Origin of the sequence: Azospirillum sp. B510, assembly GCF_000010725.1 — a bacterium.
In the GTDB taxonomy this organism is placed as follows: Bacteria; Pseudomonadota; Alphaproteobacteria; order Azospirillales; family Azospirillaceae; genus Azospirillum; species Azospirillum lipoferum_B.
On sequence record NC_013858.1, the window covers coordinates 563954 to 621624 of the forward strand.

The 57671-nt window shown below is 68.7% G+C and carries 45 protein-coding genes (2 of these 45 running past the window's edge); 29 read left to right on the top strand and 16 right to left on the bottom strand.

Annotation, left to right across the window (positions count from 1 at the left end; all coding sequences use genetic code 11):
• Window positions 1-820, top strand: the 3' portion of a protein-coding gene (locus AZL_RS29795; protein ID WP_012978101.1) for a LysR family transcriptional regulator. Its footprint begins 86 nt before the window's first position; the window shows 820 of its 906 coding nt (coding positions 87-906); its start codon lies beyond the left edge, outside the window; its stop codon occupies window positions 818-820.
• Here the strand turns inward: AZL_RS29795 and AZL_RS29800 are convergent.
• On the bottom strand, window positions 811-1227 hold the full coding sequence (locus AZL_RS29800) for a hypothetical protein (RefSeq protein WP_042446227.1): 417 nt from the start codon (window positions 1225-1227) through the stop codon (window positions 811-813). The two genes, AZL_RS29795 and AZL_RS29800, sit on opposite strands and share 10 nt — an antisense overlap.
• 465 nt (window positions 1228-1692) lie before the next feature.
• Between AZL_RS29800 and mgrA the strand changes: the two genes are divergently transcribed.
• On the top strand, window positions 1693-2763 hold the full coding sequence (gene mgrA / locus AZL_RS29805) for an L-glyceraldehyde 3-phosphate reductase (RefSeq protein WP_012978102.1): 1071 nt from the start codon (window positions 1693-1695) through the stop codon (window positions 2761-2763).
• Window positions 2764-2840: 77 nt separating this feature from the next.
• Here the strand turns inward: mgrA and AZL_RS29810 are convergent, their stop codons facing one another.
• Both AZL_RS29810 and AZL_RS29815 read right to left on the bottom strand, forming a co-directional pair.
• Window positions 2841-4463: an inorganic phosphate transporter gene (locus tag AZL_RS29810; RefSeq protein WP_012978103.1), complete on the bottom strand. Its 1623-nt coding sequence runs from the start codon at window positions 4461-4463 to the stop codon at window positions 2841-2843.
• Between the two features lie 493 nt (window positions 4464-4956).
• Window positions 4957-6072 carry an NADH:flavin oxidoreductase/NADH oxidase gene (locus tag AZL_RS29815; RefSeq protein WP_012978104.1) on the bottom strand — a complete coding sequence of 372 codons (1116 nt, stop codon included), beginning with the start codon at window positions 6070-6072 and terminating at the stop codon, window positions 4957-4959.
• Window positions 6073-6478: 406 nt separating this feature from the next.
• On the opposite strand from AZL_RS29815, the gene AZL_RS29820 reads away from it, so the two are divergent.
• On the top strand, window positions 6479-6982 hold the full coding sequence (locus tag AZL_RS29820; protein WP_012978105.1) for a hypothetical protein: 504 nt from the start codon (window positions 6479-6481) through the stop codon (window positions 6980-6982).
• Window positions 6983-7015: 33 nt separating this feature from the next.
• On the opposite strand, the gene AZL_RS29825 is transcribed toward AZL_RS29820, so the two are convergent.
• Both AZL_RS29825 and AZL_RS33705 read right to left on the bottom strand, forming a co-directional pair.
• Window positions 7016-8107 carry a ParA family protein gene (locus AZL_RS29825; protein WP_148219731.1) on the bottom strand — a complete coding sequence of 364 codons (1092 nt, stop codon included), beginning with the start codon at window positions 8105-8107 and terminating at the stop codon, window positions 7016-7018.
• Between the two features lie 124 nt (window positions 8108-8231).
• The gene (locus AZL_RS33705) at window positions 8232-10511 is read right to left on the bottom strand and encodes a tetratricopeptide repeat protein (protein WP_052293809.1); all 2280 of its coding nucleotides are present in this window, start codon (window positions 10509-10511) and stop codon (window positions 8232-8234) included.
• Between the two features lie 152 nt (window positions 10512-10663).
• On the opposite strand from AZL_RS33705, the gene AZL_RS29835 reads away from it, so the two are divergent.
• From AZL_RS29835 to mmsB, 3 genes are all read left to right on the top strand, one after another.
• A complete protein-coding gene (locus AZL_RS29835) occupies window positions 10664-12163 on the top strand; it encodes a CoA-acylating methylmalonate-semialdehyde dehydrogenase (RefSeq protein WP_012978108.1) in 1500 nt (499 codons plus the stop codon).
• Window positions 12164-12220: 57 nt separating this feature from the next.
• Entirely contained in the window at window positions 12221-13366 is a 1146-nt protein-coding gene (locus AZL_RS29840) for an isobutyryl-CoA dehydrogenase (RefSeq protein WP_012978109.1), read from the top strand.
• 80 nt (window positions 13367-13446) lie between these two features.
• Window positions 13447-14328 (top strand): 3-hydroxyisobutyrate dehydrogenase, encoded by an 882-nt coding sequence (gene mmsB / locus AZL_RS29845; RefSeq protein WP_012978110.1) that lies wholly within the window; start codon window positions 13447-13449, stop codon window positions 14326-14328.
• Between the two features lies 1 nt (window position 14329).
• Here the strand turns inward: mmsB and AZL_RS29850 are convergent, their stop codons facing one another.
• Window positions 14330-15235 (bottom strand): LysR family transcriptional regulator, encoded by a 906-nt coding sequence (locus tag AZL_RS29850; protein ID WP_012978111.1) that lies wholly within the window; start codon window positions 15233-15235, stop codon window positions 14330-14332.
• A 374-nt stretch (window positions 15236-15609) separates the two neighbouring features.
• Here AZL_RS29850 and AZL_RS29855 point away from each other — a divergent pair, with 374 nt between their 5' ends.
• On the top strand, window positions 15610-15927 hold the full coding sequence (locus tag AZL_RS29855; RefSeq protein ID WP_148219732.1) for a hypothetical protein: 318 nt from the start codon (window positions 15610-15612) through the stop codon (window positions 15925-15927).
• Between the two features lie 43 nt (window positions 15928-15970).
• On the opposite strand, the gene AZL_RS29860 is transcribed toward AZL_RS29855, so the two are convergent.
• Complete coding sequence (locus tag AZL_RS29860) at window positions 15971-16759, bottom strand: DUF3102 domain-containing protein (protein WP_148219733.1); 789 nt, start codon at window positions 16757-16759, stop codon at window positions 15971-15973.
• 2 nt (window positions 16760-16761) lie between these two features.
• A complete protein-coding gene (locus tag AZL_RS29865; RefSeq protein WP_042446232.1) occupies window positions 16762-17385 on the bottom strand; it encodes a ParA family protein in 624 nt (207 codons plus the stop codon).
• Window positions 17386-17900: 515 nt separating this feature from the next.
• On the opposite strand from AZL_RS29865, the gene AZL_RS33710 reads away from it, so the two are divergent.
• From AZL_RS33710 to AZL_RS29950, 17 genes are all read left to right on the top strand, one after another.
• A complete protein-coding gene (locus AZL_RS33710) occupies window positions 17901-23132 on the top strand; it encodes a filamentous hemagglutinin N-terminal domain-containing protein (protein ID WP_247894518.1) in 5232 nt (1743 codons plus the stop codon).
• Window positions 23133-23267: 135 nt separating this feature from the next.
• Window positions 23268-24572 carry a homogentisate 1,2-dioxygenase gene (gene hmgA / locus AZL_RS29875; RefSeq protein ID WP_086935498.1) on the top strand — a complete coding sequence of 435 codons (1305 nt, stop codon included), beginning with the start codon at window positions 23268-23270 and terminating at the stop codon, window positions 24570-24572.
• Between the two features lie 113 nt (window positions 24573-24685).
• Entirely contained in the window at window positions 24686-25270 is a 585-nt protein-coding gene (locus AZL_RS29880; RefSeq protein WP_247894519.1) for a class I SAM-dependent methyltransferase, read from the top strand.
• Between the two features lie 88 nt (window positions 25271-25358).
• Window positions 25359-28502: an ABC transporter transmembrane domain-containing protein gene (locus tag AZL_RS29885; RefSeq protein WP_012978118.1), complete on the top strand. Its 3144-nt coding sequence runs from the start codon at window positions 25359-25361 to the stop codon at window positions 28500-28502.
• Between the two features lie 31 nt (window positions 28503-28533).
• A complete protein-coding gene (locus tag AZL_RS29890) occupies window positions 28534-30294 on the top strand; it encodes an ABC transporter ATP-binding protein (protein WP_042446234.1) in 1761 nt (586 codons plus the stop codon).
• A 125-nt stretch (window positions 30295-30419) separates the two neighbouring features.
• Window positions 30420-32279 carry an ABC transporter substrate-binding protein gene (locus AZL_RS29895; RefSeq protein WP_247894520.1) on the top strand — a complete coding sequence of 620 codons (1860 nt, stop codon included), beginning with the start codon at window positions 30420-30422 and terminating at the stop codon, window positions 32277-32279.
• Window positions 32280-32284: 5 nt separating this feature from the next.
• The gene (locus AZL_RS29900) at window positions 32285-33316 is read left to right on the top strand and encodes an ABC transporter permease (RefSeq protein WP_012978121.1); all 1032 of its coding nucleotides are present in this window, start codon (window positions 32285-32287) and stop codon (window positions 33314-33316) included.
• An 11-nt stretch (window positions 33317-33327) separates the two neighbouring features.
• A complete protein-coding gene (locus tag AZL_RS29905; protein ID WP_042446438.1) occupies window positions 33328-34515 on the top strand; it encodes an ABC transporter permease in 1188 nt (395 codons plus the stop codon).
• Between the two features lie 303 nt (window positions 34516-34818).
• Window positions 34819-36132, top strand: coding sequence for a glycosyltransferase family protein (locus AZL_RS29910; RefSeq protein ID WP_012978123.1), 1314 nt, complete (start codon window positions 34819-34821; stop codon window positions 36130-36132).
• A 91-nt stretch (window positions 36133-36223) separates the two neighbouring features.
• Entirely contained in the window at window positions 36224-37474 is a 1251-nt protein-coding gene (locus tag AZL_RS29915) for a glycosyltransferase (protein ID WP_042446442.1), read from the top strand.
• A 17-nt stretch (window positions 37475-37491) separates the two neighbouring features.
• On the top strand, window positions 37492-38613 hold the full coding sequence (locus tag AZL_RS29920; protein WP_012978125.1) for a glycosyltransferase family 4 protein: 1122 nt from the start codon (window positions 37492-37494) through the stop codon (window positions 38611-38613).
• A complete protein-coding gene (locus tag AZL_RS29925) occupies window positions 38610-39203 on the top strand; it encodes a histidine phosphatase family protein (protein ID WP_012978126.1) in 594 nt (197 codons plus the stop codon). The genes AZL_RS29920 and AZL_RS29925 overlap by 4 nt, the downstream gene beginning before the upstream one ends.
• On the top strand, window positions 39200-40348 hold the full coding sequence (locus AZL_RS29930; protein WP_012978127.1) for a glycosyltransferase family protein: 1149 nt from the start codon (window positions 39200-39202) through the stop codon (window positions 40346-40348). Before AZL_RS29925 ends, AZL_RS29930 begins: the two co-directional genes overlap by 4 nt.
• Window positions 40345-41100 (top strand): polysaccharide deacetylase family protein, encoded by a 756-nt coding sequence (locus AZL_RS29935; protein ID WP_012978128.1) that lies wholly within the window; start codon window positions 40345-40347, stop codon window positions 41098-41100. The genes AZL_RS29930 and AZL_RS29935 overlap by 4 nt, the downstream gene beginning before the upstream one ends.
• A gap of 91 nt (window positions 41101-41191) precedes the next feature.
• Window positions 41192-41416 carry an AbrB/MazE/SpoVT family DNA-binding domain-containing protein gene (locus AZL_RS29940; protein WP_012978129.1) on the top strand — a complete coding sequence of 75 codons (225 nt, stop codon included), beginning with the start codon at window positions 41192-41194 and terminating at the stop codon, window positions 41414-41416.
• 19 nt (window positions 41417-41435) lie between these two features.
• The gene (locus tag AZL_RS29945; RefSeq protein WP_012978130.1) at window positions 41436-41852 is read left to right on the top strand and encodes a type II toxin-antitoxin system death-on-curing family toxin; all 417 of its coding nucleotides are present in this window, start codon (window positions 41436-41438) and stop codon (window positions 41850-41852) included.
• Window positions 41853-41897: 45 nt separating this feature from the next.
• Window positions 41898-42548: a hypothetical protein gene (locus AZL_RS29950; protein ID WP_042446237.1), complete on the top strand. Its 651-nt coding sequence runs from the start codon at window positions 41898-41900 to the stop codon at window positions 42546-42548.
• A 154-nt stretch (window positions 42549-42702) separates the two neighbouring features.
• Here AZL_RS29950 and AZL_RS37575 read toward each other — a convergent pair whose 3' ends face one another.
• Window positions 42703-43293, bottom strand: coding sequence for a LysR family transcriptional regulator (locus AZL_RS37575; protein WP_012978131.1), 591 nt, complete (start codon window positions 43291-43293; stop codon window positions 42703-42705).
• A 194-nt stretch (window positions 43294-43487) separates the two neighbouring features.
• Between AZL_RS37575 and AZL_RS29960 the strand changes: the two genes are divergently transcribed.
• Both AZL_RS29960 and AZL_RS35990 read left to right on the top strand, forming a co-directional pair.
• Complete coding sequence (locus AZL_RS29960; protein WP_012978132.1) at window positions 43488-44165, top strand: L-2-amino-thiazoline-4-carboxylic acid hydrolase; 678 nt, start codon at window positions 43488-43490, stop codon at window positions 44163-44165.
• Window positions 44166-44618: 453 nt separating this feature from the next.
• Window positions 44619-45638 (top strand): hypothetical protein, encoded by a 1020-nt coding sequence (locus AZL_RS35990; RefSeq protein WP_148219734.1) that lies wholly within the window; start codon window positions 44619-44621, stop codon window positions 45636-45638.
• A 180-nt stretch (window positions 45639-45818) separates the two neighbouring features.
• Here AZL_RS35990 and AZL_RS29965 read toward each other — a convergent pair whose 3' ends face one another.
• The 5 genes from AZL_RS29965 to AZL_RS29985 form a co-directional block, all read right to left on the bottom strand.
• Complete coding sequence (locus tag AZL_RS29965) at window positions 45819-48182, bottom strand: cellulase family glycosylhydrolase (protein ID WP_012978133.1); 2364 nt, start codon at window positions 48180-48182, stop codon at window positions 45819-45821.
• Window positions 48183-48743: 561 nt separating this feature from the next.
• Entirely contained in the window at window positions 48744-49508 is a 765-nt protein-coding gene (locus tag AZL_RS29970; protein ID WP_012978134.1) for an amino acid ABC transporter ATP-binding protein, read from the bottom strand.
• Entirely contained in the window at window positions 49495-50145 is a 651-nt protein-coding gene (locus AZL_RS29975; RefSeq protein ID WP_012978135.1) for an amino acid ABC transporter permease, read from the bottom strand. Before AZL_RS29975 ends, AZL_RS29970 begins: the two co-directional genes overlap by 14 nt.
• On the bottom strand, window positions 50138-50812 hold the full coding sequence (locus AZL_RS29980; protein ID WP_012978136.1) for an amino acid ABC transporter permease: 675 nt from the start codon (window positions 50810-50812) through the stop codon (window positions 50138-50140). The genes AZL_RS29975 and AZL_RS29980 overlap by 8 nt, the downstream gene beginning before the upstream one ends.
• Window positions 50813-50846: 34 nt before the next feature.
• Window positions 50847-51650 (bottom strand): transporter substrate-binding domain-containing protein, encoded by an 804-nt coding sequence (locus tag AZL_RS29985; RefSeq protein WP_012978137.1) that lies wholly within the window; start codon window positions 51648-51650, stop codon window positions 50847-50849.
• Window positions 51651-51858: 208 nt separating this feature from the next.
• On the opposite strand from AZL_RS29985, the gene AZL_RS29990 reads away from it, so the two are divergent.
• Together AZL_RS29990 and pyk are read left to right on the top strand one after the other, a co-directional pair.
• Window positions 51859-52776, top strand: a complete 918-nt coding sequence (locus tag AZL_RS29990) for a MurR/RpiR family transcriptional regulator (protein ID WP_012978138.1) — start codon at window positions 51859-51861, stop codon at window positions 52774-52776.
• Between the two features lie 333 nt (window positions 52777-53109).
• Window positions 53110-54534, top strand: coding sequence for a pyruvate kinase (pyk, locus tag AZL_RS29995; protein WP_012978139.1), 1425 nt, complete (start codon window positions 53110-53112; stop codon window positions 54532-54534).
• A gap of 114 nt (window positions 54535-54648) precedes the next feature.
• Here the strand turns inward: pyk and AZL_RS30000 are convergent, their stop codons facing one another.
• Together AZL_RS30000 and AZL_RS30005 are read right to left on the bottom strand one after the other, a co-directional pair.
• Window positions 54649-55074, bottom strand: a complete 426-nt coding sequence (locus tag AZL_RS30000; protein ID WP_012978140.1) for an Lrp/AsnC family transcriptional regulator — start codon at window positions 55072-55074, stop codon at window positions 54649-54651.
• Between the two features lie 47 nt (window positions 55075-55121).
• The gene (locus tag AZL_RS30005; protein ID WP_012978141.1) at window positions 55122-55607 is read right to left on the bottom strand and encodes an acyl-CoA thioesterase; all 486 of its coding nucleotides are present in this window, start codon (window positions 55605-55607) and stop codon (window positions 55122-55124) included.
• A 432-nt stretch (window positions 55608-56039) separates the two neighbouring features.
• On the opposite strand from AZL_RS30005, the gene AZL_RS30010 reads away from it, so the two are divergent.
• Window positions 56040-57671, top strand: the 5' portion of a protein-coding gene (locus tag AZL_RS30010) for a right-handed parallel beta-helix repeat-containing protein (RefSeq protein ID WP_148219735.1). Its footprint extends 201 nt past the window's final position; the window shows 1632 of its 1833 coding nt (coding positions 1-1632); the start codon lies at window positions 56040-56042; the stop codon falls past the right edge of the window.

Below are 57671 nucleotides of genomic sequence, written 5' to 3' on the forward strand. Positions count from 1 at the left end.
CCTCAGCCCGTCGGCGATGAGCCGGGCGCTGGCCCGGCTGCGCGCGGCGACCGGCGACCCGCTGCTGGTCAGGGCCGGGCGCGGCCTCGTCCCGACGCCGCGCGCGGTCGAGCTGCGCGACCAGGTGCGCCATCTGGTGCGGGAGGCGGAGGCGGCGCTGCGGCCGGCGGAGAACCTCGATCTGGGCCAACTCGTCCGAACCTTCACCCTGCGGACCAGCGACGGCTTCGTCGAGAGCTACGGCCCGGCCCTGCTCACCCTGGTCGCCGATGAGGCTCCCGGCGTCCGCATCCGCTTCCTGCCGAAGACGGACAAGGACAGCGGCCCGCTGCGCGACGGTTCGGTCGATCTGGAAACCGGGGTGGTCGGCAAGGACAGCGGGCCGGAATTGCGGGTCCAGGCGCTGTTCCACGACCGCTTCATCGGCGTCGTGCGACCCGGCCACCCCCTGGGTGCCGGCGAGGTCACCGCCGCCCGCTTCGCCGCCGGCCGGCATGTGCTGGTGTCGCGTCGGGGCGACGACCGCGGGCTGGTGGACGAGGCGCTGGAGCGGCTGGGGCTGGAACGCCGCGTGATGGCGACGGTCGGCGGCTTCGCCGCCGCCCTGGCGCTGGTGCGCGGCACCGACCTGATCGTCAGCCTGCCCGACCGCCACACCGCCGGCCTGCGCCACGGCCTCCACGGCTTCGCCCTGCCCTTTCCGGCACCGGAGATCACCGTCTCGCTGCTGTGGCACCCGCGGCTGGACGCCGACCCGGCCCATCGCTGGCTGCGCGGCCGCGTGCGGACGGTCTGCGCTCCCCTTGGCCGCTACCCCTGACCGGTGGCCGCTCTCGCATCCAGATATTCCAGCGATCTGGTCAGCCATCGGCGATCCAGGGTCTCTCCCTGAGCCGCGAAGCGGTTGGACAGGTTTTTCAGGTAATCGGAGGTTATCGCCCCCTTCAGCGCTCCGCCCTCGCGCTCCAGGCCGATCTGGCCGATGAAGCTGTTGGCCGGGCATTCCACGCGGTTGCCATTCTCGTCGCACGGCATGCCGAGCTTGTCGAAGTGATAGCCGGTGGCCTTGGTCAGCATTTCCTTGTCCGCGCTGCTGAGGTAATAGCCGACCCCCCACACCGGGGCCTCGCCGGGCGGGGCGGGCGGCGGCGAACGCGGGCTGTCGTCCCACGAGGTTGGCCTGCTCTCCTGCTGCTTCAGCAGGCCGCCCAGAGTCCGGGAGGACAAAGTCGGGGACGCCGGGGACGGGGAGGACGGCGCGGGGACGGATGACCCACCGGCGGATTGGCGGGAACTCCCGTCCCGCTCACCGCCGCCGTCCGCCGGGTGCGTCACGGAGCATGTCATGTCCGCGCCCGGCGCGCGAGCCGCCGCGAACGGATTGGCGGGTTTGTAAACGCTTCCTTGTGCATAGACCTGTATCGACATCATCGGACACCTTTCCCACGGCGGCTTTCTCAACCTTGGGAAGCAACCCTCATGCCATGCCCGCATCTCCTGGCTTTCACGCTCTTGCGCCGCTGGCGGCGACCGTCCGCCCCGTCCGATGGCGCGAACGCCCTGCAATACCTGCCGGGGGGCGGCAGTTTCTTCCGCCGTCACGAACCCGGCCTATCCGGTCGGAACGATTGCGCCCGGCTCCATTGCCGCCCTATGCTGATATATCACTAAGAATCACATCGGGAGACCGCCATGGAACCGCCCTACCTCGCCGACGACCATCGTTACGAGACGATGAGCTACCGCCGCACCGGGCGCAGCGGGCTCGACCTGCCGGCCATCTCGCTGGGGCTGTGGCAGAATTTCGGCGGCGCCGACGTGTTCGCCACCGGGCGCGCCGTGCTGCGCCGGGCCTTCGACCGTGGCGTCACCCATTTCGACCTCGCCAACAATTACGGCCCGCCTCCCGGCTCGGCCGAGGAGAATTTCGGCCGCATCCTCGCCACCGACTTCCGCCCCTACCGCGACCAGATGGTCATCTCGACCAAGGCCGGCTACGACATGTGGCCTGGCCCCTACGGCAACTGGGGGTCCCGCAAATATCTGGTCTCCAGCCTGGACCAGAGCCTGAAGCGGATGGGGCTCGATTACGTCGATATCTTCTATTCGCACCGCGTCGATCCCCGCACCCCGCTGGAGGAGACGATGGGGGCGCTCGACCATGTCGTGCGCCAGGGCAAGGCGCTCCATGTCGGCATCTCCTCCTACTCGCCGGAGATGACGCGGCGGGCGGCCGGCATCCTGCGCCAGCTCGGCACGCCCTGCCTGATCCACCAGCCCTCCTACTCGCTGCTGAACCGCTGGGTGGAGGGCGATGGCGAAGGTGAAGGCAAGGGCGGCGGGCTGCTCGACACGCTGGACGATCTCGGCATGGGTTGCATCGCCTTCTCGCCGCTGGCCCAGGGCATGCTGACCGACAAGTATCTGGGGGGCCGCCCCGCCGACGCCCGCGCCGCCAAGGGCGGGTCCCTCAAGCCGGACTTCCTGTCGCCGGAGAATCTGGAGCGCATCCGCGCGCTGGACGCCATCGCCCGACGGCGCGGCCAGACGCTGGCGCAGATGGCCATCGCCTGGGTCCTGCGCGACCCGCGCGTGACCTCCGCCCTGATCGGCGCGCGCAACGTCGGGCAGCTCGACAATTCGCTGGACGCGCTGAACAATCCGTCCTTCACGGCGGCGGAGCTGGCGGAGATCGACAGCCACGCCGTCGCCGACGCCGGCATCAACCTGTGGAGCGCCTCCTCCGCCGCCGAGGCCGGCTGAACACGTGACGGGACGGGGCCCGCGGACAGGAGGCGGGCCCCGTCCCATCGGTTGCGAGGCCCGTCCGGCCGCGGCGTTCAGAACAGATGACGGAGGAGATAGTACAGCAGGCCGGCCAGGGTGATGGCGGCCGGCAGGGTCAACACCCAGGCCATCGCCATGCTGCGCACGGTGCTCCATCGCAGGCCCGATCCGTTCGCCGCCATGGTGCCGGCGACGCCGCTCGACAGGATGTGGGTGGTCGAAACCGGCAGCCCATACACCTCCGCCAGCCCGATGGTGCCGGCGGCGACCAGCTCGGCCGATGCGCCCTGGGCATAGGCCAGATGCTGCTTGCCGATCCGCTCGCCAACGGTGACGACGATGCGGCGCCAGCCGACCATGGTGCCGAGCCCGAGCGCCACCGCGACCGAGAACTTCACCCAGTCGGGAATGAAGCGGGTGCCGGCGTTCAGCGCCTCCTGATAGGATTTCAGGGTGGCCGCCTCGGCCTCGGGAAGGGTGGCCCCGGCCTTGGGCAACAGGCGGACGGCATCGGCCGCCAGATACATGTCGTTGCGCATGTTGGACGTCGCTTCGGCCGGAACATGCTTGATAGCGCCGTAATTCCGCACGCCCTGCGCGATGTCGGCGGACAGCACGGCCAGCGCGCCATAGACCTCCGGCCGGTTCAGCTCCTTCGTCCGCAAGGCGTCTCCCACCAGCCGCCTCGCCTCTTCCGCCGAGGCCGGCCGCCGCCCGTCCGAATGAGACCGCAGGATCGCTTCGGCCCGGTGGGTCGTCTCGATGAAGGCGGGGGTGGTGCTGTCGGGCATGGTGCGGTTCAGCGCATAGGCGGTGGGCACCGCACCGATCAGGATCAGCATGATCAGCCCCATGCCCTTCTGCCCGTCATTGCCGCCATGGGCGAAGGACACCGCGGTGCAGGTCAGGATCAGCAGGCCGCGGATCCACAGCGGCGGCGGATGGTTGGGATCGGCCGGCTCGAACAGGCGCCGGTTGCGGACCGCCCGCTTCAGGACCAGCAGCAGCAGGGCGGCCAGGACGAAGCCCATCACCGGGCTGAACAGCAGGGCCCGCAGCACCCCGAGGGCCTGCGCCCAATCGACGCCCGAGGTCGCCTGCCCGTCCGGCGCCATCAGCTGGTTGGCGAGACCGACCCCGATGACCGAGCCGATCAGGGCATGGGAGGAGCTGTTCGGCAGTCCGAGCGCCCAGGTTCCCAGATTCCAGATGATGGCGGCGATCAGCAGGGCGAAGATCATGGCATAGCCGGCGCTGCCGCCGACCTGAAGGATCAGCTCCACCGGCAGCAGCGTGATGACGCTGTAGGCCACGGCTCCCGATGAGAGCAGCACGCCCAGGAAGTTGAAGGCGCCCGACCAGACCACCGCCAGCACCGGCGGCATGCTGTGGGTGTAGATGACGGTCGCCACCGCGTTGGCAGTGTCGTGGAAGCCATTGACGAATTCGAAACCCAGCGCGATCAGCAGCGCCAGGGCGAGAAGCAGGAAGGCCCCGACCGCCAGCGGCGGCTGGTCGACCCGCTGGAGGTCGGTGACGAAGCCATGGACCGCATAGCCGAGACCGGCGGCCAACAGGATCAGGAACGCCACCGGCACGGCGTAATGCGGTTTCTGGTGAAGATTCGGACCGGAGGCCGGCGACGAGGCGCCAGACGGCAATATGGTGTCCGACATGGTCGTGCTCGCTGTTCGAGAGGATCAAGCCATCTAGCCGAAACAACCGGAATGCGACCCGTGGCGCGGCCATCGCTTAACGGGCGGCCCCCGGCACCGGTTGCCGCCGTCACCAAATCTTCATCGAACAGTCACCCGGCGGAGAGCGGGCGTCGGAGGGACTCTGATCAAGCCGCATCCCGCGGGCGCCCACGGCTATCGCATTTGACACCCTCTCCCGCCCCGGGAGAGGGCACGTAACCGACGGCCAAAGGCCGGACGACCGCAACGCGGTCGTAGGTGAAGTGCGGTCGCGAGACTTGCGAGCGACCTCGGGGCCCAAGCGCAGCTTGGGAAGGGTGAGGGGTGATCCAAGGAACCATGCGGTTCGGGCCTCTTGGTCTACCCCTCACCCTCCCCGCCTTTGGCGGGTCCCCTCCCTCTCCCGGGACGGGAGAGGGCAATTCTTGTCAAATGCGATAACCCTGCGCGGGCGCCCATGCGAGCGCGACCATCAGTCCGCCGTGGCGCCATCGGTGGCGCGATAGCGTTCCAGCCAATGGGCGTAGGGCGCCGGCAGCACCCAGGAGGGGCGCTCGACGCCCAACTCCTTGGCGGCACGGTAGGGGTAATGCGGATCGGCCAGATGGGCGCGGCCGATCATCACCAGATCGAGCTGCCCATCGGCGACGGTGCGGTCGGCGATCCTCGGCGCGTCGATGCCCCAGGCCGCGGCCACCGGCAGCTCCGCCTCGCGCCGCACCCGTTCAGCCACCGGCGCCAGGAAGGCCGGCCCCCACGGAACCCGCGCGTCGGGGGTGGAGAAGCCGACACTGACGCTCAGCATGTCCAGCCCGCCGACGCGCAGGTTGCGGGTGAGCTCGATCGACTCGGCCAGCGTCTCCTCGTCGCGCCCGTCATACTCGATGACGCCGAAGCGGGCGGTCAGCGGCAGGTTCTCCGGCCACACCGCCCGCACCGCCGCCAGTGTCTCCAGCAGGAAGCGGCTGCGCCCGGCCAGATCGCCGCCATACTGGTCGGTGCGCCTGTTGGCATGGACCGAGAAGAAGCTCTGGCCGAGATAGCCATGGGCGAAATGCAGTTCCAGCCACTTGAAGCCGGCGTCGCGGGCGCGCACGGCGGCGGCCACGAAATCGGCGCGGACGCGGGCGATGTCGTCCAGGGTCATCGCCCTCGGCAGCTTGGGCAGGTGATGGCCGAAGGCGACGGCCGACGGCGAGATCGTCTCCCAGCCGCGCGGATCGTCCGCGGCGATGTGGTCATCGCCCTCCCACGGGCGGTTGGCGCTGGCCTTGCGCCCGGCATGGCCGATCTGGATGCCGGGGACGGCGCCGGCCGCGGCGATGGAGGCGGCGATGCGCGCCATCCCCTCGGCCTGGGCGTCGGTCCACAGGCCGGTGCAACCCGGCGTGATGCGGCCCTCCGGCGACACCGCCGTCGCCTCGACGATCACCAGGCCGGCGCCGCCGCGGGCGAGGCCGGGATAATGGGCGAGATGCCAGTCGGTGACGGCGCCATCGACGGCGCTGTACTGGCACATCGGCGGAACCGCGATGCGGTTGCGCAGGGTGACGTCCTTCAGCGTGAAGGGCGTGAACAGAGCGGACATGCGAATTCCCGTCTCGATGGTGGCGATGGCGGCGGAGCGAGAAGAAGGGGGGTGCCCCGCCCTCCCCGGCCGCGCGTCCGGGGAGATTTATGGTCCGCCCAAGCCTCAGCCAACCCGCCCAGCCGGCAAACGCCCCGCCATCGCCGCATGGCTGCGGCCAGCGTTGCGCAGGCGTTTCAGCCCGAAGCCGGCCCCGAGCCGACCAGCATGTTCGAGCCCACCGGCATATTTTTCCGGTTTCACGGCAAAACTCCGCCCAGCCGGATCGGCGCCTCATGCCGGCAATCAACACCTATAAGATGCATCCCCCTTGAAAAAGCGCCTGTTTCGTCGCCGCGCGTGATGACACCGGCGATGGCATGCGGATTGCTTATCTCAGGTTGTTGCCAACCGTGGAGACTTCGCCATGACCAGCGTCGCCAGCGCCGGCTCCCAGCCGGGAACCCCCTATCGGCTACCCAGCGGGACGGTCTTCACCATGACCGGCGCCGTCAGGGCGTCGGCCGAACTGACGGCGCAGGTCCGTGCCGACGACACCGCCTTCCAGAAACAGATGAAGGCGTCCAGCGATCCGGACGCGGTCGATCCGGGCGTCACCGGCGGAAACCGCGCGGTCCAGGCGCACACGGTGTTCCGCCAGGGCGGGCGGGTGGTCGCCGCGGTGTGGCGGGACGGCCAGACCCTGATGACCAACGGCATCTCCGCCGGCATTGACTGGACCTCGCTCCAGGCGCGCACCGCCGGCATGGCCGACGACCGTCGCCGCGACGCCATCGCCGACGCCATCGCCGGCAAGCTCGGCCAGTCCGCCCAGGTCCAGCGCTATGGCGAAGCCGGAGCGGCGCCGGCCCGCGGCCTGATCCTGGACGAGATGAACGCCACCAACATCAAGGCGCGCGGCGGCCGGTAGGCCGCCCTGCGCCCGGCACGGATCCCGGCGGCGTCATCCCCCCAGCCCGAGCAGCCTGCCGAGGATCGGCTGCCCGACGGCCGCCCCCAGCGCGAAGCCGCCGGCCAGCCCGACCACCAGCCCGACCAGCCCGGCCCGCATTCCCGCGCCGCCGCCGGACCGCGCCCCGGCGCGCTCGGCCTGCCGCACCCCGTTCCCGCCGCCCGACGGCTCGTCGCCCTCGTCGAGCGACGACGCGCGCCGCGCGCTGTAGGAGGTGTCGGTCGCCTCGTGCCAGGAGCGGATGCGCTCCAGCGCCGGCTTCAGCTGCGCCTCGTCGGGGGCGGCGCCCCGGCCATGGACGATCTCCCAGGCCAGCGCGGCGAAGCGGGCGGTGGTCCGCCCTTCCGGCGTGAAGATCGCCGCCGGCATGCGGCGATAGGTCGCCTTCACCACATCGACGTCATAGGGGAAGGCGGTGCGGAACATCAGGTTGGGAAACTCGCCGCGCACCTGGGTCAGCGAGTCGCGGCCGACATCGTCGTTGGTGATCGACAGCATCAGGATGCCGGCCAGCGTCAGGCCGGGATTCAGCCCGTTCTGGATATGCTCCACCACCTGCAACGTGCGCCGCAGCCCGTCCAGCGCGTAGCGGCCGGGGAAGACCGGCACGATCAGCCGGTCGGATGCCGCCAGCGCCCCGGCCGCCAGATGGCCGAGAGCCGGCGGGCAGTCGATGACGACGTAGTCCGGCGGGTTGCGCGAGAAATGCAGCGCCTTGCGCAAGCCCCGCTGCGAGCCGCCACGGCTGTCCAGCGCATGTTCCAGCGAATAGAGCTTGCGCGCGCCGACGATCATCGACAGCCCGTCGAAGGCGGTCGGGGTGATCGCATCCTCGACGAAGGTCTCCTGCCGCAGCAGGTCGTTGATGCCGACCTTCGCCTTGTCGCGCAGCAGGAAGTTGCTGGTGGCACTGCTCTGCGGGTCGAAATCGATCAGCACGACGCTCTTGCCCAGCGCCGCCAGCGCCAGCGCGAGATTGACCGAGGTGGTCGTCTTGCCGACGCCGCCCTTCTGGTTGTAGACCGACAAAATGGTCGGCTGCCGTGTCTCCGGCATGTCGAAGACGTCTTCGTGACTGGTCATATCCATTCCGCTTCGCCGTTCTTGCGGCAATCCTCCGCCCCGGACCGGGCGGCCCGGTGCTTGAGCGCGGGCGCACTATAAGCGGTGGTGCCCCAACTCACCACCCACCTTTGGGGACAGGTCCTCACGCCCCCCAGGCCACCTCGCGCCAGGACCGCCCCGGCCCGGCCACCTCGGGCAGGCCCGGCGGCGGACAGGGGCGGCCGGGTGGCAGGGCCAGCAGGTTCAGCGCGACCACCCCCGGAAAATCGTTATGGCCGTTGCCGGCATGATTGGCCGGATCGAACAGCGGAACGATGTGCCACCACAGCCGATAGCCGAGGCCGCGCACCAGGGCGATCAGCTCGTCCAGCCCCTCCTCCCGGTCATTCTCCAGATAGAGCGCCGGTCGGTGGCGGGCGATGGCGCCGGACGCCTCCCGCAGCGCCGCGATGGCGGACCCGCCCAGATCGGCCTTCAGCAGATCCAGCCGCTCCAGCGCCTCCAGCCCGCCGGACGCCGACCGGTGCGCCACGGCGTTGGCGATGCCGTTGGCGGCGAGATTGTGGAGCAGCAGCCCATGCGGCTCCTCCCGCGGCTCGACGGCATGGAGCCACCCGCCGGGGCCGACGCGGCGCGCCAGCGGCACGCTGTGGGCGCCGATGCCCGCCCCGACCTCCGCCACCACGGCGCCCGGCTCCAGCAGCCCGGCGCAGAGCCGCAACGCCGCCTCCAGATACTCGCCATAGAGCGCCAGCGCGCGCGCGGCGGCGGAGCCGTCGGGGAGAAAGCGCATCGTCCCATGCCGGGTGACCGCCTCCGCCGGGGTGAGGCCGGGCGGTGCGGGCGCCGCGTCGCTGCCGGCGGCGCGCAGTTCCAGCACCTTCGCCCCGATGTGCGGCGACAGCGGATCGGCGGGTGCCGGCGGGAAGGGCCGTCCCGCCGCCGGATGGACGCCGTCATGCACCAGCACGCCGCCGCGGATGCGCGGCCAGACCCACTCCGCCAGAAAGCGCTGGTCCTGCCAGCGGTCCGCCTCCCGGTTGGCGACGGCGTCGATGACCGGCCCCAGCGGCGGCAGCAGCCCGGCGGTGCCGCCCCACATCCCGGCCAGGATCGGGTCGGTGTGCAGCACATGGTCGCGCATGACGTGGAAAGGCAGGCCGGAGGCGACCCATTCGTCGACCGCCGCCTTCTCCCGCGCGCTCGGCCGGGAATCGCAGTCGCGGCAAAGGAAGCGGGCGACGGTCGGATCGTCGGCGGCCAGGAAGCGCCAATAGAGCCCGTGCGACGGCCCGCCGCCCGCCGGCATCGCCACCGTCTCCGCCCCCAGCCGGGCCAGCTCGGCGATCAGCGCCGGCGGCACCGACGCATCGTGATAGAAGCGGCAGCGCCAGCCCGGGAACAGCGCCGGCACCATGCGGGCATTGGCGACGGCGCCCTGGGTATAGACCTCGCGCGTGCCCCACAGGCTGAAGGCGACGATGTCGCGGGTCCGCGCCGCCGGCTCCCTCGGGGTGGCGGGCAGCGGCGGAGCCTCGCTCTCCGCCCGCTCCAGCTTCAGGGCCAGGGCTTCGGCCGACCACAGCGCCGCCTCGTCGGGGTCGCGCGGCTCCAGCGCCAGGGTGAGCGCGTCGCGAACTCCGACATGGCCGGGGTCGAGACGGGCGGCCCGGCGGAGCGGCGCCAGCGCCCGCTCCGTCCCGCCGGCCCTGCTCAGGGCGATGCCGAGATTGTAGAGCGCGGCCGCCGCCGCCGGATCGAGCGCCAGCCCCCGGCGATAGGCCGCCGCCGCCGAGCCGGCGCGTCCGCAATCGAGCAGCGCGGTGGCGAACTGCAGGCACGGCCCGGCATCCCCCGGCGCCAGCAGCGCCGCACGGCGGAAATCGGCCGCCGCCAGGGCCGGACGGGAGCGGCGCATATGCTCCACCCCGCGTTGCTGGCGCAGCAGGGCCAGCCGCTCCGTCCTGTCGTCCCATCCATCCCCCCGCCCGCCCGCCAGGGCGCGGCCATGCTCCAGCGCGGCGATGGCGCCATCCATGGCGCCGTCCCCATCCCCGCCGGATCCGGCATGATGTTCCGCCAGGGCCAGCAGGTCCCATCCCCCGATGTCGTCGGGAACCAGCGCCAGGGCCGGGCGCAGCGCGGCGGCGGCGGCGGCCCAGGCGCCGGCGGCCACCAGGGCCTTGCCGAGATCGATGCGGTAGGCGGCGACGGCTGGAGCCTCGGCGATCGCGCGGCGCAGCAGGTCCGGCGCCTCGCCCAGCCGGCCGGTCTGGCAGGCCAGCACGCCGGACAGATGCAGGGTCGCCGCGTTGCGCGGGTCGGCCGCCAGGATGCGGCCATAGATCGTGCCCGCCTCGGCCAGGCGGCCGGCGGCATGGTGATCGACCGCGATGGTCAGAGCCTCTTCGATCGTCGCCATCGCCGTTCCCCACCCCGTCAAGATCGGCGGCACTATAGCAAAGGACGGGCGCTTGCCGCATTCCCGCACAACCGTTGCGCAAAGTTTCGCGTCGCCGCGACGGGCCGCACGGGTCCACATGGTGACAAACAATTCCGTGGGAGGACAATAGGATGACCACCGAACTTCAGCACCTGATCGGCGGCAGGCTGGTTTCCGGCACGTCCGGCCGGTTCGCCGACATCTACTCCCCGATGACCGGCGAGGTGCGCGCCCGCGTGCCGCTGGCGAGCGTCGAGGAGATGCGCACCGCGGTGGAGAACGCCAAGGAGGCGCAGCGCGGCTGGGCGGCGATGAACCCGCAACGCCGCGCCCGCGTGCTGATGCGCTTCCTCGATCTGGTCCAGCGCGATTATGACGAGCTGGCGCTGCTGCTGTCGCTGGAGCATGGCAAGACCATCGTCGACGCCAAGGGCGACATCCAGCGCGGTCTGGAGGTGGTCGAATTCGCCTGCGGCATCCCGCATCTGCTGAAGGGCGAGTTCACCGACGGTGCCGGCCCCGGCATCGACATCTATTCGATGCGCCAGCCGCTGGGCGTCGTCGCCGGCATCACGCCGTTCAACTTCCCGGCCATGATCCCGATGTGGAAGTTCGCCCCGGCCATCGCCTGCGGCAACGCCTTCATCCTCAAGCCGTCGGAACGCACGCCGGGCGTCCCGGTCAAGCTGGCCGAGCTGATGCTGGAGGCCGGCCTGCCGGCGGGCGTGCTGAACGTCGTCCATGGCGACAAGGTGGCGGTGGACGCCATCCTCGACGACCGCGACATCAAGGCGGTGGGCTTCGTCGGCTCCACCCCGATCGCCGAATACATCTACAACCGCGGCTGTGCGGCGGGTAAGCGCGTGCAATGCTTCGGCGGCGCCAAGAACCATGCGCTGGTGATGCCGGACGCCGACCTCGACCAGGCGACCGACGCGCTGATCGGCGCCGGCTATGGCGCCGCGGGCGAGCGCTGCATGGCGATCTCGGTGGTCGTGCCGGTGGGGAGGAAGACCGCCGACGCCTTGATGGAGCGGCTGATTCCGCGCGTCGAGGGCCTGAAGGTCGGCCCCTCCACCGACAGCAGCGCCGATTTCGGCCCGCTGGTGACCGCCGAGCATCTGGAGCGGGTGAAGTCCTACGTCGATCTCGGCGTCAAGGAGGGGGCAAAGCTGGCGGTCGACGGCCGCGAGTTCAGGATGCAGGGCTACGAGAACGGCTTCTACATGGGCGGCTGCCTGTTCGACGAGGTGAAGCCGGACATGCGCATCTACAAGGAGGAGATCTTCGGCCCGGTCCTCTCCATCGTCCGCGCCGAGTCCTATGAGGAGGCGTTGTCGCTGCCGAACGATCACGAATATGGCAACGGCGTCGCCATCTTCACCCGCGACGGCGACGCCGCCCGCGACTTCGCATCCCGTGTCGATGTCGGCATGGTCGGCATCAACGTGCCGATCCCGGTTCCGCTCGCCTATTACACCTTCGGCGGCTGGAAGCGTTCGGGCTTCGGCGACCTGAACCAGCACGGCCCGGATTCGGTGCGTTTCTACACCAAGACCAAGACCGTCACCTCGCGCTGGCCCTCGGGCGTCAAGGAGGGCGCCAGCTTCGTCATCCCGACCATGGAGTGATGGACGTAACATTCCCCTTCCCGCCTCCGGCGGGAAGGGGGTTGCACGAGGTGACGCATGTCCTTTGAACTGACCGAAGACCAGGTCGCCATCCGCGACATGGCGCTGTCCTTCGCCCGCGACGAGCTGGCGCCGAACGCCGTGGACTGGGACCAGAAGAAGCATTTCCCCATCGACACGCTGCGCGCCGCCGGCGCGCTCGGCATGGGCGGCATCTATGTGTCGGAGGACCAAGGCGGCTCGGCCTTGAGCCGTCTCGACGCCGTGGTGATCTTCGAGGCGCTGAGCCAGGGCTGCCCGACCATCGCCTCCTACATCTCCATCCACAACATGGTGGCGGGGATGGTGGACAGGTTCGGCGATGACGCGCAGAAGGCCCATTGGCTGCCCAGGCTCTGCACCATGGACTGGCTCGCGAGCTATTGCCTGACCGAGGCCAATGCCGGTTCCGACGCCGCCGCGCTGCGGACCAGGGCGGTGCGCGACGGCGACGGCTACATCCTGAACGGCGCCAAGCAGTTCATTTCCGGCGCCGGCAGCTCCGACCTCTACCTCGTCATGGCCCGCACCGGCGAGGACGGCCCCGGCGGCATCAGCGCCTTCCTGGTGCCGAAGGACACCGCCGGCCTCTCCTTCGGCTCCAACGAGCACAAGATGGGCTGGAACGCACAGCCGACCCGCGCCGTCATCCTGGAGGACGCCCGCGTCCCCGCCACCGCCCGGCTGGGACAGGAAGGGATGGGCTTCAAGTTCGCCATGGCGGGGCTGGACGGCGGCCGCATCAACATCGCCGCCTGCTCGATCGGCGGCGCCCAGGCCGCACTCGACAAGGCGCTGACCTACATGAGCGAGCGCAAGGCCTTCGGCCAGACCCTCGACCGTTTCCAGGCGCTGCAATTCCGCATCGCCGACATGGCGACCGAGCTGGAGGCGGCCCGCACCTTCGTCCACCGCGCCGCCTCGGCGCTGGACGCTGGCGCCAAGGACGCGACGCGGCTGTGCGCCATGGCGAAACGCTTCGCCACCGACACCGGCTTCGAGGTGGCGAACAACGCGCTCCAACTGTTCGGCGGCTACGGCTATCTGGCCGATTACGGCGTCGAGAAGATCGTGCGCGACCTGCGGGTCCACCAGATCCTGGAGGGCACCAACGAGATCATGCGCCTGATCGTCTCGCGCAGCGAGATCGGCCGTATGAGCTGACCAAAACGCCCCTTAGTCCCCTCTCCCCAGAGGGAGAGGGGAAGCCCCTCATAAAAACCAAACCAACGGGAGACGCGACGATGGCGGTGATCGGTTTCATCGGATTGGGCAACATGGGCGGCCCGATGGCCGCGAACCTCGTGAAGGCGGGGCATCAGGTGGTCGGCTACGACCTCGCGCCCGCCGCCATCGAGGCGGCCAGGGCGGCCGGCGTCGCCATCGGCGAAAGCCCCGCCGCCATCGCCGCGACGACGGAGGTGGTCATCACCATGCTGCCGGGCGGCAAGCATGTGCTGAGCGTCCATGGCGACATCGCGCCGGTGGCGAAGCCGGGCGCCCTGTTGATCGACTGCTCCACCATCGACGTGGAGTCCGCCCGCAAGGCCCACGCGCTGGCGGCGGAGCATGGCGCCGCCTCGCTCGACGCGCCGGTCTCGGGCGGCGTCGGCGGTGCGGCGGCCGGCACGCTGACCTTCATGGCCGGCGGCGGGACGGAAGCCTTCGCCCGCGCCCGCCCGATCCTGGAAGCGATGGGCAAGAAGATCGTCCATTGCGGCGGCGCCGGTGCCGGTCAGGCGGCGAAGATCTGCAACAACATGATCCTCGGCATCTCGATGATCGGCGTCTGCGAGGCGTTCGTGCTGGCGGAGAAGCTCGGCCTGTCGCATCAGGCGCTGTTCGACGTGTCGTCCACCTCGTCGGGCCAATGCTGGTCGCTGACCAGCTATTGCCCGGTCCCCGGTCCGGTTCCCGCCAGCCCGGCCAACCGCGATTACCAGCCGGGTTTCGCGGCGGCATTGATGCTGAAGGACCTGAAGCTGGCCCAGGAAGCGGCGCAGAGCGCCGGCGCCCCCACCCCGCTGGGCGCCGCCGCCGCCCAGCTCTACGCCCTGATGAACGCGCAAGGAGAGGGCGGCACCGACTTCTCCGGCATCATCCGCATGCTGCGCGGCGAAGGCTGACTCAACTGGCCGGCGGGGGCAGGAACAGCGCCTGCTCCCGCCGCACCAGATCGGCGATGTAGTCGGCGGTCATCGATATCCGCGCCAGCGACCGCAGATCCTCATGCACGATCAGCCAGAAGGACCGGGTGATCGTCACCTCCGCCGCCAGCACCGGCAGCAGATCCGGCTCGCCCTGGGCGATGAAGGCCGGCAGCATGCACAGGCCGGCGCCGGCCAGCGTCGCCTTCAACTGGGCGACGAGGCTGCTGCTCTTGATGCGCGGCGCCACCTCCCCGATGGTTTCGACATAGTCCAGCTCGGGGGCGAAGATCAGGTCGTCGATATAGCCGATGAAGGAATGCCCGCGCAGATCGGCGCGGCCGTGGATCGGCGGGCGCGCCTCCAGATAGGCCCTGGTACCGTACAGCCCCAGCCGGTAGTCGGTCAGTTTCCGCGCATAGAGCCGCCCCTCCTGCGGGCGCGACAGGCTGATGGCGATGTCGGCTTCGCGCTTGGACAGGCTGAAGACCCGCGGCATGGCGACCAGCTGCACCTCCAGCTCGGGATGACGCTCGCACAGGGCGCCGATGCGCGGCGCCAGGAAGCTGCTGCCGAAGCCGTCCGGCGCCCCGATGCGCACCGCGCCGGCAAGCGCCAGGTCGCCGTCCGCCACCATGCCCTGGGCCAGGAAGGCGGCGCTCTCCATCACCTCGGCGGTCTGCTTCAGCCGTTCCCCCTGCGGGGTCAGGGTGAAGCCGCTGGGTCGGCGTTCGAACAGGGTGACGCGCAGCGCATCCTCCAGCGCCGTGATCCGGCGGCTGACCGTGCTGTGGTCGGCGCGCAGCCGCTGGGCCGCCGTGGTCAGCGTGCCGGCACGGGCCACCGCCAGGAAGAAACGCAGGTCATTCCAGTTGAAATCGGCCATGTCGCCGGCGTCGCCGTCCAATCTTGCGGGTGAAACAGGGGGCGAACTGTCCCATCAACCCGCCCGCCTGACAAGGGCGCCGGCCCGCGAGGGCGACAACGCCGCAGCCCTGAAGAGGTACCGCTTATTCCAACGTCCGCCCCTATTGCGCGTGGACGAAGAGGCGGGCCGTTGCGTTTATCTGTCGGGGAATATGCGGCGGCGAAAGGGAACGGAGAATGCCGGGCGAACACAGGACGGGACTCGGGATCGGAGCGGTGAGGACGGCCCTGCCCCTCCTCTTGGTCCTCCTCTGGCCCCTCCCCGCGCCCGCGGCGGCGGAGCCGCCGCCGAAAACCGGCGCCTTCGACTGCTGGCTTCTGGATTCGGACCATTTGCGGCAGGCGGCCGACCGTGGCCTTTGCGGCGACGCCTTCGCCAGCGCGCCGGACGCCACCGCCCTGGCCGAGCCCCCGCCGCCACCGGCGGTGACGCCGCAGCGCAAGCCGCAGGCGCCGGACCGGCGCATCCGCGCCACCGGCGGAAGCCATGCCGTCGGCAGCTCGCCCGCCCGCGCAGCGCGCGGCGACGATGGCGACTTCCTCACCAACTTCCAACGCGACTTCCACGCGCTGACCAGCCTGCTCGGCGGCGGTTCGCCGTCCCGCCGCAGCACTGGCGGCACGGCGTCCTACCCATCGCACGATCGCTGAAAGCCAGCCACTGAAAGCCGGCGCCGAAACGGCTCCCAGCGCCTTAGCCGTTGCCGTCTTCCGGTCCGACATCCTCCGCCTCGACGTCGATGGTGACGCCGCCACGGCTCAAGCCACGGCCCAAGCCGCCCGTGCGGCCATCCCCGTCCTGCTCCGGGTCGATGCCATGGTCGCGCCGCAGCTCGTCGCGGATTTCCGCCATGCGGGCGCGCAGCCGGCTGTATTCCGCCAAGAGCTGACGGCGCCGGTCGGTCGGCGTCACATCCTTCGGCGGCCGCAGCGAGCGCTTGAAATCGATCAGTTGGCGGCGGGTCACGTCGGGGCGGATCAGCCCCTGGGCCTTGGCCCGCTCCAGCTCGTCCGGCGTCATGGTGACGATCTGGTAGGCGACGCTTTCCGCCCCCGGCAGCACCTCCAACGACAGCCGGCCGGTGTCCACCGCCTCCGCCACCGCGCGGAAGCGGAAGGCGGTCTCGACCGAGAAGGGCATGTCGCTCTCGATCATCGCCTCGAACTCGCCATGCGGCAGGATGTCCTTGGCCCGGTTGAGATAGCGGCCGATCGACAGGAACTCCTTGCGGCTGCGGTTCCAGTGATAGCGGATCTCCTGCGCGAATTCCTGCCGGGTGTGGCAGGGCACGATGGCGTCGCTGATGTCGGACGCCCGGCGGTCGGCCTTGGACGGCGCCACGGCCGAGCCGGCGCGCGCGGGGGTAGACGCAACGCTTGACGGGCTGGCCGGCTGGCTGGCGGCCTGACCGACGGGTTGGGCGGCGGGAGCAGCCTTGCCCTGCTCCGCCACCTTCTTCATGAAGGACTTGACGTTGACCATGTTCAGAGCCCCAGCTCGTGCCGGACGAAATACCAGGCGCCCAGGCATTCGTCGGCGCCGTTCACCGCACCGACATCGACGATGGAACAGCCGATATCGTCCACCCGGTGCATGTCCTCGATGTCCGGCACCTCGTGCGGCACCAGCCGGCCGACGCGGCCCAGCTCCAGCTTGGCCTCGCGCAGGCTGACCGACCGGCGCTTGACCCGGTTCAGCAGGAAGGCGGCGGGACGGCCATAATCGCGCAGGAACTCCATCCAGGGGATGACGCTCATCTTGTCGAACCGCCCGACCCCGGTCGGCACCAGCACCAGATCGGCGCGGCGCAGCAGGATCTTGGTCGCCTCCGGATACAGCTCCACCGACGGCGGCGTATCGACGAAGACCACGTCGTAGCGGGCAGGGTCGATTTGGTCCAGCGCCGCCTCGATGTCGTCCAGCGTTCCCTCGTAATGGTCGATGGCGGCCACGTCATGTGGACGGCGCAGCTCGTGCCACTGGCCCAGCGTGCGCTGCGGGTCGAAATCCAGCGTCGCCACCCGCATGCCATCCTTGGCCGCGGCCACGGCGGTGTTCTTGCAGCTCGTGGTCTTGCCGGTGCCACCCTTCGGCGCGCTGTACACCACCCAGCGCGCGGGTTTCGGCGCCGCGCTCTTTACCGGACTTCCGGCATTCCGGGCCGTTCGCCCACCCTCTGATTTACCGGCTGATTTGCCCGCGGATTTCCTTGTGGCGACGGCGGTCGGATCGGCCATCTGTTCCCCCTGCATCGCGTGCCAGTCGTCTTGATGGCCCTCTTATTAGCGGATCGGCCGGCGGCTCGAAAGGGCAAAGACGGCACCTGCGCCATGGAAATAGGGGTTTCCTGTACCGCTCCAAGCGTTACCGGTAACGCTTCCTCCGCCCTTCCGTTACCGGTAACGCTTCCGTGGCGACAGGCGACGCGCCCCGGATTGCCGCCGGATCGCCCCCCGGATTGCCCCCCGGATTGCCGATGCGAAACAATCCGTCACCATTTCAGGATTTCCGTACCCTCTCCGGATTGCTAAAATGCCATCCATTCCTTGTTTTTTACAGCGCATCACCTCCCCGCCGGATCGGACCGCCGGATCGGGAGGTGTCTGGGGGGATTGGACCGGCGATGAACGGATCGGGTGTGTTCGGCGGGGCGGCGGTCCGGTGGGACGGAGCGTCGCGTCGGTCGGCGCTGCGCCACAGCACGGCATTGGCCGGGGCGGCAAGGCTGGCGATCCTCACCGCCATGCTTGCGGCCCCCCTGCCCAGCCCGGCGCTGGCCAACCCCGCGGGCGGCGTGGTCACCGACGGCAGCGCCGCCATCCAATCCAGCGCTCCGGGCCGGCTCGACATCGTCCAATCGACATCCAAGGCGGTGATCGACTGGCGGCGCTTCGGCATCGCCGAGAGCGAACACACCAATTTCCAGCAGCCCGATGCCGGCTCCATCACGCTCAACCGCGTCACCGGCCCCGACCCGTCGGCGATCATGGGGCGGCTGACCGCCAACGGCCAGGTCTGGCTGGTCAACCCCAACGGCATCCTGTTCGGGCCGAACGCCCGCGTCGATGTCGGCGGGCTGGTCGCCACCACCCATGACATCCGCAACGACGACTTCATGGCCGGCCGCTACAGCTTCGAAGGCCGCCCCGGCTCCACCGCGACGGTGGAGAATGAGGGCGCCATCACCGTGGCGCAGGCCGGGCTGGCGGCCCTGGTCGCCCCCGGCGTCGCCAACCGCGGCACCATCCAGGCCCGCATGGGCGAGGTGACGCTGGCATCCGGCCGGCGCTTCGTCGTCGACCTGTTCGGCGACCAGAAGATCAACATCGCGGTGGACGCCAAGACCGACGCGCGGCCGGTCGGCGCCGACGGCAAGCCGGTCGATGCCCTGGTCAGCAACAGCGGCCGGATCTTCGCCGACGGCGGCCGGGTTCAGATGACGGCAAGCGCCGCCAAGGGGCTGGTCGACCGCGTCGTCAACATGTCCGGCACGATCCAGGCCCGCCGGGTGGAACAGCAGGGCGGCGACATCGTCCTGCTGGGCGACGGCGGCGATGTCGAGATTTCCGGCAGCCTGGACGCCACCGGAACCCTCACCGGAAGCGGCGCCGGCCAGACCGGCGGCTCGGTGACGGTGTCGGGCACCCGCACGGCGCTGACCGCCACCGCGCGCGTCGACGCCTCCGGCACCGCCGGGGGCGGGGAGGTGCTGATCGGCGGTGACGTGCGGGGCGGCACGGCATCGGCCGCCACGCTGGCCGGCTACGGCATCCGGCCGGCGCGCAAGCCGGTGCCGCCCTCCAGCGAAACACAGGTGGCGCAGGGGGCCGTCATCGCCGCCGACGCCACCCGGACCGGCAGGGGAGGGAAGGTCGTCGTCTGGGCCGACGGCGACACCCGCTTCGACGGCGCCATCTCCGCCCGCGCCATCTCCGACCGCGCCATCTCCGACCACGGCGGCTCGCCCGGCGCGGACGGCGCATCCGGCGGCGGCTTCGTCGAAACCTCGGGCAAGCTGACGCTGCGGGTGCGCGGCAGCGTGGACGCCGGGGCGGGGCAGGGCGGGGGTAAAGGCGGCTCCTGGCTGCTCGACCCGTCCAACATCACGGTGGCGGCGTCGGGCGGCACCATCACCGCCGACACCATCCAGGCCACGCTCAATGGCGGAACCAGCGTCAGGCTGGAAACCAGCAAGAGCGGCGGGGATGACGGCGACATCACCGTCAACCAGGCCATCCGGAAAACGGCGGGGGGCGATGCCTCGCTGACCCTGCTGGCCTATCGCAACATCTTCATCAACAATGACATCACCTCCAGTGCGGGGGCCCTGAACCTGACGCTGAATTCCGCCACCAACTCCGCCACCAACTCCAGCAGCAAGGGGATGGTCCAGGTGATCGGACGGAGCGAAAGCGGGCCCCTGTCCATCAACACCAACGGCGGCGCCCTCATCGTCGGCGGCGGTTCCGACCCGACGAAGGCCCCGGCGATCGGGCTTTACGGGGATTACTCGCCCGAAGCCAACCGGGTGGGCGTGGCGATCAACAATGCCATCGTCAGGACGGGGGCCGGCGCCATCACCATCAACGGGACGGGCGGAGAGAATAACGTCGAAGGCAACCACGGTATCACGCTGACCGACAGCCGCCTGGAAACGACGACCGGCTCCATCACCCTGAACGGGACAGGCGGACGGGGCCTGAATTACGGCGGCAACAACGGCGTGGTGATGTCCGACTCGGTGTTGCAGACCACCGGCGGCGCGGTCGCCATGACCGTGCAGGAAGGCAGCGGCGAAAGCCGCACCCAGAAGAACTATGCCCTCACCATGGACAGCCTCTCCGGCATCTCGGTGCTGGGCGACGGCGACATCACCATCCAGCCCACCCTCAATTCCAGCGGCGACATCGCGCTGAACGGCGTGACCCTGCGCAATGGAGCCGCCCCGCTCATCATCGAGTCCGGCGGCAATCTCCTGCTGGACGTCGGCGCCGGCACCGGGAGCAGCCCCGGCACCGGCGCCAGCCTGACCTCCCGCGGCGATGTGATGCTGAGGGCCGCCGCGGGGGTGTCCCTGACGCAAGCCCAAATCACGACCAGCGGGACGGCGGTGAAGCTGAACAGCAACGTCTTCCAGCAGGTCGGCAGCATCACCCTGTCCGACAGCACCATCTCGACCTCCGGCGGCGCCATCACGCTCGGCGGCGGCAACGATCCGACCCAGACGGCGGCCAAAGGCGATTTCAACTACCTGTCTGGCGTGAGACTCAACAACAGCACGCTCACCTCCTCCGGCGGCGCCATCTCCATTCGCGGCGAGGGCCCCGACTCGCCGAGCGGCGGCCTCAGCGTCGCGAGCGGCGTCACGATCGACGGAACCTCGACCCTCTCCTCCGGCAACGGAACGATCGCCATCATCGGCAAGTCGGCGTCCACGAACGGCAGCAATGCCGGCCTGATGCTCAGCTCCGGAACCAATGGCGGGCCGATCATCCGCTCCAGCTCCACCGCCGCAACCGCGATCACGATGACCGGCGACGCCAGCACGGCGAACGCGGAGAGCGCCTGGGGAGTCAGGATCCAGGGCACGGCGGAGGTCTCTTCGCCCGGCGGCATCACCATCACCGGCAAGGCCGGCACATCCTCCACCTCCGACGAGGTCGCCGGTATCGGCCTGGAAGCCTTCACCAGCGACAAAATCCGCATCACCGCGAGCGCCGGGCTGGTCACCCTGGACGGAACGGCTGGCACTGGCAAGCTCGCTACCGCGCTCTACACCAATGGCGACGTGGTGGTCAGTAGCACACCTCCGTCACCGCCACCGCCGCCACCGCCGCCACCACCTCCGCCGCCGCCACCACCTCCTCCACCTCCACCTCCACCTCCACCTCCACCTCCACCGCCACCGCCACCGCCGGTGGTGGTGCCGACGGATGTCCCGACCTCGCCGCCGCCACCGCCGCCACCACCTCCGCCGCCACCTCCGCCGCCACCTCCGCCGCCACCTCCGCCGCCACCTCCGCCGCCGCCGGTGGTGGTGCCGTCGACGGACGTCCCGACCATCCCCCCCGCGACGTCCTCCACGACATCGGCGACGACCGGGGCCGGCAGCGGGGCAGGCGACGGAACGAACACGACCGGCACCACGGCGGGCGGCCAACCCTCCGCGGCGAGCGGCGCGGCGCAGGTGCTGCAAAGGGTGGCGCAGATCGCGGCCACTCCGACAACCGCCACGGATACGGCGGTCACCAATACGACCACCGCCGCGACGGCCTCGACCAACACCGCCACCGGCCCGACCTCACCGCCGCCGCCACCGCCGCCACCAGCCCCGGCGACGGTCATGCTGCCGTCCGGCCGCTCCGTCAGCTTCACGGCGCAAGCGACGGAGGCCTACAGTTCCGGCGCGACCCTATGGCAGCCGGGTCCGCAGCTTCTCGCGGCTCCCCAGGTCCAGGCGGCGGCCAATTCGCTGATCCAGGCGGCCGGCGGCGGCGGCATGGTCCAGGCGGTGGCAACCCTTGCGACCGGCCCCCTCTCGCTGCCCGAACAGCGGGCGGCGCTGGCCATCGTTCCCGTTCCGACCCTGATCGGCGGGCTGACCGCCAGCAACGATCCGGTGGCCGTGCGCATCGGCGGCATCCTGCAAAACAGCGCGGAGGGCCGGCCCGGCGGCTACGCCCAGGTGCGCGCGACGGTGACCCAGGCCAACCTGCCGCCGGGGGTCGCCCGCACCTACCTCGCCATGGTGCAGCGGGTGGAGCGCGAACAGCGCACCCAGGCCTTCGCCGGCGCGATCCGCCAGCTGGTGGCCGATCCGGCGGCGGCGGACATGTTCGCCCGGCCCGACCCCTCGTCGGCGCCGCCCAGCCTGCAACAGGCGCGCGGCGGCCGTACCCGCGGCGGCACCATGACCCTGCGCGGCATCGTCGCCGACAGCGCCAATCTGGCCGAGGCGCGGGTCAACGGCCGCTGGGTCTTCATCGACGAGCAGGGCCAGTTCCGCACCAGCATCCCGGTGGAGCCGGGGGCGACCGAAGCCACCCTGACCATGACCGACGAGGCGGGCAGGACGACCGAGAAGCGCATCGCCATCGACACCGCGAGCGCCGCCCCCGATCAGGCCGCCCCGCCCAAGCCGCGCAAGATCGCCCTGATGATCGCGGTGGAGAGCTACCGCGACGGCGCCATCCCGGCGCTCGCCACCCCCGACGCCGACGTCAAGGCGGTGTCCGGCGCGCTGAACGCCCATCTCGGCTATGAGACGCGGATGCTGCGCAACCCGACCAAGGCGCAGATCGGCGAGGCGCTGCGCAAACTCGGCCGCGAGGTCGGCGAACAGGATCAGGTGATGGTCTATTACGCCGGCCACGGCTATGAGCTGGCGGAGACCGGCACCGGCTATTGGCTGCCGGCCGATGCCGAGACGACCAGCGCCCGCAACTGGGTGTCGAACAACGACATCGGCCGCTTCCTCAGCCGCATGCCGGCCAAGCATGTGATGGTGGTGTCGGACAGCTGCTATTCCGGCGCCTTCACCAAGGAACAGAAGGTCGACGCCAGCCGCCTCGCCAACGAGACGGACATCCGGCAACGACGCTCGGTCATGGCCCTGTCGTCCGGCGGCGACGAGCCGGTCGCCGACGGCGAGGTGAATTCGCCCTTCGCGGTGGCGCTGAAGAAACGGGTGCAGGCCCTGCCGAAGGACAGCAGCGGCTACAGCCTTTACCAGCAGGTCCGGCAGGACGTGACCAGCGAGGCGCCGCAGACCCCGCAATATGGCGTGATCCGCACCGCCGGCTATGACGAGGGCGGCGACTTCATCCTGGATCTGCCCGACCGCGCGATGAACTGAGGAGGGAAGGGGGCCACCGCGACCACTCCCCCATTTTCCCCTGGAATTTAGTTTCAATGGAAACTATATGAGCGGCGAATGGTTGCGCCCGGCGCCCCGGCCGGCCGCCTCGCACCGGATATGGGAGAAGACCGCATGACATCCCCCGCCTTCACCTACCAGTCCGGCTTCGGCAACGAGTTCGCGACGGAGGCGCTGCCAGGCGCCCTGCCGGTCGGCCGCAACTCGCCCCAGCGCCCGCCCTACGGCCTCTATGCCGAGCAGATCAGCGGCACCGCCTTCACGGCGCCCCGCGCGCACAACCGCCGCTCCTGGCTGTACCGCATCCGCCCGGCGGTGATTCATGAGCCGTTCCAGCCGATGGCGCCCGGCCGGCTGACCAGCCGTTTCGACGAGGTGCCGGCCCCGCCGACGCAGCTGCGCTGGAATCCGCCGCCGATGCCGGACGCCCCCACCGACTTCGTCGCCGGCCTCGTCACCATGGGCGGCAACGGCGGGCCGCAGGCGCAGACCGGCTGCGGCATCCATCTCTACGCCGCCAACCGGTCGATGGAAGGCCGCTTCTTCTATGACGCCGACGGCGAGCTGCTGATCGTGCCGCAGCAGGGACGCCTGCGCCTGTTCACCGAGCTTGGCGTGCTGGAGGTCGAACCGCAGGAGATCGCCCTCGTCCCGCGCGGCATCCGCTTCCGGGTCGAGCTGCCGGACGGCGCCGCGCGCGGCTATGTCTGCGAGAATTTCGGCGCGCCCTTCCGCCTGCCCGATCTCGGTCCCATCGGCTCCAACGGGCTGGCCAACCCCCGCGATTTCCTGACGCCGAACGCCTGGTACGAGGATGTCGAAGGCGCGTTCGAGCTGGTGGCGAAGTTCGACGGCGCCCTGTGGCGCGCCCGCATCGGCCATTCGCCGCTGGACGTGGTGGCCTGGCACGGCACGCACGCGCCCTGCAAATACGACCTGCGCCGCTTCAACACCATCGGTTCGATCAGCTTCGATCATCCCGACCCGTCGATCTTCCTGGTGCTGCACGCGCCCAGCGACACCCCCGGCGTCGACGCCATCGACTTCGTCATCTTCCCGCCGCGCTGGCTGGTGCAGGAGGACAGCTTCCGCCCGCCCTGGTTCCACCGCAACGTCGCCAGCGAATTCATGGGCCTGATCCACGGCGTCTATGACGCCAAGGAGGAGGGGTTCCTGCCCGGCGGCGCCAGCTTGCACAATTGCATGAGCGGCCACGGCCCCGATGCCGAGACCTTCGCCAGGGCGACCGCCGCCGACACCAGCCGGCCGCAGCGGGTCGCCGACACCATGGCCTTCATGGTCGAAACGCGCGCGGTGATCCGCCCGACACGGCACGCACTGGAAACCGCCGACCTTCAGCACGATTATTACCGATGCTGGCAGGGGCTGGCGAAACGCTTCGACCCGCAACGCCCGTAAGCCGGGCAGGGTCCACCCGCCGGCCCCGACCACGCGACGTTTTATCTCGACGGCATGCGCGCGGCCTCTCACACTGCGGCGTGCCGATCCTTGGAATCGCAGGGGAGGGGCCGATGGCGGCCGATGCTGGTGGTGGCGAACGCATGGCCGAACGCATGGCCGAACGCATGGCCGAACGAATGGCCGAGCGAATGGGCAAGGCGGAAGGCCGGTCCCTGCTCGACCGGATGATCGACCGGATGACGGTGCAGCGCGACGCGCTGGCCTGGGCGGAGCGCGCCGTCGCCGGCCGCAACGGCATGGTGCTGGAGGTGGGACTGGGCAAGGGCCGCACCTTCGACCATCTGCGCCACCTGTTCCCGCCGCGCGACATCCTGGTCTTCGACATGTGGGTCCGCGTGCCGCCGGAACTGACCCCGGACGAGGATAGGCTGTTCGTCGGCGACTTCCAGCAGACCATGCCGGCGGCGGCGGAGCGCTTCGGCCGCTGCGCCCGGCTGGCCCATGCCGATTTCGGCAGCACCGACCGCAACCATGACGCCGAACAGGCGGCGTGGCTGGCGCCGTTGATCGATGCGCTGATGTTGCCCGGCGGCGTCGTCCTGTCCGACCGGCCGTTGCGGCGTCCCAACTGGACCCCGCTCGATCTTCCGGCCGACGACCGCTGGCCTTACCATGCCTGGAGGGTGGAGGCCTGAGCGCGGGGCCGGCGCCGATGCCGGCATCCCGACAAGCGACCCGCCCAATCACTGCGGCCGCCGCCGGCCGCGACGCTGAAGGCCGTTGATGGACCGCAATCTGTTTCAGTTCATTTGGAAGTACAGCGGACGCCAGCAGATCCTGCTCGCCCTGCTGACGGTCGCCTCCTTTCCGGTGCTCTACGCCTCGCTGGAGCTGCCGAAGGTCATCATCAACCGGGCCTTGTCCGATCCCCAGCCGATCCGCCAGCTGCTGGGTGTCCCGATGGGGCCGGTGACCTATCTGCTGGTGCTGTGCTTCACCTTCCTGGCGCTGGTGCTCGCCAACGGCGCCTTCAAGATGCGGATCAACACCCTGAAGGGGGTGGTCGGCGAACGGCAGGTGCGGCGGCTGCGCTTCATGCTGCTCGACCGCATGCTGCGCTTCCCGCTGCCGCATTTCTCCAAGGTCAGCCAGGGGGAGCTGATCTCCACCGTCGCGGCGGAGACCGAGCCGCTGGCCGGCTTCATCGGCGACGCCTTCGCCCAGCCGCTCTACCAGGGCGGCACGATGGTGACCATCCTGCTGTTCCTGTTCATCCAGCAGCCGACCATCGGGCTGGTGTCGGTCGCCCTCATCCCGGTGCAGGCCTACATCATCCCGAAGCTCCAGCTGAAGGTAAAGCTGCTGGGCAAGGATCGGGTGCGCAAGGTCCGTCAACTCTCCGAACGTATCGGCGAAAGTGTGGAGAACATCCGCGAGGTCCGCGTCAACGGTACCGTGCGCTATGTCCTGGCGGACTTCTCCCAATATCTCGGCAGCATCTACTGGATCAGGCTGGAGATCTACAAGCGCAAGTATTTCGTCAAGTTCTTGAACAACTTCATCAACCAGATCACGCCCTTCTTCCTGTTCTCCATCGGCGGCTATCTGGTGCTCGACGGCGACATGACCATCGGCGCGCTGGTGGCGGCGCTGTCCGCCTTCAAGGATCTGACGGCGCCCTGGAAGGAGCTGCTCGACTATTACCAGAACATGATCGACGCCCAGATCAAGTACGAGCAGATCGCCGAGCAGTTCTCTCCCCCCTTCCTGTTCGACTGGACCCCGCCGTCGCCCGCCACGCCCGCCGACCTCAAGGCGCCTCTGCGGCTGGAGGCGGTGACCTGGGCCAACGAATATGGCGACCGCATGCTGCAACGCCTGTCGCTGGAGGTGGCGCCCGGCGCCCTGGTCGGCATCGCCGGCACCAACGCGCTGGCGCTGCGCCGTCTGGCCGAGGTGCTGGTGCGGCTGTCGCCGCCGACCTCCGGCCGCATCGCCATCGGCGACCGCCCGCTGGACGAGCTGCCGCTGGAGCTGCTCGGCCGCCGCATGGCCTATGCCGGGCCGGAGCCGCGCATGTTCACCGGCAGCATGATGCAGAACATGACCTACGGCCTGCGCCACCGCCCGCCGGCCGACGATCCGGAAACCATGTCCCCCGCCCGCCGGCGCGAGATCGTCGAGGCCGAGGCGTCCGGCAACTCGGCCGACAGCATGGACGGGATCTGGACCGATTTCGCCATGATCGGCGCCACCGACTGGACCAGCCTGCGCCCCTGGTTCATGCAATGCCTGGCCGCCACCGGCGGCGAGGCCGCCGTCTACCAGCGCGGCCTGCGCGAGGTGTTCGACCCCGACGATTATCCCTTCGTCGCCCAGCCGCTGCTGCGCGCCCGCCACTGGCTGCGCGACGCGATCAGCGAACGCGGCATGGACGCGCTGCTGGCCCGCTTCGAACGCGACCAGTTCAACCCCTATGCCAGCCTTGCCGAGAACATGCTGGCGGGCCTGCCCGACGGCAAGCGGCTGACCGTCGCCCGCATGGTCTGCAACCCCACCATCCGCGACCTGATGGAGACGCACGGGCTGTGGGACTCCGCCGTGCGCCTCGGCCGCCGCTTCGCCATGCGGGTGGTGGCGGTCTACCGCGACAGCGCCGACGGCGACGTCATGATCATGCGCTACCCGCACATCGACGACGCCCTGTTCGAGGAGCTGGTCGAGGCGGTGACGCGGCTGAAGCGCCGCTCCGAACGGCCGCAGCGCCGCCACCAGGAGGCGGATACGCTGCTGTTCGCCACCATGTTCCTGATGATCGTGCCCAAGCGCGACGGCATGGGCTTCGTGCCCCCGGCCGAGCGCGAGGCGATCATGGCGATCCGCCACCGCCTGCTCGACGACATGCCGCACGAGCTGCGCGACAAGGTCGCCGTCTTCCATCCCGACCTCTACCACCCGCGCCTGAACGTGATGGACAATCTGCTGTTCGGCCGCATCACCACCGAGGATCCGCGCGCCATCACCCAGCTCCGCGCCCTGGTCGACGAGGCGCTGGAACGCACCGACGCCCGCGCCTTCGTGCTGATCCTGGTGGCGCTGGGCGAGGTCGGCATCGGCGGCTCGCTGCTGCCGATCAGCGTGCGCCAGCGGGTCCAGCTGATCCGCGGGCTGATGAAGAAGCCCGACATCTTCGTCATCTACCAGGCGCTCAACAGCTACGACCCGGAGGAGCGGCTGCGCATCTTCCGCAGCATGAAGGAGCTGCTGCCGACCATGACGATGATCGTGCTGGAGGAGCGGATCACCGACGATCCGGCCTTCGACGCGCTCTACGACCTGGAGGACGGCCGGCTGGTCCGGCGCGGCCAGCACGGCGCCGACCATGACGAGGACACCATGCCCGGCGAGGCGGAGGGGATGGACGAGCCGGCGCTGCGCCTGCTGTCGCGCTCCCCGGTCTTCTCCGACCTGCCGGAAATGGTTCTGCGCCGCCTGCTGAGCGCGTCGGACTGGCGCACGGTGGCGGCCGGCGACTTCATCTACCGCAGCGGCGAGCAGTCGGATTACGTCTTCGTCCTGGCGGAGGGGGAGGGGGAGCAGGTGCGGCTGATGCCCGACGGCCAGCCGCCGCTGCACATCGCCTACATCAAGCCGCCGGAGGTGATCGGCGAACTGGAACTGCTGGCCGGCGTGCGGCGTTTCTCCAGCTTCCGGGCTCGCAGCGACGTGCGTCTGCTGCGGCTGGACGGAGCGACCATGATGCGCCAGCTCTCCTCGACGCCGGACCTGCCGATGCGGGTGATCCGGCAGATCGGCAAGCGCCTGACCAGCGAGGCGCCGTCCGGCGCGACGCCCGCGACCCAAATCCCTCTCCCGCCCCGGGAGAGGGAAGGGGCCCAAGCGGAGCTTGGGAAGGGTGAGGGGTGAGGCAAGGAGCGATGAGGCTGGAGACGCACCGATGCTGACGGTCGATGGCCTGACGATCCGCTTCCGCAACGCCCCCCGCCCGGTGGTCGACGGCGTCGGCTTCTCCGTCGGGGCGGGGCGGAGCGTGGCCCTGGTCGGCGAATCCGGCTCGGGCAAGACGCTGACCTGCCGCAGCATCCTCGGCATCCTGCCGCGCGGGGCCTCGGTCACCGGCGGCTCCATCCGCTTCGGCCAGGAAGGCGAGGCGGTCGACCTGCTGCGCCTGCCGCCGTCGGGCCTGCGCGACATCCGCGGCAGCCGCATCGCCATGATCTTCCAGGAACCGATGAGCGCGTTGTCGCCGCTCCACACCATCGGCGACCAGACGATGGAGGTGCTGCGGCTGCACGGCGCCTGCACCCGCGGCGGTGCCCGCGACCGCTGCCTCGCGATGTTCGAGCGGGTGGGATTCCCCGACCCGATGCGCGCCTTCCGCTCCTATCCGTTCCAGCTTTCCGGCGGCCTGCGCCAGCGCGCGATGATCGCCATGGCGATGGTCGCCCGCCCGCGATTGCTGATCGCCGACGAGCCGACCACGGCGCTCGACGTCACACTTCAGGCCCAGGTGCTGGCCCTGATCAAGGAGTTGCAGGCCGAGACCGGCATGGCGGTGCTGCTGGTCACCCATGACCTGGGCGTGGTCGCCAACATGGCGGACGCCGTGGTGGTGATGCGGGCGGGACGGGTGATGGAATCCGGCTGCTGCGCCGATGTGCTCGGCCAACCGCTGCACGGCTACACCCGCAAGCTGATGGCCGCCGCCCCCTCCATCCCCGCCATGGTCCGCGTGCCGCCGGCGGAGGATGTGCCAGAGGGCGCGCATGACGCCATCCTGGAATTCCACGGCGTCGCCAAGAGCTATGAACGGGGAAACGTCCGCATCCGCGCGCTGGACGGCGTCGATCTCCGCGTCGGCCGGGGAGAGACGCTGGCCATCGTCGGCGAGTCAGGATCAGGCAAGACGACGCTGGCGCGGCTGGCCATGCTGGCGGAGCGGCCGGATCCCGGTGGCCGCCTGCTGTTCCGCCCGTCCGCCGGGCAACCGCCGCTCGACCTCCTGTCCGCCGCCGGGGCGGAGCTGACCGCCTACCGCCGCAATGCCCAGATGGTGTTCCAGGATCCCTACGCCTCCCTCAGTCCGCGCATGAGTGTCGGCGAGATCATCGCCGAGCCGCTGGCGATCCATGGCGTCTGCGGCCGTGGCGAGGGGCGCGAGCGGGTGCGGGCGCTGATGGCGCGGGTCGGGCTCGACCCCGCCTGGGCCAGCCGCTATCCGCACGCCTTCTCCGGCGGCCAGCGCCAGCGCATCGGCATCGCCCGCGCGCTGGCGCTCGACCCGCAACTGCTGATCTGCGACGAGCCGACCTCGGCGCTCGACGTCTCGGTCCAGGCGCAGGTGCTGGAACTGCTGGAATCGATCAAGCGGCGGCTCGGCCTCAGCCTGATGTTCATCTCGCATGATCTGGCGGTGGTGGCGCGGCTGGCCGACCGCGTCGCCGTGATGCGCGCCGGCCGGGTGATGGAGGAGGCGCCGCCCGCCATCCTGTTCTCCGCCCCGCTGCACCCCTACACCCGCGCGCTGATCGCCGCCTCGCCGGAGCCGGACGTCGACCGTCCGATCGACGTCGCCACCGTGGCCTTGGGCGCCGGCCGTCCCGACCTGTGGCCCGAAGCCTTCCGCCCCGCCGCCGACGGCGCCCCGCCGCCGCTGGTGGAGGCGGCGCCGGGTCACTTCGTGAGGCGGGCGGCATGAGCAGGCGCTTTCCCATACCGCAGCTGAATCGCCTTCTCCCGCCCCGACCAAGCGGGAAGTGGGCCGCAGTCGTCGCCCTCCTCCTCGCCACCCCCGCCGCCGCCTTCAATCCGCAGGATCCGGCGATGCTGGCGGATCAGGTGCGCTACGGCCTCATCCCGCCGGTGCGCCAGCGCATGCCGGACGAGCCGCTGATCGTCGATCTGGAGGCCAAGGGCCGCGACCCCGGCCGCTCCGGCGGCTGGATCCGCACCTTCATCACCCAACGGCGCAACAGCCGCGTCGCCGTGCTCTATGGCTATGCCCGGCTGGTCGGCTACACCGCCAGGCGCGAGATCGTCCCCGACATCCTGAAGGATGTCACGGTCATCGACGGCCGCGACTTCACCCTGACCCTGCGCGCCGGCCATCGCTGGTCCGACGGCGCCCCCTTCACCAGCGACGACATCCGCTATTGGTGGGAGGACATCGCCAACAACCCGATGCTGTCGCCGTCGGGGCCGCCGCGCTTCATGCTGGTCGACGGAAAGCCGCCGCAGGTCAGCTTCCCCGACGCGGTGACCGCCCGCTTCCGCTGGGAGGAGCCGAACCCCTATTTCCTGCCGGCGCTCGCCGCCGCCCGGCCGCCCTTCATCTACCGCCCGGCCCATTACCTGAAGCGCTTCCACGCCCGCTACACCGGCGAGGCCGAGATGGCGCCGCTGATCGCCAGATACAAGGTTCGCAACTGGGCGGCCCTGCACAACGCGCTCGACGACATGTTCCGGATGGAGAATCCGGACCAGCCGACGCTCCAGCCCTGGATGGCGGTGTCGAAGGGCAGCGGCAACCATCTGCTGTTCCAGCGCAACCCCTATTACCACCGCTTCGACAGCCGCGGCATGCAGCTGCCCTACGCCGACGGGCTGGACGTGACGGTGATGGCCGGCGGGCTGATCCCGGCCCAGGTCGCCACCGGCAAGGCCGATCTCCAGGCCGAGGGGCTGACCTTCTCCCAGGTGCCGGTGCTGGTGGCGGGCGAACAGGATGGCGGCTACCGCACCCTGCTGTGGCCGGAAGGCAAGGCGGCGGAAATAGCGCTCTACCCCAACCTGAACTACAATGATCCGGTCTGGCGCCGGCTGCTGCGCGACGTGCGCTTCCGCCGCGCCCTGTCGATGGGCATCGACCGCCGCATCGTCAACCGCTCGCTGTTCTTCGGGCTGGCGCAGGAGAGCGGGGTCGACGTTCTGCCGCACAGCCCGCTCTACAAGCCGGAGCGCAACGGGGTATGGACCGGCTATGATCCCCAACAGGCCGCGGCCCTGCTCGACGAGATCGGGCTGAAGCGCAAGCGCGGCGAGCTGTACCGCGACCTGCCGGACGGCCGCCCGCTGGAGGTGATCGTCGAGACCGCGGGCGAGAAGCCGGAGATTTCCGATGCCCTTCAGATCATCGCCGAGACCTGGCGCGACATCGGCGTCCGGCTTTTGATGCGCACGGTCGACCGCGACGTGCTGCGCAACCGGGTCTATGCCGGCCAGACGATGATGGCGGTGTGGGGCGGCTGGGACAACGGCGTCCCCGGTCCCGACAGCAGCCCGGAGGAGCTGGCGCCGATGACCCAGGAGAATTTCAGCTGGCCGAAATGGGGCCAATATTACCAGACCTCCGGCGGCGCCGGCGAGCCCATCGACATGCCGGTCCCGCAGGAGCTGATGGATCTCGCCCGGCGCTGGCGCCACACCACCGACGAGACCGAGCGCCGCGCCCTGTGGTCGGCGCTGCTCGACATCCATGCCGACCAGCTCTTCGCCATCGGCGTGGTGTCGAAGACGCCGCAACCGATCGCCGTCGCCAACCGCCTGCGCAACGTCCCCGACAAGGGGCTGTGGCTGTGGGATCCCGGCGCCTATCTCGGGGTCTACAGGCCCGACGAGTTCTATTTCGCCGACGCCCGCCCGGCCGATCCCGAGCCGGGCGGCATCCACCGCCGGGAGAACTGACGGTCATGCTGCGCTTCATCCTGCACCGGCTGCTGGTGATGGTGCCGACGCTGGTCGTGGTGTCGATGCTGATCTTCCTCGTCATCAACCTGCCGCCCGGCGATTACCTGTCCAACCAGATCGCCGAGCTGCGCGCCACCGGCCAGGAGGCCGGTCTGGCCAAGGCCGAGTTCCTGCGCCGCGAATACGCGCTCGACCGCCCGCTGCCGGAGCAGTACGCGATCTGGATCGGCGTCTGGCCGGGGCCGAACGGCTTCCGCGGCCTGTTGCAGGGCGATTTCGGCTGGTCCTTCGAGTTCAACAAGCCGGTGGCCGAGGTGGTGGGCGAGACGCTGTGGTTCACCGTCATCCTCAACCTCGCCGCCGTGCTGTTCGTCTATCTGGTCTCCTTCCCGCTGGGGGCGCTGGCGGCGATCCGCGCCAACAGCTGGGTCGATTACCTCGCCGCCGCCGTCGGCTATATCGGGCTGGCGACGCCGAATTTCCTGCTGGCGCTGATCCTGCTCTATTACGGCCAGAAATGGCTCGGCCTGCCGATCGGCGGGCTGGTCGACGCCCGCTACGAGAACCAGCCGTTGAGCTGGGCCAAGGTCGGCTCGATCCTCCAGCATCTGATCGTCCCGACCATCGTCATCGGCCTGTCCGGCACCGCCGCCATGGTGCGGCGCCTGCGCGCCAACCTGCTGGACGAGCTGGGCAAGCCCTATGTCGTCACCGCCAAGGCCAAGGGGGTGCCGCCGCTGCGCCGGCTGACCCGCTATCCGCTGCGCATGGCGCTGAACCCCTTCGTCTCCGACATCGGCTCGCTGCTGCCCTCGCTGGTGTCGGGGTCGGTGCTGATCTCCGTCGTGCTCAGCCTGCCGACGATCGGCCCGGCGCTGCTGGAGGCGCTGCGGGCGCAGGACATCTTCCTGTCCGGCTTCATCCTGATGTTCATCTCGCTGCTGGTGCTGATCGGCATGCTGGTGTCCGACGTGGCGCTCGCCCTGCTCGATCCGCGCATCCGGCTCGGCAAGGGACGGAAGGCGCACTCATGAAGGACCCGGCCATGAAGAACGGGAGCGTGAAGGGCGGGAGCATGAAGGGCGACTGGGATCATTACGTCGACAGCCGGCCCTATCCCGATCCGGAGGCGCCGGACGCCCCGGCGACCCGTTTCGACGCCCACGCCTCGGCCGGGCGGCTGATGCTGCGGCGCTTCCTGCGCCACCGGCTGGCGGTGCTGGGGGCGCTGTTCCTGGGGCTGTCCTATCTCAGCCTGCCCTTCGTCGATTTCCTCGCCCCCTACGGCGCCAACGAGCGCGACGTCGAGCATCTCTACGCCCCGCCGCAGGGCATCCACCTGTTCCACCAGGGCCGCTTCGTCGGTCCCTTCGTCTATCCGACCACCGGCAATCCCGACCTGAAGGACTATCGCTGGCGCTACGAGACGGACGAGAGCCGGCCGATGCCGCTGCGCTTCCTCTGCCCCGGCGCGCCCTACCGCTTCCTCGGTCTGGTGGAGTCGCGGCTCCGGCTGGCCTGTCCGCCGCCGGGGGCGTCGCTGCATCTGCTGGGCACCGACCGTCTGGGCCGTGACATGCTGTCGCGGCTGGCCATCGGCGCCCAGCTGTCGCTGACCGTCGGGCTGCTCGGCATCGCGGTGTCCTTCTCCATCGGCATCACGCTGGGCGGCATGGCCGGCTATTTCGGCGGCTGGGTCGATGCCGGGGTGCAACGCCTGTCGGAGATCCTGAAATCCCTTCCGGAGCTGCCGCTGTGGCTGGCGCTGTCCGCCGCGGTGCCGGCGCAATGGAGCCCGGTGACGGTGTTCCTGTGCATCTCGGTCATCCTCGGCCTGCTGGACTGGCCGTCGCTGGCCCGCGCCGTGCGCTCGCGCTTCCTGGCGCTGCGCGAGGAGGATTTCGTCATGGCGGCGGAGCTGATGGGGGCCAGCCCGGCGCGCATCATCCGCCGCCATCTGCTGCCCAACTTCGCCAGCCATCTGCTGGCCAGCGCCACCCTGTCGATTCCGGCGATGATCCTGGGCGAGACGGCGCTGTCCTTCCTCGGGCTGGGACTGCGTCCGCCGGCGACCAGCTGGGGGGTGATGCTGAACGACGCCCAGAATTTGATGGCGGTGGAAACCTATCCCTGGGTGTCATTGCCGATGCTGCCGGTGATCCTGGTAGTCTTGTCCTTCAACTTCTTCGGCGACGGCCTGCGCGACGCCCTGGATCCCTATCATGGCGACTGATCCCCATGGCGACTGACCTTCTGCCCAGGGCGGGCGGCAAGCCTTGCGGCGCTCTCGTTACTCATATATCACAGCGCATAGACGGCTTTGCCGCTTCCTGGCCGGAAGTCGGCTTGATGCGCGGCGAAATCCATGTGAGGGGTTTTGTTCGGGCTGGAGCGTCACCGCCGGCGCCCGGACGACCCCGCAACCACCAGCGACCCCGCCGGTTCCCGCAACCAACCGGTTTTCAACGCAGGCACAGTGATCCGTTCCGCGACGGATTTTCGGTTCCGAAGCATTGCTGAAGCGGAGTGTCCGATCATGCACCAGCCACAGCCGACCCTTCGGTCCCTTCATCCCGACCGGACGCCGCCGCGCATCCTGCTCTACAGCCACGACACCTTCGGGCTCGGCCATCTGCGGCGGTCGCGGACGATCGCCCAGGCCCTGGTCTCCGCCTTTCCCGACGCCTCGGCGCTGATCCTCACCGGCTCGCCGGTCGCCGGCCGCTTCGACTTCCCCGAACGGGTCGACCATGTGCGGCTGCCCGGCGTGGTGAAGCTGCCGGACGGCGGCTACACCGCCCGCAACCTCGGCCTGCCGATCGAGGAGACCACCGCCATCCGGGCGGAGATCATCCGCGCCACCACCCGCGCCTTCCGCCCGACGCTGGCCATCGTCGACAAGGAGGCGACCGGCCTGCACGGCGAATTCCTGCCGGCGCTGGAGGAGATGCGGGCATCCGGCAACACCCGCGTCGTGCTCGGCCTGCGCGACGTGCTCGACGCGCCGGAGGCGTTGCAGCCGGAATGGGAGCGCAAGGAGGCGGTGGCCGCCATCGAGCGCTATTACGACCAGCTCTGGATCTACGGCCTGCCGGAGGTCTACCGCCCGCTCGACGGTCTCGACCTGCCGGCGGAGGTCGCGGCGCGGGTGCGCTACACCGGCTATCTGCGGCGCGAGCCGACGGAGGGCGGCGGCGCCGTCCAGGCGGCGGACGGCCTCATGCCGGCCCCCTATGTGCTGGTGACGCCCGGCGGCGGCGGCGACGGGGCGGCGCTGGTCGACTGGACCATCGCCGCCTATGAATCCGATCCGGACCTGTCCCCCGGCGCCCTGATCGTCTACGGCCCCTTCCTGGAGGATGCCCGCCGCCAGGAATTCGCCGCCCGCATCCGCCGGCTGAAGGGCAGGGTGGAAACCATCAACTTCCATTCCCGCATGGAGGATCTCTATGCCGGGGCGGTCGGGGTGGTGGCGATGGGCGGCTACAACACCTTCTGCGAGATCCTGTCCTTCGACAAGCCGTCGGTGCTGGCGCCGCGCACCCGCCCGCGGCTGGAACAGCGCATCCGCGCCGAGGCGGCGGAGACCCTGGGCCTGCTGCGCACGCTGGACAGCGACCGCGACGGCGCCGACCCGCGGGCGATGGCCGACGCCATCCGCGCGCTCTCCAGCCAGCCGCCCCCCTCGGCCAGCCCGCTGCCCGGTCTGCTCGGCGGGTTGGAGCGCATCGTCGACCTGACCCGCGAGGTCCTGGCGGCGCCGCCGATCGCCGAACGGCGCGGCCCGATCACCCCGATCCGCCGGGCGGCGGAACGGCTGTCCCGCGCCATGGCCGGCAAGCGCGCATGATCGACCGGGGAACGGACGGCGCGACGCCGTCCAGCCTCGGGGCGATCGCCCCGTGTCCAACCCGCCGCCGAAACGGAACCTGAAACAGACCTTGACTCGCAAGCCTTTGAAAATCGCCGTGGTGGTGAAGGGTTACCCCCGCCTGTCGGAAACCTTCATCGCGCAGGAGCTGCTGGCCCTGCAACAGCGCGGCGTCGATCTGGCGATCTGGTCGCTGCGCCACCCGACCGACAGCCGCCGCCACGCCCTGCATGACCGCATCACCGCCCCGGTCCATTACCTGCCGGAATATCTGCGCGACGAGCCGGGCCGCGTCCTGCGCGCCCTCGGCCGCCTGGTCCTGCGCCATCCGGCCGGTCTGGCGCGCACGGCGGCGGCGTGGCTGCGCGACCTGGCCCGCGACCGCAGCGCCAACCGCGCACGGCGTTTCGGCCAGGCGCTGGTCCTGGCGGCGGAGCTGCCGGCCGGCGTGCCCGTCCTCTACGCCCATTTCCTGCACACCCCGGCCTCGGTCGGGCGCTATGCCGCCGCGATCCGCGGCATCGGCTGGGGCTTTTCCGCCCATGCCAAGGACATCTGGACGACGGCGGACTGGGAGAAGCGCGAGAAGCTGGCCGACGCCCGCTTCGGCGTCACCTGCACCGCGGTGGGGGCGGCGCATCTGCGCGCGCTCGCCGCCGATCCGGCGCGCATCGACCTCGTCTATCACGGCCTCGACCTTTCCCGCTTCCCCGCCCCGCCGGACCGGAGCGATGGCGCCGCCCGCGATGGTTCCGCCCCCGAGCGCGCGGTGGAAATCCTGTCGGTCGGTCGGCTGGTCGAGAAGAAGGGCTATGACCGGCTGCTCGACGCGCTGGCGCTGCTGCCGGACGGCCTGTGGTGGCGGCTGGTCCATATCGGCTCCGGCGACCTCAAGCAGGCCCTGCGCGCCCAGGCCGAGCGGCTCGGCCTGTCGGACCGCATCGAGTGGCGCGGCGCCCAGGATCAGGCGACGGTGGTCGCGGCGCTGCGCCACGCCGACCTGTTCGTGCTGACCAGCGTGGTGGCCGGCGACGGCGACCGCGACGGCCTGCCGAATGTCCTGATGGAGGCGGCGAGCCAGCGCCTCGCCATCCTGTCCACCGCCGTCTCGGCCATCCCCGAATTCATCGCCGACGGCACCCAAGGCCTGCTGACCGACGGCAGCCCCGGCGCCATCGCCACGGCGCTGGAACGGCTCGCCACCGACCCGGCGCTGCGCCTGCGGCTAGCCGACGCCGCCTATGGCCGGCTGCGCGCGGAGTTCGGCATGGACGCCGGCATCGACCGCCTCGTCCGCCGGCTGGAGGAGGCCACGGCGTGACCGCCGCCAGTCCAGACATGTCCTTCCCCCGGATCGCCTTCTACGCCCCGCTGAAGCCGGTCGATCACCCGGTTCCCTCCGGCGACCGCCAGATGGCGCGGCTGATCCTGCGGGCGCTGGCCGCCACCGGCCCGACGGAGGTGGCGAGCGGTCTGCGCGTCTATGACGGCGCCGGCGATGCCGCCACCCAGTCCCGGCTGTCCGAAGCCGCCGCCGCCGAGTGCGACCGCCTGCTGTCGCTCTACGCCGCCGAGCCGGAGCGGCGCCCGGCGCTGTGGCTCAGCTATCATGTCTATTACAAAGCGCCCGACCTGATCGGCCCGGTCGTCGCCCGCGGTCTCGGCATCCCCTATGTCGTGGTGGAGGCGACCCGCGCCCGCAAGCGCCTGACCGGCCCCTGGGCCGGCTTCGCCGCCGCTGCCGAGGCCGCCATCGAGGCGGCGGCCCTGGTGCTCTGCGTCAGCGCCCGCGACCGCCAGGCGGTGGCGGCCTATGGCCCTCCCGGCCAGCGGGTGGCGATGCTGCCGCCCTTCCTCGAGCTGCCGCCCGTCGCCGATCCCCAAGCCATCGAGCATGGCGGACCGGGGTCGCCGCCCCGCCTGCTCACCGTCGCGATGATGCGGCCGGGCGACAAGCTCGCCTCCTACCGCCTGCTGGCGGAATCGCTCCGGCTGCTGGCCGACCGGTCCTGGACGCTCGCCATCGTCGGCGACGGCCCGGCGGCGGCGGCGGTGGCGGCGCTGTTCGCCCCCTTCGGGCCGCGCGTGACGCGGCATGGCGCCTGCCCCCCCGGCGCTCTCGCCGCCCATTACCGGGACGCCGACCTGCTGGTCTGGCCCGGCCTGAACGAGGCCTTCGGCATGGTCTATCTCGAGGCGCAGGCCCATGGCGTGCCGGTACTCGCCATCGACAATGCCGGCACCGGCACCGTCATCCGCGACGGCGTCGGCGGGCGGCTGACCGGTCCGGCGCCCGAGGATTACGCCGCCGCCCTCGCCGCCCTGCTGGCCGATCCGGCCGCCCTGCGCGCTCTTGGCCGGACCGCCCGCGCCGATGTCGAGGCCCATCACGCCCTGCCGGCGGCGGCGGAGCGGCTGCGCGGCCTGCTGACCGGATTATTGCCCGGACGACTGCCATGATCCGGCTGGCTTTCCTGCGGCATGGCGTCACCGGCTGGAACCGCGAGGGCCGCATCCAGGGCCGCACCGACATCCCGCTCGACCCGGAGGGCCGCGACCGCCTCGCCCGCCTGAGCCTGCCGCCGGACTGGCGCGACGCCACCCTGCACGCCAGCCCGCTGTCGCGCGCGGTGGAGACCGCCGCGCTGCTCGGCAACGGCCGCCCCGTCCACACCGACCCGCGCCTGGTCGAGATGGATTGGGGCGCCTGGGAGGGTTTGCGCGGCATCGAGCTGCGCGCCGATCCCGCCAGCGGCTACCGCGATCTGGAGGAATGGGGCTGGGACTTCCGCCCCCCCGGCGGCGAAAGCCCCGCCGACGTCCGCACCCGCTTGGCCTCTTGGTTGAGGGCGAGGAAGATCTCCGACACCCACCTCGTCGTCACCCACATCGGCGTGATCCGCGTGGCGCTGGCCCTCGCCTGGGGGTGGGAGTTCCGCGGACCGCCGCCGGTGCCGGTCAAGCGCCACCGCCTTTACGCCATGACGCTCGCCGCCGACGGCACGCTCCGCCCCGCCGGCCCGCGCGAGGGGGAGCACCTGTCATCATGAAGCTGCTGATCGCCGTCACCCATCTGCTCGGCACCGGCCATCTCAGCCGGGCGCTCGCCCTGGCCGACGCCTTCGCCGGGCACGGCTGGCGCGTTGACCTCGTCAGCGGCGGCCGTCCCGCCCCCCATCTCGGAACCGGCAACGCCACCCTGCACCAGCTGCCGCCGCTGGCGAGCGACGGCGCCGACTTCTCCACCCTGCTGGCCGCCGACGGCACCCCCGCCGATGCCGCCCTGTTCGCCGCCCGCCGGACGATGCTGACCGGCCTGCTCGACAGCCTGCGCCCCGACGTGCTGATCACCGAGCTGTTCCCCTTCGGCCGCCGCGCGCTCGCCGCCGAGTTCGACGCCCTGCTGGAACGCGCCCGCGCCCAGCCGCGCCCGCCGCTGACCCTGGCCTCGGTGCGCGACATCCTGGCCCCGCCCTCCAAGCCGAAACGGGTGGCGGAGACCGAGGACCGCCTGCTGCGCCTCTATGACGGCGTGCTGGTTCATTCCGACCCCGCCCTGATTCCGCTGGAGGATAGCTGGCCGCTGACCCCGGCGATGCGGCCGCTGCTGCGCTATACCGGCTTCGTCGTGCCGCCGCCGCCCGCCGCCGATGCCGGCAGCGACGGACGGGGCGAGATCCTGGTCACCGCCGGCGGCGGCCCGGTCGGCCGCCCGCTCTTCGAGGCCGCCGCCCACTGCGCCGCATCCGGCCTCCTGCCGCAGCGCTGGCGCCTGCTGGTGGCGAAGGGCGACGCGGCGCTGGCCGGACGGCTGCGCGTCCTGGCCCCGGCCGAGCGGCTGGTGGTAGAGCCGGTGCGCCCCGATTTCCGCGCCCTGCTCGGCCGGGCCGCCGCCAGCGTCGGCCGCTGCGGCTACAACACCGCGCTCGACTGCCTGACGGCCGGCGTCCCCAGCGTCTTCTGCCCCTTCGAGGACGGCAAGGAGGTCGAGCAGACCATCCGCGCCGCCATCCTGGCCCGCCAGCCCGGCATCGCCACCCTGCGCGAGGCCGACCTTACCCCCGACAGCCTGGCCGGCGCCCTGCGCTCCGTGCTGGGCGCGCGCATCCCGCCGCTCAGCCCCGCCACGCTGGCCGGTGCCGCCCGCAGCGTCGGGATCGTCGAGCGCCTGCTGGCGGAAAGGACGGCATCATGACCGGTTGGACCGAGGTGGAGGACGAACTGGCGCGCTGGAGCGATCTCGGCCGCCGCTGCGCCCTGTGGCTGCGCGACGACGACGCGGTCGCCGCCGGCCCGCAGCTCGACCGGCTGCTGGCGAGCTGCACCCAGGCGGACATCCCGCTCGGCCTCGCCGTCATCCCGGCGGCCGCCGAGCGCTCGCTCGCCGAGGCGCTCGCCGATCACGCCCGCGTCACCCCGCTGGTCCATGGCTGGTCCCACGCCGACCACGCCGCCCCCGGCCGCAAGAAATGCGAGTTCGGCCCGGAGCGCCCCCCCGAGCTGCGGCGGGCGGAGGCCGCGCGCGGCCTGTCGGTGCTGCGCGGCCTGTTCGGCGAGCGCCTGCTGCCGCTGTTCGTCCCGCCCTGGAACCGGATGGCGCCGGACATGCCGGCGCTGCTGTCGGATGCCGGCTACCGCGCGGTGTCCGGCTTCGGCCCGGCGCCGGTCCCGGCGCGGCATGACGGCATCTTGTGGGTGAACACCCATCTGGACCTGATCGACTGGCGCGGCACCCGCTCCGCCGTGCCGCTCGACGCCCTGCTGGACGGTCTCCGCCGCGAGCTGCGCGACCGCCGCGAGGGCCGGCGGACCCCATCCGAGCCCATCGGCCTGCTGAGCCATCACCGCGTCCACGACGCGGCGATCTGGGATCTGCTCGACCGCCTGCTCGATCGGCTGGCCGGGCATCCGGCGGTGGAGTGGGTGGGGGTTGGCGAAGGGCTGTAGGGCGCCGTGATTGGCTCTTGGGTCATGTCGTCGCCCTTGACGTAAGAACGTAAGTTATTACATTCTGGATTCTTCCTGCCGGGAGACATGCATGCACACCACCAAGCTCACCAGGATCGGCAATTCCACCGGTCTGACGCTGCCGCGCGACGTTCTGACCGCTGCCGGCCTTGACCGCGGCGACGAGGTGGCAGTCGAGGTGCGTGATGGACGGATCGAGATCGCCAAGGCCGACGACACCTACAACCGCGCCATGGACGTAGGCCGCCGGTTCGCCGCGCGCTATCGCCGTACCATGGATATTCTGTCCAAATAGGCTGTACAGGCAGGCTCACATGGACGAACCGGCCATCCAGGGCCGCCCCTACGTCAATCCGCCCCTTCAGGCGGTGCTTGATCTGCACGGCGAACTTTTGGCCGAGCACGGAGGAGCGCCCGGCATCCGCGACCCAGGGGCGCTGGAAGCGTCCCTGGCCCGGCCCTACCAGCTCATCGCCTACGGCGACGAGCGGCTGACCATCTTCGACCTGGGCGCCGCGGTCTGCGCCAGCGTCTGCCGCAATCACCCCTTCGTGGACGGCAACAAGCGGGCCGCCTTCGTCGCTCTCGGCCTCGTGCTCGGCCTCAACGGCTTCGAACTGGATGCAGCCGAACGAGAGGCGGCCGACATCATCCTGGCGTTCGCTGCCGGCACCCTGACGGAGGAAGCACTCCGCGACTGGGTGGCGAACCATGCTTTCGACATTGGATGATCAATTTCTCAACTCGTCCTCCATCAAAGGAGAGTTTCGAAGCCCATGACAACACCAGGCCAGTCGGATTTATCGGCTATCGCATCGGCCCACCGCCCCGCCTCCTTCATCAACGACTGTGAAAATTTTGGGGAGATCGTGAGAGCCGGCCGCTTCGTCTCCGGCACGGACGGGATCACCTATGCGCTGGCCTCCTCCGGCTTCCGGTGGCGGTGGTCCACCAAGGGCCTCCGACAGCGTCGAGATCCGGGCCGGATCATCTTCGAAGGAGATGCGGCGGCCCTGTTCAAACGCCCGTGTCCGCTGGGAATACTGACGTCGATGAAATGGGCTCTCGGCCAGTACGTGGCGCCACCCGGAGAACTGCACTGGACGCCGGTGGCGCCGGATCCGCTGGATCCGACGCGGGTTGTCGTGAGGCAGGCGACGGTCCGGCCCTATGCGGACCAGCGGCGTTTCAGGTGGCTAAGGCTTCGCGCGCTTCAACGGACGGTCTTCCTTGGAGACTTCCTGTGCTTGGCCCTTACGATTCCGTTCATTCCCAAGGCCGTGATAGCGCGCCTTCCCCATCCGATATGGAAGCAGATGGGGGGAGAGACGATTGAAAACTGGGAGATCATGGCCGGAACAACGGGAGTCGGCTGGCTGGTGGTGCAGAGCGCGATCTGGCTCCTTGGCTGGATCAACCGCCGATGAGATCGGATTCGATATGGCGCCGTGCGTTTCCTCGTAAGGACACGGTCCCATGGCGCGCTGAACACGAATATCCCAAATAGGGGCCAGCCCTGGATATCGCTCGGGGAACCGCCAGCTCTGGAGGTCCATTTCCGGCGCATTGCGGCGGCGGGCTTCAGGCCTCCGCCAAGAGCGTCCGCGTCAGAATGAATTCGCGGCATCGGGCGAGACCGGGCCAAACCACCAGCGAGGCCTTCCGGTGGACTCCAAAGCCGGGCGCAAGCGTCAGCAGTTCGGCATGCAGGCCGGGATAGGGACCGGGACCCGGGCGGAGCAGGGCATCAAGGCGGCCGGCGAGCAGATCGGCCAGATCGTCGGTCGCCACCGCCCGCACATAATCAGGCGGGCGCTTCGCGCCGGCGAGACGGGCGAGCAGCCGCTCGGGCCCGTCACTCAAGGCCGGCGAGATGCCGAGACGCAGCGGCTTCGTCGTCAGAGCCTTCGCGACCGTGTCACTCGCCTTCGACAGCCGCGCGAATGCATCCGCCACTTCCGGCAGCAGGGCCTCGCCCTGTGCGGTGAGGATCAGGCCACGGTGCAGGCGCTGGAACAGCGGCACGCCAAGCACCTGTTCGAGATGCCTCACCTGCTGGCTGACGGCGCCGGGGGTAACGGCGAGCTCCATCGCGGCGGCTTTGAAGCTCAGGTGACGACCGGCGGCCTCGAAGGCGCGCAATCCGTTCAGGGGCGGCAGGCGATGGCTCATGGGCGCGATCCGGGCATGGAGGTGATGGCTTCAGAATAGAAAAACTCTTCCAGATGGCCAGAAACAATCGTTTGAGCCAAAGCGGCGGATACGGGAAAAAGCAGGTGCCGTTCACGCCGCCGCAGCGATCGTTCCGCCGCGGCGAACGTCGCTGGCGACCCTGCTTTCAACCAAATCCGGTGGAGAGGCGTCCAATGGTTCAGTCCATCCATCCCTTTTACGAATCGCAGCGCGGCGCAATGGAGGATGCCATGCGCCATCGCCTCGACCTGGCGGAAGCGATGCTGCGCGAGCGTACGCATTTGACCGCCATCGATGGGATAAGACAGGAGGTGATGGACGAATTCGGGATCGTGCTCGCCCAAACCCCCTATGTCGGAGGCGCGGCAAGTCGCATGAGCGACTTCTTCATACGTCTCATAGGGTTCATCGCCATCAGCCGCGTGCTTCGGCGGCAGGGCGTATCACCGTCCATGATCGGCGAAATCGAGCGGGACGTCTATAAGGCGCAGCTGCTCACCATTCCCGAGGCGGAACGCCTCGCCTCAGGGCGTCAATTCCTGTCGCCGGAGAATCAGGTTTTGCTTCGCGAGCAGGCGGAGAAAAGTCATCTGGAAGAATTTCCAGACGATTTCGTCTATGATTTCATCGAGCCTGGCCCAAGACAGGACTTTGAATTCGGCATCGACTACAAGGCTTGCGGTTTTTGCAAATTCGCAGACCGCTATGGAGACAATGAAATATTGCCAAATATCTGTGGTCTCGATTTCGACGCCTATGCGGCACGCGGCATCCATCTGGAAAGGACGCAAACATTGGCCGGTGGCGCGCATTGCTGCAACTTTCGATTCTCGCGGCTCTTGTTGGATTAAGCGCACCTGACAGAACCATCTTTGGACGAATCGCCAGCATAGAGAGGTGCAGCCATGCCCCTCCCAACAGTTCAAACGCCGCTTTTTTTTGATACTCCAAAGCGCCAGGAGCAGACAGGGCAACTCTCGAAATCCTATACAAAGCGGCGGTCAAGAGAGGTCGCCCACCAACTCCGCATTGGATTTTAAAAATATATATATTTCCCTGATTGAGATACGTCTCTTGCCATGTCATGCTGCAAGGGTTTTCGAGACGAGATACGTATTGTTTTGCAGATCGACGCCTGAAGAAGCCGCCGCGGCCAAAGCACCCCGGAGCGATCTGTCGGTGACGCAGGCCCGGGCGGCGGGCGTTGCTCCCTACAGCTCGGCCATTACTGCTCGGCGCCGGTTCGGCACCGGCAGCAGCCCATGAACGCCGGAAGACACAAATTGCATAAGGAGATAATAGGAATGTCCATTCTCAATAATTCTCGAAGATTCTTTTCCCGCATACCATTTTGGTATTTTGTCACGGGAAGCATAGCTCTCTATATAGCTCTACGCTGGGGTATCTCGTTAATATCTGGTCGTAGTCTATGGGACACAGTTGACAGTGCATTGTCCAATACTTTGGATAACATGATTGCTGGTTTGGGTTTTGCCATCGTGGTGTGGGCCACAAAGGATTCCGTCCGCCAGTTCCTTGAGGCTGATCGGAATTTTCTGACAAAGCCCATCGACTCGATACATGCTTTGGCGGATGCGCTTGAACAGGCTGTCCAGAGGCATCGCAATGCATTCCGGTCAGAGGTGGAATCTGTTCAAAATATATTTATATGCATAATACTTCCGATGCACCTTTCGAGTAAGCTTGTTGATCATATGTGTTCACCTGATGACTCCCTTAAGGAGATAACCAAAAGTCGATTAAATGATTTCAACGCCTATATCAACAAGGTCACGGATTCATCAAATGGAGCTTATGACATTAGAGTCTTCGGAAGGACAGGCTTGCCGGTAATTGACGGCGCAACACGTGCGGAAATTATTGCAAAATATATTCTTCCTGGTGTTTTTCCAGGAACATCTCAACTCGGTTTGCATTACAATCGTGATGAGGAGGGCGTAATCATATTTGGAGAGTGCGACCTCTCCAGTCCATCCAAAGTCAAGCAAGTTACCGAAGTCATCAGCTTCAGCTTTGATGACGAATACAAGGCTATTGACGGAAGCTCATGCATTGATACTCATGTAGCCAGTCGCCGCTTGGATTTTCATCTTAAAAAAGTGGAAAAAATCTATGAAACCGAACACCACTGGATGAATAATACAAAGGATGATATCATTATTATGTCAGACAATAAATTCCGCAATCTTGAAAATATTGTAACGGAGTTCTTTTCATGGGTTCGACCAAAAAGCATAAAAACAACTACTGACTCGGCGAACAAATCCACAGATGAACAGGCGGAGCTTTCGCAAGCATTGTAATGATATTTCCAAGCCATGGCAGCCCAAGCTGGCTGAGGCGACATGCCGAACGGCCGCCAAGAGGGCGCGGGCATCCACGATGCCGGCCGAAATCGACCGGCTGTCGGACCTGCCGCCTCATCAAGGCGGCCCGGGCCGCTCCCCGCCCGCAAAGCGCGGAGCGGCCCCATTGCCCACCCCTTACGCCGCGTGGTCGGTGATGGTGCCCGTGGCGGTGCCCAGGTTGCTGTTGCCGTGGGTCAGGTGCAGCAGGAAATTCTCCGTTCCCTCATTGGCGTTGTTGTCGCCGGTGATGTGGACGCTGACCGTCTTGGTGGTCTCGCCCGGCTGGAAGGTCAGACTGCCATGGGTGGCGGTATAGTCGCTGCCGGCCTTCGCCGTGCCGTCCTCGGTCGCATAGTCGATGGTGGTGGCGGTGGTCACCGCCTTGGCCAGCTGCACGGTGAAGACCGCCTCGTCGCTGCCCGGAACCGAACCGGAGCTGCCGGATTTGGCCGCCAGACCCGCCTTGAGGATGTTCATCTTGGTCGGATCGATGGTCTTGAAATCATCCTGCAACAGCCCGCCGACATCGCCCGATTCCGGCGTCCACGCCCAATAGGTCCAGTTCATGCCCTGCTGGCCGGGGGCGAGGTCGCTCTTGCCGTCCAGGTTCCAGTCGCCGTTCATGTATTTGATCAGCGTGCTGGCCCAGGTCTGCTCGGCCGCGCTGTGCATCTGGCCGCCGAACTCGCCGACCAGGATCGGGGCGATGTTGTTCTTATAGATGTAGCCCCACATGCTGTCATACTGGGCCGGCAGGTTGTTCGGATAGTTCGGGTCCGACAGCCAGCTGAACTGACCGACGCTCTGGCCATAGGCGTGCGGCGAATAGACCAGCTTGTTCGGCACGTCGAACTGGATCGGATGGTCCTTCACCCCCGCCAGCGTGCTGCTCCACTCGGTGCCCTCGACCAGCATCAGCCAGTCCTTGTTGACCGACTGGATGGCGTTGCCGATGCGCTGGGCCGCCGCCGCCCAGTCGGTGGCCTGGTTGCCGTCGCCCCAGGTCGCCGACACGCTCGGCTCGTTGTGCAGGTCGGCGCCGACCACCGCCTCGTTGCCGGCATAGCGCTTGGCCAGCGTCTGCCAATGGTCGATCACCGTCGATTCCGGATTCTTGTCGGTGTACCACAGCCCGCTTTCGTTGGTGCCGGCGCCGCCGTCGTTGCGGTGATGGTCCAGGATCACCTTCATGCCGGTCTTGCCGGCATAGTCGATGACCTTGTCATAGACCTCCAGCCGGGTCAGGCCCTTCAGATCCGGGTTCTTGGCGTAATCGATGCCGTTGGTCACCGCGCTGCTGTCGAAGAGATCGTCGGCCCAGGTCAGGCGGATGACGTTGAAGCCCAGGCTCTTCATGCTGTCGATGTGATGCTGGTAGCTGTCGGCCCACAGCCCGGACGGCACATAATTGTAGCCCTCGCCGCCGAACCAGTTCACCCCGGTCAGCCGGACATTGTTGCCGCTCTCGTCGACGATCTGGTTGCCGTTGGTGTGCAGGAAGCCGTTGATCGAGCCGCTGCTCTGTACCATCCCCGGATCGGCCACGGTGACGTTGCCGACCTTGACCGACAGCGCGCCGGTGTCGCCGCCAGTGCCCGAACCGCCGGCCGGGGCCGCCGTTCCGCCTCCCTTCCCGGTGTTGGTGCCCGTGTTGCCGCCGCCGGCCGAAGCGGTGAAATGGCTGGCATCCAGCCTGGCGGTCAGCGTGGCGTCCCAATAAAGGTCGCTGGTGGCGCCAATGTCGGCGCCGTTGTCGTTGCGGTGGACCGAAACGGAGGCGTCGGTCGCCGCCACGGTCTTGCCGTCGACGCTGATGCTGTTGACATACAGGTTGCGGTCGGCGCCATCGACGATGGCGTCATTGTCGTAGGTCACCTGCACCGAATGGGCGGTCCCCTGCGCCAGGTCGGCGGTGAACTTGTAATCCTTGGCGTCGGTGCCGCTGGCCGTGCCCTCGCCGATCCGCTGGCCATCGACCAGCACGGTGAAATGCGCGCCTTCGCCGGCCGCCGCATTGCCGGCGGCGTTCACGGTGATGACGTTCTGCGCGGTGCCGCCGGCAGGGGAGGGCGCCGGGGCGGCGGCAGGGCCGGTGGACGGGGTGGCGGCGAAATAGCTGGCGGGGGTGCCGAAGGTCAGGGCGCCGTCCCACCACATGGCTTCCTGGCCGGGCTGGGTCGGCGCCGGGGCGGCATCGTCATAACGTTCATAGATGGCGTCGGTCGGCTTCAGCGTGTGGCCGTTGACCTCGATCGACTGGACGTAAAGGTCGCGATAGGCGCTGGTCTCCGTATCATTGTCGTAGACGACCTGAATCTTGTGCGCCGTGTTCGCCGCAAGGTCGGCGGTGAAGCTGTATGCCGTCGACGAGGGGTCGGACGCCGTGGCGTGACCGACCTCCCGACCATCCACCAGCAGCTTGAAATTCGGCGCGACGCTGTCCGTGGACTGGCCGTAGGCGTTGACGACGATCTTGCTCGGCCGGGTGGTCGTGCTCATGACTTCAATCCTATATCTGTTGCGTTGAAGCCATGCTGGGTCGTTAATGGTTAACGAAACCTTTCCAACTCTGGTTAAGTTTTCTCGAAGCTTGTGGCAAATTTGGCTCAACCGGCGGCCGCGGATATCGGCAGGGACCGATCATCGTATTGAAATATATCCCATCATGATCACAGGATTCCCGGATCAACAATCAGTCATTTCCTTTGGAAACCGGTATAGTCCTGAGAATTCTTGAGTTTTCTCAATAATGATCTCGAAAGACATAGAGACCGCCATTCCCAGACATTCTGGACGGTGCGCATCATGCTTTCAGAAACACCGCGGAAGGATGCCGGATATGTGTCTTATATACTGATCACCCGCATTCCATGATTGGTAGTGCACCGCCACCAGGGATTACGGCCTCTGGAGTAATCCAAAATCACAAACCGGCTTTTTCGCGCGCGAGAAAGTTAACGATCCCGGCGACAGGGCGCCACCACCCGGCACGGTTATGGGAGTTTTTAAATGACTAAATTCCTTTATCCATCCGGGACGGACGGCGGGCGGGCGCGCCGGTCAGCGCGCCTCCACCATGCCGATGAACTGCGCCAGTTCCGGCGTCGAGGGCCTGTCGAACAGCTCGGCCGGCGGTCCCTGTTCGGCGATGCGGCCGCCATGCATGAAGACCAGCCGGTCGCAGACCTCACGGGCGAAACGCATCTCGTGCGTCACCAGGATCAGCGTCATGCCCTCTTCCGCCAATTGGCGCACCACCCCCAGCACCTCGGCGACCAGCTCGGGGTCGAGGGCCGAGGTGATCTCGTCGCACAGCAGCACCTTGGGCGCCATCGCCAGCGAGCGGGCGATGGCGACGCGCTGCTGCTGGCCGCCCGACAGCTGCGACGGGTAGGCGTCGAACTTGTGGCCCAGCCCGACCTTGGCCAGCGCCGATTCGGCAGCGGCGCGGGTGGTGGCCTTGTCCTGCTTCTTCACCACCTTCAGCGCCAGCATGACATTCTCGCCGGCGGTCAGGTGGGGGAACAGGTTGAACTGCTGGAACACCATGCCGACCTTCTGGCGCAGCGCCCGCAGGTCGATCTGGCCGGGATCGACGCATTCGCCGTCGACCTCGATGACGCCGCCGTCGATGCGCTCCAGCCCGTTGATGCTGCGCAGCAGCGTGCTCTTGCCCGAGCCGCTGCGGCCGATCATGGCGACGACCTGGCCCTCCTCGACCGCCATGTCGACGCCCTTCAGCACCTCCACCGGGCCGAAGGACTTGCGAATGGCCGACAGCTTCACCAGGGGGCGGCCGGCGGGGGGAGTCTTAACGGGCGACATTGAGCTTCCTTTCCAGCGCCTTGGCCGACAGCGACAGCGGGTAGCACAGGGCGAAATAGATCAGCCCGACCAGCCCATAGACCAGGAAGGGCTGGAAGGTGGCGTTGGTGATCATGGTGCCGGCCTTCGTCACCTCGACGAAGCCGATGATGGAGGTCACCGCCGTGCCCTTCACCACCTGCACCGAGAATCCGACGGTCGGCGGCACGGCGATGCGCAGGGCCTGGGGCAGGATGACATGGCGCATCTGCTCCCCGAAGGTGAGCGCGAGGCTGGCCGACGCCTCCCATTGGCCCTTCGGCACCGCCTCGACGCAGCCGCGCCAGATCTCGGCGAGATAGGCGGCGGTGAACAGCGTCAGCCCGACGGCGGCCGAGGTCCAGGCCGAGGTCTCGATGCCGACCAGCGGCAGGGCGAAGAAGACGATGAAGAGCTGCATCAGGAGCGGCGTGCCCTGGAACAGCTCGATGAACAGCCGGGCCGCGATGCGCAGCGGCGGCAGCGGCGAGACGCGGGCGACCAGCAGCAGCAGCCCGGCAAGCCCGCCGGAGACGAAGGCGATCAGCGACAGCAGCACCGTCCAGCGCGCCGCCAGCAGCAGGTTGGACAGGATGTCCCACAGGGTGAACTCAAGCACGCGACACCCCCTTGGCGAACAGCCGCCCGCCGATCTGGCTCAGGATCCAGCGCACTCCCACCGCCAGCGCCAGATACAGCGCGGTCGCCAGGAAATAGACCTCGAAGGGCCGGAAATTGCGGGATTGGATGAAGTTGGCGGCGAAGCTCAGCTCCTCCGCCGCGATCTGCGAACAGACCGACGAGCCCAGCATGACGATGACGATCTGGCTGGTCAGCGCCGGCCAGATCTTCCCCATCGCCGGGCCGAGCACGACATAGCGGAAGATCTGCGGCCCGGTCATGCCCAGGCCGGCGCCGGCCTCGATCTGGCCCTTCGGCGTCGCCTCGATGCCGGCGCGGATGATCTCGGTCGAATAGGCGCCGAGATTGATCACCATCGCCAGGACCGCCGCCTGCCACTCCGCCAGCCGGATGCCGAGCGAGGGCAGGCCGAAGAAGATGAAGAACAGCTGCACCAGGAAGGGGGTGTTGCGGATCAGCTCGACATAGGCGCCGACCAGGATCGCCAGCGGCTTCGCCGTCGAGGTCCGCGCCGCCGCCCCGCCGATGCCGAGCGCGACGCCCAGCACCGTGCTGACGGCGGTCAGCGCCACCGTCGTCACCACCCCGTCCACCAGCACGGGCGTGTAGTCCAACAGGGACGAGAAATCGAAACTGTAGGCCATGATACGGTCCCGTGCCGGTGGAAGGACGAAGCGGTCACAGATCCTTCGGCAGCGGCGAATGCAGCCACTTCTTGGCGATGTCGTTCAGCGAGCCGTCCTCCTTCGCCTTGGCGATGATGGCGTTCACCTTCTCCAGGAGCGGGCCCTCGTTCTTGTTCAGCCCGACGAAGCAGGGGGAGTTCTTGATCAGGAACTTCAGGATCGGCTGGCGCGGCGGGTTGCGGTCGAAGATGGCGGCGGCGACCACGTTGCCGGTGGCGACCAGCTGCACCTGCCCCGACAGGAAGGCGGAGATGGTGCCGTTGTTGTCCTCGTAGCGGCGGACGGTCACCTTGTCCGACACGATCTTGGACAGTTCGATATCCTCGACCGAGCCGCGGGTGACGCCGACGGTCTTGCCGTTCAGATCCTCCGCCTTCTCCACCGCGATGTCATCGGGGCCGAAGACACCGTTGTAGAAGGGGGCGTAGGCGGTGGAGAAGTCGATGACCTTCTCGCGCTCGGCGTTCTTGCCCAGGCTGGAGATCACCAGATCGACCTTGCCGGTGGTCAGATAGGGGATGCGGTTGGTGCTGGTCACCGGCACCAGCTCCACCTTGGCGCCCATCTCCTTGGCGATCAGGGTGGCGGCGTCGATGTCGTAGCCGACCGGCTTCAGGTCGGTGCCGACCGAGCCGAAGGGCGGGAAGTCCTGCGGAACGGCGACGCGCAGCACCTTCTCCTTGGCGATGCGCTCGAGCGCGTCGGCTTTTGCATGGGTGGGAGCGGTTGCGGTGAAACCACCCGCCAGAACCGCCGTGGCAAGGCCGAGAGCACCCAGAATCTTCGCGAACCGCATGGCACCTGATCTCCAACCGAAGGACGATGAGCCATCCCTTTTCAAACGGCGTGCCACTTCCGTCATAGGAATTCCGGTGTGTCGCAAAGGCCGGAAATGTTACACTTATCCCGGTTAAGGGGTAATCTGTTACTAATGTAACACCACAGATGCCGCACAAAATAGCCCGTTTTTTGTGCGATTTCTGGATTTACGAGGCGAAATGCCTATGAAAAAGGCAAACCACTCCACCCTCCTGGCCGAGCCCGCCGACCCGTCGCTGACCGCGCGCATCCGCGACCGCTACGGCGACCTCAGCCGGACCGAGCGGCAGCTGGCCGATGTGATCCTCGCCTGTCCGGGGGAGCTGTCGGGCTATTCGGCGACGGAGCTGGCGGGCCGGGCCGGGGTGTCGAAGATGACGGTGTCGCGGCTGGTCCGCCGCCTCGGCTATGCCGGCTTCGAGGAGGCGCGGCTGGCCGCCCGGCGCGGCGGCGACTGGGGGTCGCCCTTGTTCCTGCTGCCCCCCGGCGGCCCCCCGGCCCCAGCTGGATCGGCCCCGGCAGGATCAGCCCCCGCCGGCGGCCTGCCGCCGCTGGAGGCCCATTTCCAGCGCAGCGCCGAGGCGCTCGCCGCCACCGCGCGCCAGACCGACCCGGCCCTGCTTGCCCAGGCGGCGCGCACGCTGGCCGACGCCCGGCGGATCTGGGTCTGCGGCGCGCGCAACAGCGCCTTCCTGGCCGGCTATGCCCGCTGGCAGTTCATCCAGGTGCGCGGCGAGGTCCACCAGCTGGCGGCGGCGGGGGAGACGATGGCGGAGACGCTGGCCGACCTCGGCCCGGACGATCTGCTGGTCCTGGTCGGCATCCGCCGCCGGCCGCCCGCCATCGTCCGGCTGCTGCATGTGGTGCGGGACCGCGCCATCCCCGCCATCCTGATCGCCGACAGCCATTCGGCGGTGGAAGGGCCGGTGCCGCCGCTGACCTTCCGCTGCGAGACGCGCAGCCTGGCGGCGCTCGACACCCATGTCGCGGCGATGGCGGTGATCCACGCGCTCGCCGCCGAGCTGATCCCGCTGACCGGCGAGGCCGGCCGCGCCCGCATCGGCGCCATCGAGGATCTGCACGACCGGCTGGGGGAGCTGTGAGGACGGGAGCCGTGAGGACGGATGCCGCCGGTTCCGGACGCTCCCGTCATTCCTTCGCAACAAAAGCCGCCTATGCTGGCGCCGACGGGATGCGGACAAGGGCCACCCCTTTCCCCCTGTCCCATCTGCCGCACCGGAGCCGCCTTGCATTCCGGACGGGATGGCGACACCTTGATAACGCATGCGAACGGTCGGCGAGCCACCCACCGGATGCCCACCCCGGCCGTTCCATCGCAGTCCAGTCATCCCGCCGTCCCCCAGGTGACCGCCGCTTGCGCCGGCCCACCGGACGGCACAGCCCAAGAGAGGACGGCCCCCACGGGCCGGAACCACATGCGTCGTCATCGCCGCGCCAAGATCGTCGCCACCGTCGGACCGGCCAGCAACTCGCCGGAAATGCTGAAAACCCTGTTCCTGGCCGGCGTCGACACCTTCCGGCTGAATTTCAGCCACGGCACCCACGACGATCACGCCAAGGTCCACCGCGCCATCCGCGCGCTGGAGGCGGAGGTCGGCCGCCCGATCGGCATCCTCCAGGATCTCCAGGGTCCGAAGATCCGCGTCGGCACCATCCGCGACGGCAAGATCGCCGTCGCCACCGGCGAGCAGATCCGCTTCGTGCTTCAGGGCAGCGACGGCGACAAGCGCGCCATCCCGCTGCCGCATCCGGAAATCTTCGCGGCGATCATGCCGGGCCATCATCTGCTGATCGATGACGGCCGCGTCCGCGTCGAGGTGACCGAGCTGGGCGACGACTGGATCGAGGCCAAGGTGGTCGTCGGCGGCGTCATCTCCAACCGCAAGGGCGTCAACCTGCCGGGCACCGTGCTCGACCTGTCGCCCCTGACCGCCAAGGACCGCGCCGACCTCGCCTTCGGGCTGGAACTCGGCGTCGACTGGGTCGCCATGTCCTTCGTGCAGAAGCCGGGCGACATCCTGGAGGGCCGCGGCCTGATCGGCGACCGCGCCGGCATCATGGCGAAGATCGAGAAGCCGCAGGCGCTGGAGAAGATCGACGACATCATCCGCCTGTCCGACGCGGTGATGGTGGCGCGCGGCGATCTCGGCGTCGAAATCCCGCACGAGGACGTGCCCGGCCGCCAGAAGGAGCTGGTGCGCGCCTGCCGTCTGGCGGTGAAGCCGGTGATCGTCGCCACCCAGATGCTCGATTCGATGGTCGCCGCCCCGACCCCGACGCGGGCGGAGGCGTCGGACGTGGCGACCGCCATCTATGACGGCGCCGACGCGGTGATGCTGTCGGCCGAATCGGCGTCGGGCCAGTATCCGGTCGAGGCGGTGACGATGATGGACCGCATCATCCGCTCGACCGAGCAGCACAAGCTCTACCGCTCGCTGATCCAGGCGACCCATCCGGGCGAGGAGCATACGGCACCCCACGCCGTGGCCGCCGCCGCCGCCGATCTGGCCGACGCCCTGTATTCCTCGGCCATCGTCGCCTTCACCTCCAGCGGCACCACCGCGGCGCGCATCGCCCGCAAGCGGCCGGAGGTGCCGATCCTGGCGATCACCCCGGATACCGCGGTCTCGCGCCGGCTCTGCCTGCTGTGGGGCGCCCACAGCGTGCTGTCCGACGACATCCGCACCTACGAGGAGATGGTCGACCGCGCCATCGCCACCGCCCGCTCGGAGGAGTTCGCCGGCGCCACCGGCTCGATGGTGGTCGTCGCCGGCATCCCCTTCGCCCAGGCCGGCACCACCAACAACCTGCGCGTCATCCACATGGACGGGAAGTCCTGAGGACAAACGGCTCCCCCGCCCTTACCGGGCGGGGGAGCTCTCCTAGAATCTGTCCGATGCTTATTGAAGCATCGGACAGACTCCGGTTTTTTGATTTTCCGTGCGATTCACGCTTTACCGCTCCATTTTGGTCGACAGCACGATCGACGACATCGTCCGCTCCACTCCGGGCAGGCGGCCGATGCTGTCGAGCGCCGCGTCCATCGCGTCATGGGTCTCGGTACCGACGGTGGCGCACAGATCATATTGGCCGCTGATGCTGTGCAGCCGGATCACCTCCGGCATCTTGCGCAGGGCGTGGACGGCGCGGTCGGCCAGCCGGGCGTTGACGCTGATCATCACCAGTGCCGACACGCCGCGCCGCGGCGCCGGATCGCCCAGCCTCACGGTATAACCGGCGACCACCCCCTGCCGCTCCAGCCGGGCGATGCGGTCCTGCACGGTCGACCGCGACAGCCCCAGCGCCCGGCCGAGCGCCGCCGTGCTGGTGCGCGCGTTCACCGTCAACAGATCGATCAGCCGCCGGTCGATGTCGTCCATGGGGATCCGTTACAGCAGGGCAGTCCCCGCTGTGATAGCCGCCCCCCTTACGCGTCGCAACCCGCCTGATAGCGTTCCATGGCGGCGCGGATGTCGTCCGGAATCGGTACGGAGGCGAAATCGTCCAGCGAGGTGGTGACCAGCGTCAGGCTGCCCGACAGCCGCACCTGCCCCTCATGCTCGCCATTGATGCGCAGCTGGAGGGAGCTGCGGCCCAGCCGCTCCAGCAGGACGCCCAGGGTCAGCGTGTCGCCCATCCGGCTGGGGATGACGAAGTCGCATTCGGCATGGACGATCGGCAGGCCCAGCCGCCGTTGCAGGATCATCGTCGCGTAATCGATGTCCAGCCCCTGGGTGAACCAATCCTCCACCGCGCCGTTGAACATGTCGAAATAGACCGGGAAATAGACGATACCGGCCGGGTCGCAGTGGGAAAAGCGAATGGGCCGCTGAACCCGGAAACAGCCCGCCGGCAAGGGCCGGTGGCTGGGGTGTTCGTCGGGACGGCGCGGCCGCTCGCTGTACTCGGGCATCTCTTGTTCAATCCTTGTTCCGCTTCGGCCCTCATTCCCCCGGCTGTCCGGACATACGGGACGGGTGCCTTGCGGTCGCCGCGTTTCACGCCGGCGGATAGCGGTTGTGGACAATCCCAACAATCCGGGAAAAGCACCTTTCGTTCAACGGCTTCCTGCGGGAATAGGGGTAAGCCGCAGTTTTCGCCCCCCGGGCTGTTGCTGAAATGCTGCACCGCAATCACGCCAACGGGACGCCGCCCCGTCCGGCCCCGCTCCGGCGCCATCGCCCACAATTTGTCGCAGTTTCCGCCTTTCCCGGTGCAAACATCACACAAAGATCCCGCCGGTCCCCGCCATCCTCCCGCACGCATCCGGGTTCAGGCCCAAAACGGACATCAGGCCCGACGGCCAGCCACGGCCGAGGGCACATCAGGCGAGGACACCGAACCGATGGCCACCTCCACTTCCAAGATCGTCGTGAACGCCCTGGGCAAGGCCGCGGGCGGCGTGAACGCCCATTTCACCCTGCTGGTCGACGGCCAGAAGGTGGGCGAGGGCAGCACCGGCACGACGGCGAAGGATTTCGTCTTCACGCCCGTGCTGACCACCGGCACGGCGCACAAGATCCAGGTCCAGTACGACAATGACGGCGTCGTCAACGGCCAGGACCGCAACCTGACGGTCAACAGCGTCAGCATCAACGGCCACAGCTATTCCCCCACCAGCAGCGCCGTCACCTATGACAAGGGCGCGCTGGACGGCCGCGACGTCGCCGCCGGCCAGAAGGACATGTGGTGGAACGGCACGCTGGTGGTGAAGGCCGCCGCGACCGATTTCGCCGCCCCCAACACGACGCCGGGGACGACGCCCGGCACGCCCACCACGCCGAAGCCGACCGAACCGGCCTTCTACGTCGCCACCAACGGCAAGGACAGCTGGTCGGGCAAGCTGGCCGCCCCCAACGCCGACGGCACCGACGGCCCCTTCGCCAGCCTCGCCAAGGCGCAGGCGGCGATGCGCGCCGATCACACCATCGACACCACCTATATCCGCGGCGGCGACTATCACCAGAACGGGCTGTGGCTGGACGGCCAGGATTCCGGCGTGACCTTCGCCGGCTACGGCAACGAGAAGGCGGTGATCCACGGCGGCTCCAACGCCTCGGTGTCCTTCGGCCTCGGTGGGGCCAAGAACGTCACCATCGAAGGGCTGACCTTCGCCGACGGCGTCGTCGGCGGCCATTACGTCTATGCCGACAACGCCGCCGGCCTGACCTTCGCGAACAATGTCGTGAAGGGCGGCGGCTACGGCATCACCGTGCAGGGCAGCGCCAACAGCAAGGTCACCGGCAACCAGTTCGACAACACCGGCGCCGAGTCGATCTTCGTCAAGGCCGGCTCCAACGCCACGCAGGTCTCCGACAACCTGATCCGGCACCCGAACGCCGCCGACCGCGGCGACGCCGGCATCTGGATCAACGGCAGCTCCGACGTCAAGGTCACCCACAACCAGATCGAGAACTCGCCGGAAAAAGCCATCGCGGTCGGTTCGGTCCAGACGGACGGCAGCGACGCGGCCTACCGCGTGACAGTCTCCTACAACAAAGTGATCAACGCCAATCTCGAATCCAACGACGGCGGCGGCATCTATCTGATCAACCGCCAGCAGGATCTGGCCAATCACACCGTCATCAACAACGAGGTGTCCGGCACCACCGCGACCAACCCGTCGAGCCAGGTGGCGAGCTGGGGCATCTATCTCGACGACTGGACCAGCGGCACCACGGTGAAGGGCAACATCGTCCATGACAACATCGGCGGCGTGTTCCTGCATGGCGGCTGGAACAACACGGTCACCGAGAACGTGATCGCCGGCAACAGCGGCGCCCAGATCGGCCTTCAGCAGCCCGTCGCCTGGGGCGGCTGGAAGGGCCACCAGATGAGCGGCAACGACATCTCCGGCAATGTGGTCGATGTCCGGGAGGGCACCGCCGTCCATATCTACGGACCGGCCAATGCCGGCACCATCCACAACAATTTCTACAGCCACCTCGACGCGTCCAAGGACCTTTTCGACGTCTGG

Coding starts and splice junctions, on each gene's coding strand:
- mgrA (WP_012978102.1), top strand. CDS start 1,693: ATGGAACCGCCCTACCTCGCCGACGACCATCGTTACGAGACGATGAGC.
- AZL_RS29810 (WP_012978103.1), bottom strand. CDS start 4,463: ATGTCGGACACCATATTGCCGTCTGGCGCCTCGTCGCCGGCCTCCGGT.
- AZL_RS29815 (WP_012978104.1), bottom strand. CDS start 6,072: ATGTCCGCTCTGTTCACGCCCTTCACGCTGAAGGACGTCACCCTGCGC.
- AZL_RS29820 (WP_012978105.1), top strand. CDS start 6,479: ATGACCAGCGTCGCCAGCGCCGGCTCCCAGCCGGGAACCCCCTATCGG.
- AZL_RS29825 (WP_148219731.1), bottom strand. CDS start 8,107: ATGACCAGTCACGAAGACGTCTTCGACATGCCGGAGACACGGCAGCCG.
- AZL_RS33705 (WP_052293809.1), bottom strand. CDS start 10,511: ATGGCGACGATCGAAGAGGCTCTGACCATCGCGGTCGATCACCATGCC.
- AZL_RS29835 (WP_012978108.1), top strand. CDS start 10,664: ATGACCACCGAACTTCAGCACCTGATCGGCGGCAGGCTGGTTTCCGGC.
- AZL_RS29840 (WP_012978109.1), top strand. CDS start 12,221: ATGTCCTTTGAACTGACCGAAGACCAGGTCGCCATCCGCGACATGGCG.
- mmsB (WP_012978110.1), top strand. CDS start 13,447: ATGGCGGTGATCGGTTTCATCGGATTGGGCAACATGGGCGGCCCGATG.
- AZL_RS29850 (WP_012978111.1), bottom strand. CDS start 15,235: ATGGCCGATTTCAACTGGAATGACCTGCGTTTCTTCCTGGCGGTGGCC.
- AZL_RS29860 (WP_148219733.1), bottom strand. CDS start 16,759: ATGGTCAACGTCAAGTCCTTCATGAAGAAGGTGGCGGAGCAGGGCAAG.
- AZL_RS33710 (WP_247894518.1), top strand. CDS start 17,901: ATGAACGGATCGGGTGTGTTCGGCGGGGCGGCGGTCCGGTGGGACGGA.
- hmgA (WP_086935498.1), top strand. CDS start 23,268: ATGACATCCCCCGCCTTCACCTACCAGTCCGGCTTCGGCAACGAGTTC.
- AZL_RS29880 (WP_247894519.1), top strand. CDS start 24,686: ATGGCGGCCGATGCTGGTGGTGGCGAACGCATGGCCGAACGCATGGCC.
- AZL_RS29885 (WP_012978118.1), top strand. CDS start 25,359: ATGGACCGCAATCTGTTTCAGTTCATTTGGAAGTACAGCGGACGCCAG.
- AZL_RS29890 (WP_042446234.1), top strand. CDS start 28,534: ATGCTGACGGTCGATGGCCTGACGATCCGCTTCCGCAACGCCCCCCGC.
- AZL_RS29895 (WP_247894520.1), top strand. CDS start 30,420: ATGCTGGCGGATCAGGTGCGCTACGGCCTCATCCCGCCGGTGCGCCAG.
- AZL_RS29900 (WP_012978121.1), top strand. CDS start 32,285: ATGCTGCGCTTCATCCTGCACCGGCTGCTGGTGATGGTGCCGACGCTG.
- AZL_RS29905 (WP_042446438.1), top strand. CDS start 33,328: ATGAAGAACGGGAGCGTGAAGGGCGGGAGCATGAAGGGCGACTGGGAT.
- AZL_RS29910 (WP_012978123.1), top strand. CDS start 34,819: ATGCACCAGCCACAGCCGACCCTTCGGTCCCTTCATCCCGACCGGACG.
- AZL_RS29920 (WP_012978125.1), top strand. CDS start 37,492: ATGTCCTTCCCCCGGATCGCCTTCTACGCCCCGCTGAAGCCGGTCGAT.
- AZL_RS29925 (WP_012978126.1), top strand. CDS start 38,610: ATGATCCGGCTGGCTTTCCTGCGGCATGGCGTCACCGGCTGGAACCGC.
- AZL_RS29930 (WP_012978127.1), top strand. CDS start 39,200: ATGAAGCTGCTGATCGCCGTCACCCATCTGCTCGGCACCGGCCATCTC.
- AZL_RS29935 (WP_012978128.1), top strand. CDS start 40,345: ATGACCGGTTGGACCGAGGTGGAGGACGAACTGGCGCGCTGGAGCGAT.
- AZL_RS29940 (WP_012978129.1), top strand. CDS start 41,192: ATGCACACCACCAAGCTCACCAGGATCGGCAATTCCACCGGTCTGACG.
- AZL_RS29945 (WP_012978130.1), top strand. CDS start 41,436: ATGGACGAACCGGCCATCCAGGGCCGCCCCTACGTCAATCCGCCCCTT.
- AZL_RS29950 (WP_042446237.1), top strand. CDS start 41,898: ATGACAACACCAGGCCAGTCGGATTTATCGGCTATCGCATCGGCCCAC.
- AZL_RS37575 (WP_012978131.1), bottom strand. CDS start 43,293: ATGAGCCATCGCCTGCCGCCCCTGAACGGATTGCGCGCCTTCGAGGCC.
- AZL_RS29960 (WP_012978132.1), top strand. CDS start 43,488: ATGGTTCAGTCCATCCATCCCTTTTACGAATCGCAGCGCGGCGCAATG.
- AZL_RS35990 (WP_148219734.1), top strand. CDS start 44,619: ATGTCCATTCTCAATAATTCTCGAAGATTCTTTTCCCGCATACCATTT.
- AZL_RS29965 (WP_012978133.1), bottom strand. CDS start 48,182: ATGAGCACGACCACCCGGCCGAGCAAGATCGTCGTCAACGCCTACGGC.
- AZL_RS29970 (WP_012978134.1), bottom strand. CDS start 49,508: ATGTCGCCCGTTAAGACTCCCCCCGCCGGCCGCCCCCTGGTGAAGCTG.
- AZL_RS29980 (WP_012978136.1), bottom strand. CDS start 50,812: ATGGCCTACAGTTTCGATTTCTCGTCCCTGTTGGACTACACGCCCGTG.
- AZL_RS29985 (WP_012978137.1), bottom strand. CDS start 51,650: ATGCGGTTCGCGAAGATTCTGGGTGCTCTCGGCCTTGCCACGGCGGTT.
- AZL_RS29990 (WP_012978138.1), top strand. CDS start 51,859: ATGAAAAAGGCAAACCACTCCACCCTCCTGGCCGAGCCCGCCGACCCG.
- pyk (WP_012978139.1), top strand. CDS start 53,110: ATGCGTCGTCATCGCCGCGCCAAGATCGTCGCCACCGTCGGACCGGCC.
- AZL_RS30000 (WP_012978140.1), bottom strand. CDS start 55,074: ATGGACGACATCGACCGGCGGCTGATCGATCTGTTGACGGTGAACGCG.
- AZL_RS30005 (WP_012978141.1), bottom strand. CDS start 55,607: ATGCCCGAGTACAGCGAGCGGCCGCGCCGTCCCGACGAACACCCCAGC.